The organism is Vibrio sp. 10N.261.51.F12, assembly GCF_041471725.1.
Lineage (GTDB): Bacteria > Pseudomonadota > Gammaproteobacteria > Enterobacterales > Vibrionaceae > Vibrio.
The window spans coordinates 32,900-89,537 of record NZ_JBFROV010000004.1 but is presented as its reverse complement, the minus strand read 5'-3'; the positions used below and the strand labels follow the sequence as shown (position 1 = coordinate 89,537).

At 44.8% G+C, this 56,638-nt stretch carries 60 protein-coding genes; 41 read left to right on the top strand and 19 right to left on the bottom strand.

The window, feature by feature from the left end; translation table 11 throughout:
* Positions 1–184: 184 nt before the first annotated feature.
* From csdA to AB4405_RS02280, 4 genes are all read right to left on the bottom strand, one after another.
* Positions 185–1,384 (bottom strand): cysteine desulfurase CsdA, encoded by a 1,200-nt coding sequence (gene csdA, locus AB4405_RS02295; RefSeq protein ID WP_372059448.1) that lies wholly within the window; start codon positions 1,382–1,384, stop codon positions 185–187.
* Positions 1,381–1,983 (bottom strand): DJ-1 family glyoxalase III, encoded by a 603-nt coding sequence (locus AB4405_RS02290; RefSeq protein ID WP_372059447.1) that lies wholly within the window; start codon positions 1,981–1,983, stop codon positions 1,381–1,383. The genes csdA and AB4405_RS02290 overlap by 4 nt, the downstream gene beginning before the upstream one ends.
* A complete protein-coding gene (locus AB4405_RS02285) occupies positions 1,976–2,869 on the bottom strand; it encodes a 2-dehydropantoate 2-reductase (RefSeq protein ID WP_372059446.1) in 894 nt (297 codons plus the stop codon). Before AB4405_RS02285 ends, AB4405_RS02290 begins: the two co-directional genes overlap by 8 nt.
* Before the next feature lie 124 nt (positions 2,870–2,993).
* Positions 2,994–3,773: an outer membrane protein OmpK gene (locus AB4405_RS02280; RefSeq protein WP_372059445.1), complete on the bottom strand. Its 780-nt coding sequence runs from the start codon at positions 3,771–3,773 to the stop codon at positions 2,994–2,996.
* A 309-nt stretch (positions 3,774–4,082) separates the two neighbouring features.
* On the opposite strand from AB4405_RS02280, the gene AB4405_RS02275 reads away from it, so the two are divergent.
* The 3 genes from AB4405_RS02275 (at position 4,083) to AB4405_RS02265 (ending at position 6,091) form a co-directional block, all read left to right on the top strand.
* A complete protein-coding gene (locus AB4405_RS02275) occupies positions 4,083–4,676 on the top strand; it encodes an LON peptidase substrate-binding domain-containing protein (RefSeq protein WP_372059444.1) in 594 nt (197 codons plus the stop codon).
* Positions 4,677–4,833: 157 nt separating this feature from the next.
* On the top strand, positions 4,834–5,412 hold the full coding sequence (locus AB4405_RS02270) for a sigma-70 family RNA polymerase sigma factor (protein ID WP_372059443.1): 579 nt from the start codon (positions 4,834–4,836) through the stop codon (positions 5,410–5,412).
* Position 5,413: 1 nt separating this feature from the next.
* Positions 5,414–6,091, top strand: coding sequence for a ChrR family anti-sigma-E factor (locus tag AB4405_RS02265; RefSeq protein ID WP_372059442.1), 678 nt, complete (start codon positions 5,414–5,416; stop codon positions 6,089–6,091).
* A 165-nt stretch (positions 6,092–6,256) separates the two neighbouring features.
* Here AB4405_RS02265 and AB4405_RS02260 read toward each other — a convergent pair whose 3' ends face one another.
* The 4 genes from AB4405_RS02260 to AB4405_RS02245 form a co-directional block, all read right to left on the bottom strand.
* Positions 6,257–7,618, bottom strand: coding sequence for an AmpG family muropeptide MFS transporter (locus tag AB4405_RS02260; RefSeq protein ID WP_102468844.1), 1,362 nt, complete (start codon positions 7,616–7,618; stop codon positions 6,257–6,259).
* Positions 7,619–7,689: 71 nt separating this feature from the next.
* Positions 7,690–8,235 (bottom strand): peptidylprolyl isomerase, encoded by a 546-nt coding sequence (locus AB4405_RS02255; RefSeq protein WP_372059441.1) that lies wholly within the window; start codon positions 8,233–8,235, stop codon positions 7,690–7,692.
* Positions 8,235–8,804, bottom strand: a complete 570-nt coding sequence (locus AB4405_RS02250) for a YajG family lipoprotein (protein ID WP_102468749.1) — start codon at positions 8,802–8,804, stop codon at positions 8,235–8,237. Before AB4405_RS02250 ends, AB4405_RS02255 begins: the two co-directional genes overlap by 1 nt.
* A 136-nt stretch (positions 8,805–8,940) precedes the next feature.
* Positions 8,941–10,071 carry a methyltransferase gene (locus AB4405_RS02245; RefSeq protein WP_372059440.1) on the bottom strand — a complete coding sequence of 377 codons (1,131 nt, stop codon included), beginning with the start codon at positions 10,069–10,071 and terminating at the stop codon, positions 8,941–8,943.
* 149 nt (positions 10,072–10,220) lie between these two features.
* On the opposite strand from AB4405_RS02245, the gene bolA reads away from it, so the two are divergent.
* The 13 genes from bolA (at position 10,221) to AB4405_RS02180 (ending at position 22,380) form a co-directional block, all read left to right on the top strand.
* On the top strand, positions 10,221–10,529 hold the full coding sequence (bolA, locus tag AB4405_RS02240; protein WP_102468747.1) for a transcriptional regulator BolA: 309 nt from the start codon (positions 10,221–10,223) through the stop codon (positions 10,527–10,529).
* 498 nt (positions 10,530–11,027) lie between these two features.
* Positions 11,028–12,368: a Na(+)-translocating NADH-quinone reductase subunit A gene (locus AB4405_RS02235; RefSeq protein ID WP_102468746.1), complete on the top strand. Its 1,341-nt coding sequence runs from the start codon at positions 11,028–11,030 to the stop codon at positions 12,366–12,368.
* 3 nt (positions 12,369–12,371) lie between these two features.
* The gene (locus AB4405_RS02230; protein ID WP_102468745.1) at positions 12,372–13,613 is read left to right on the top strand and encodes an NADH:ubiquinone reductase (Na(+)-transporting) subunit B; all 1,242 of its coding nucleotides are present in this window, start codon (positions 12,372–12,374) and stop codon (positions 13,611–13,613) included.
* Positions 13,603–14,370: a Na(+)-translocating NADH-quinone reductase subunit C gene (locus tag AB4405_RS02225; RefSeq protein WP_102468744.1), complete on the top strand. Its 768-nt coding sequence runs from the start codon at positions 13,603–13,605 to the stop codon at positions 14,368–14,370. The genes AB4405_RS02230 and AB4405_RS02225 overlap by 11 nt, the downstream gene beginning before the upstream one ends.
* Complete coding sequence (locus AB4405_RS02220; protein WP_372059439.1) at positions 14,370–15,002, top strand: NADH:ubiquinone reductase (Na(+)-transporting) subunit D; 633 nt, start codon at positions 14,370–14,372, stop codon at positions 15,000–15,002. Before AB4405_RS02225 ends, AB4405_RS02220 begins: the two co-directional genes overlap by 1 nt.
* 7 nt (positions 15,003–15,009) lie before the next feature.
* Complete coding sequence (gene nqrE / locus AB4405_RS02215; RefSeq protein WP_102468742.1) at positions 15,010–15,606, top strand: NADH:ubiquinone reductase (Na(+)-transporting) subunit E; 597 nt, start codon at positions 15,010–15,012, stop codon at positions 15,604–15,606.
* Between the two features lie 29 nt (positions 15,607–15,635).
* Positions 15,636–16,862, top strand: coding sequence for an NADH:ubiquinone reductase (Na(+)-transporting) subunit F (nqrF, locus tag AB4405_RS02210; RefSeq protein ID WP_102468741.1), 1,227 nt, complete (start codon positions 15,636–15,638; stop codon positions 16,860–16,862).
* A 145-nt stretch (positions 16,863–17,007) separates the two neighbouring features.
* Positions 17,008–18,033 carry an FAD:protein FMN transferase gene (locus tag AB4405_RS02205; RefSeq protein WP_372059438.1) on the top strand — a complete coding sequence of 342 codons (1,026 nt, stop codon included), beginning with the start codon at positions 17,008–17,010 and terminating at the stop codon, positions 18,031–18,033.
* A gap of 12 nt (positions 18,034–18,045) precedes the next feature.
* Positions 18,046–18,279, top strand: coding sequence for a (Na+)-NQR maturation NqrM (gene nqrM, locus AB4405_RS02200; RefSeq protein ID WP_102468739.1), 234 nt, complete (start codon positions 18,046–18,048; stop codon positions 18,277–18,279).
* Between the two features lie 114 nt (positions 18,280–18,393).
* The gene (gene dinB, locus AB4405_RS02195; RefSeq protein WP_102468738.1) at positions 18,394–19,464 is read left to right on the top strand and encodes a DNA polymerase IV; all 1,071 of its coding nucleotides are present in this window, start codon (positions 18,394–18,396) and stop codon (positions 19,462–19,464) included.
* Position 19,465: 1 nt separating this feature from the next.
* The gene (locus tag AB4405_RS02190) at positions 19,466–19,942 is read left to right on the top strand and encodes a GreA/GreB family elongation factor (protein WP_102468737.1); all 477 of its coding nucleotides are present in this window, start codon (positions 19,466–19,468) and stop codon (positions 19,940–19,942) included.
* A 19-nt stretch (positions 19,943–19,961) separates the two neighbouring features.
* Complete coding sequence (locus AB4405_RS02185) at positions 19,962–20,717, top strand: DUF2884 family protein (RefSeq protein WP_372059498.1); 756 nt, start codon at positions 19,962–19,964, stop codon at positions 20,715–20,717.
* 295 nt (positions 20,718–21,012) lie between these two features.
* Entirely contained in the window at positions 21,013–22,380 is a 1,368-nt protein-coding gene (locus AB4405_RS02180; RefSeq protein WP_372059437.1) for a sodium-dependent transporter, read from the top strand.
* 106 nt (positions 22,381–22,486) lie between these two features.
* On the opposite strand, the gene AB4405_RS02175 is transcribed toward AB4405_RS02180, so the two are convergent.
* The 3 genes from AB4405_RS02175 to AB4405_RS02165 form a co-directional block, all read right to left on the bottom strand.
* Complete coding sequence (locus tag AB4405_RS02175) at positions 22,487–22,678, bottom strand: DUF4250 domain-containing protein (RefSeq protein ID WP_372059436.1); 192 nt, start codon at positions 22,676–22,678, stop codon at positions 22,487–22,489.
* Between the two features lie 10 nt (positions 22,679–22,688).
* Positions 22,689–22,892, bottom strand: coding sequence for a YaeP family protein (locus AB4405_RS02170; RefSeq protein WP_102468733.1), 204 nt, complete (start codon positions 22,890–22,892; stop codon positions 22,689–22,691).
* 147 nt (positions 22,893–23,039) lie between these two features.
* Positions 23,040–24,509 (bottom strand): aminoacyl-histidine dipeptidase, encoded by a 1,470-nt coding sequence (locus AB4405_RS02165; RefSeq protein ID WP_102468732.1) that lies wholly within the window; start codon positions 24,507–24,509, stop codon positions 23,040–23,042.
* 905 nt (positions 24,510–25,414) lie between these two features.
* Between AB4405_RS02165 and AB4405_RS02160 the strand changes: the two genes are divergently transcribed.
* The 6 genes from AB4405_RS02160 (at position 25,415) to AB4405_RS02135 (ending at position 31,705) form a co-directional block, all read left to right on the top strand.
* Positions 25,415–26,710: an NCS2 family permease gene (locus tag AB4405_RS02160; RefSeq protein WP_372059435.1), complete on the top strand. Its 1,296-nt coding sequence runs from the start codon at positions 25,415–25,417 to the stop codon at positions 26,708–26,710.
* A gap of 37 nt (positions 26,711–26,747) precedes the next feature.
* Complete coding sequence (gene gpt / locus AB4405_RS02155; RefSeq protein ID WP_102468730.1) at positions 26,748–27,212, top strand: xanthine phosphoribosyltransferase; 465 nt, start codon at positions 26,748–26,750, stop codon at positions 27,210–27,212.
* 185 nt (positions 27,213–27,397) lie between these two features.
* Positions 27,398–28,645, top strand: coding sequence for an esterase FrsA (frsA, locus tag AB4405_RS02150; protein WP_102468729.1), 1,248 nt, complete (start codon positions 27,398–27,400; stop codon positions 28,643–28,645).
* A gap of 128 nt (positions 28,646–28,773) precedes the next feature.
* Complete coding sequence (gene crl, locus AB4405_RS02145) at positions 28,774–29,163, top strand: sigma factor-binding protein Crl (protein WP_372059434.1); 390 nt, start codon at positions 28,774–28,776, stop codon at positions 29,161–29,163.
* Positions 29,164–29,298: 135 nt separating this feature from the next.
* Entirely contained in the window at positions 29,299–30,435 is a 1,137-nt protein-coding gene (proB, locus tag AB4405_RS02140) for a glutamate 5-kinase (RefSeq protein ID WP_102468727.1), read from the top strand.
* Between the two features lie 19 nt (positions 30,436–30,454).
* Entirely contained in the window at positions 30,455–31,705 is a 1,251-nt protein-coding gene (locus AB4405_RS02135) for a glutamate-5-semialdehyde dehydrogenase (RefSeq protein WP_372059433.1), read from the top strand.
* Positions 31,706–31,920: 215 nt separating this feature from the next.
* Here AB4405_RS02135 and AB4405_RS02130 read toward each other — a convergent pair whose 3' ends face one another.
* Positions 31,921–32,376 (bottom strand): YaiI/YqxD family protein, encoded by a 456-nt coding sequence (locus AB4405_RS02130; protein ID WP_102468725.1) that lies wholly within the window; start codon positions 32,374–32,376, stop codon positions 31,921–31,923.
* Positions 32,369–32,656 carry a hypothetical protein gene (locus AB4405_RS02125; protein ID WP_372059432.1) on the bottom strand — a complete coding sequence of 96 codons (288 nt, stop codon included), beginning with the start codon at positions 32,654–32,656 and terminating at the stop codon, positions 32,369–32,371. The genes AB4405_RS02130 and AB4405_RS02125 overlap by 8 nt, the downstream gene beginning before the upstream one ends.
* Positions 32,657–33,429: 773 nt before the next feature.
* Here AB4405_RS02125 and AB4405_RS02120 point away from each other — a divergent pair.
* The gene (locus AB4405_RS02120) at positions 33,430–34,005 is read left to right on the top strand and encodes a GNAT family N-acetyltransferase (RefSeq protein ID WP_372059431.1); all 576 of its coding nucleotides are present in this window, start codon (positions 33,430–33,432) and stop codon (positions 34,003–34,005) included.
* Here the strand turns inward: AB4405_RS02120 and AB4405_RS02115 are convergent.
* Complete coding sequence (locus tag AB4405_RS02115; protein WP_102468722.1) at positions 33,896–34,195, bottom strand: DUF3301 domain-containing protein; 300 nt, start codon at positions 34,193–34,195, stop codon at positions 33,896–33,898. The two genes, AB4405_RS02120 and AB4405_RS02115, sit on opposite strands and share 110 nt — an antisense overlap.
* Before the next feature lie 9 nt (positions 34,196–34,204).
* Positions 34,205–35,254: a DUF3549 family protein gene (locus AB4405_RS02110; protein WP_372059430.1), complete on the bottom strand. Its 1,050-nt coding sequence runs from the start codon at positions 35,252–35,254 to the stop codon at positions 34,205–34,207.
* Positions 35,255–35,371: 117 nt separating this feature from the next.
* On the opposite strand from AB4405_RS02110, the gene AB4405_RS02105 reads away from it, so the two are divergent.
* The 11 genes from AB4405_RS02105 to AB4405_RS02055 all read left to right on the top strand — a co-directional run bounded on the left by AB4405_RS02105 (position 35,372) and on the right by AB4405_RS02055 (position 44,132).
* Complete coding sequence (locus AB4405_RS02105; protein WP_372059429.1) at positions 35,372–35,671, top strand: YqcC family protein; 300 nt, start codon at positions 35,372–35,374, stop codon at positions 35,669–35,671.
* Positions 35,672–35,787: 116 nt separating this feature from the next.
* Complete coding sequence (gene truC, locus AB4405_RS02100) at positions 35,788–36,597, top strand: tRNA pseudouridine(65) synthase TruC (RefSeq protein ID WP_372059497.1); 810 nt, start codon at positions 35,788–35,790, stop codon at positions 36,595–36,597.
* Positions 36,598–36,676: 79 nt separating this feature from the next.
* Positions 36,677–37,126 (top strand): transcriptional regulator NrdR, encoded by a 450-nt coding sequence (gene nrdR / locus AB4405_RS02095; protein ID WP_102468719.1) that lies wholly within the window; start codon positions 36,677–36,679, stop codon positions 37,124–37,126.
* A 23-nt stretch (positions 37,127–37,149) separates the two neighbouring features.
* Positions 37,150–38,313 carry a bifunctional diaminohydroxyphosphoribosylaminopyrimidine deaminase/5-amino-6-(5-phosphoribosylamino)uracil reductase RibD gene (gene ribD / locus AB4405_RS02090; protein ID WP_372059428.1) on the top strand — a complete coding sequence of 388 codons (1,164 nt, stop codon included), beginning with the start codon at positions 37,150–37,152 and terminating at the stop codon, positions 38,311–38,313.
* Positions 38,314–38,325: 12 nt separating this feature from the next.
* Positions 38,326–38,979, top strand: coding sequence for a riboflavin synthase (locus tag AB4405_RS02085; RefSeq protein WP_372059427.1), 654 nt, complete (start codon positions 38,326–38,328; stop codon positions 38,977–38,979).
* A gap of 338 nt (positions 38,980–39,317) precedes the next feature.
* On the top strand, positions 39,318–40,427 hold the full coding sequence (ribBA, locus tag AB4405_RS02080; RefSeq protein WP_372059426.1) for a bifunctional 3,4-dihydroxy-2-butanone-4-phosphate synthase/GTP cyclohydrolase II: 1,110 nt from the start codon (positions 39,318–39,320) through the stop codon (positions 40,425–40,427).
* Positions 40,428–40,602: 175 nt separating this feature from the next.
* Positions 40,603–41,073 (top strand): 6,7-dimethyl-8-ribityllumazine synthase, encoded by a 471-nt coding sequence (gene ribE, locus AB4405_RS02075; RefSeq protein ID WP_004741508.1) that lies wholly within the window; start codon positions 40,603–40,605, stop codon positions 41,071–41,073.
* Positions 41,073–41,540, top strand: a complete 468-nt coding sequence (gene nusB / locus AB4405_RS02070; protein ID WP_102468715.1) for a transcription antitermination factor NusB — start codon at positions 41,073–41,075, stop codon at positions 41,538–41,540. The genes ribE and nusB overlap by 1 nt, the downstream gene beginning before the upstream one ends.
* A gap of 91 nt (positions 41,541–41,631) precedes the next feature.
* Positions 41,632–42,603 carry a thiamine-phosphate kinase gene (thiL, locus tag AB4405_RS02065; protein ID WP_372059496.1) on the top strand — a complete coding sequence of 324 codons (972 nt, stop codon included), beginning with the start codon at positions 41,632–41,634 and terminating at the stop codon, positions 42,601–42,603.
* A complete protein-coding gene (pgpA, locus tag AB4405_RS02060; protein WP_372059425.1) occupies positions 42,600–43,106 on the top strand; it encodes a phosphatidylglycerophosphatase A in 507 nt (168 codons plus the stop codon). Before thiL ends, pgpA begins: the two co-directional genes overlap by 4 nt.
* Before the next feature lie 132 nt (positions 43,107–43,238).
* Complete coding sequence (locus AB4405_RS02055) at positions 43,239–44,132, top strand: acyltransferase (protein WP_372059424.1); 894 nt, start codon at positions 43,239–43,241, stop codon at positions 44,130–44,132.
* Between the two features lie 85 nt (positions 44,133–44,217).
* Here the strand turns inward: AB4405_RS02055 and AB4405_RS02050 are convergent, their stop codons facing one another.
* Together AB4405_RS02050 and AB4405_RS02045 are read right to left on the bottom strand one after the other, a co-directional pair.
* Positions 44,218–44,460 (bottom strand): hypothetical protein, encoded by a 243-nt coding sequence (locus AB4405_RS02050; RefSeq protein WP_372059423.1) that lies wholly within the window; start codon positions 44,458–44,460, stop codon positions 44,218–44,220.
* A 205-nt stretch (positions 44,461–44,665) separates the two neighbouring features.
* The gene (locus tag AB4405_RS02045) at positions 44,666–44,911 is read right to left on the bottom strand and encodes a hypothetical protein (RefSeq protein WP_372059422.1); all 246 of its coding nucleotides are present in this window, start codon (positions 44,909–44,911) and stop codon (positions 44,666–44,668) included.
* Positions 44,912–45,357: 446 nt separating this feature from the next.
* Here AB4405_RS02045 and AB4405_RS02040 point away from each other — a divergent pair, with 446 nt between their 5' ends.
* The 4 genes from AB4405_RS02040 to AB4405_RS02025 all read left to right on the top strand — a co-directional run bounded on the left by AB4405_RS02040 (position 45,358) and on the right by AB4405_RS02025 (position 50,071).
* The gene (locus tag AB4405_RS02040; RefSeq protein ID WP_372059421.1) at positions 45,358–46,164 is read left to right on the top strand and encodes a crotonase/enoyl-CoA hydratase family protein; all 807 of its coding nucleotides are present in this window, start codon (positions 45,358–45,360) and stop codon (positions 46,162–46,164) included.
* A gap of 223 nt (positions 46,165–46,387) precedes the next feature.
* Positions 46,388–47,998, top strand: a complete 1,611-nt coding sequence (locus tag AB4405_RS02035; protein WP_372059420.1) for a methyl-accepting chemotaxis protein — start codon at positions 46,388–46,390, stop codon at positions 47,996–47,998.
* A 248-nt stretch (positions 47,999–48,246) separates the two neighbouring features.
* Entirely contained in the window at positions 48,247–48,729 is a 483-nt protein-coding gene (locus AB4405_RS02030; RefSeq protein ID WP_372059419.1) for a DUF1456 family protein, read from the top strand.
* A 121-nt stretch (positions 48,730–48,850) separates the two neighbouring features.
* Positions 48,851–50,071, top strand: a complete 1,221-nt coding sequence (locus AB4405_RS02025) for a DEAD/DEAH box helicase (protein ID WP_372059418.1) — start codon at positions 48,851–48,853, stop codon at positions 50,069–50,071.
* 754 nt (positions 50,072–50,825) lie between these two features.
* Here the strand turns inward: AB4405_RS02025 and AB4405_RS02020 are convergent.
* The gene (locus AB4405_RS02020; RefSeq protein WP_372059417.1) at positions 50,826–52,418 is read right to left on the bottom strand and encodes a BCCT family transporter; all 1,593 of its coding nucleotides are present in this window, start codon (positions 52,416–52,418) and stop codon (positions 50,826–50,828) included.
* 570 nt (positions 52,419–52,988) lie between these two features.
* On the opposite strand from AB4405_RS02020, the gene AB4405_RS02015 reads away from it, so the two are divergent.
* Both AB4405_RS02015 and AB4405_RS02010 read left to right on the top strand, forming a co-directional pair.
* Entirely contained in the window at positions 52,989–53,489 is a 501-nt protein-coding gene (locus AB4405_RS02015; RefSeq protein WP_372059416.1) for a DUF3332 family protein, read from the top strand.
* A gap of 309 nt (positions 53,490–53,798) precedes the next feature.
* Positions 53,799–54,209 (top strand): hypothetical protein, encoded by a 411-nt coding sequence (locus AB4405_RS02010; protein ID WP_372059414.1) that lies wholly within the window; start codon positions 53,799–53,801, stop codon positions 54,207–54,209.
* A gap of 77 nt (positions 54,210–54,286) precedes the next feature.
* On the opposite strand, the gene AB4405_RS02005 is transcribed toward AB4405_RS02010, so the two are convergent.
* Positions 54,287–55,897, bottom strand: a complete 1,611-nt coding sequence (locus AB4405_RS02005; RefSeq protein WP_372059413.1) for an NAD(P)/FAD-dependent oxidoreductase — start codon at positions 55,895–55,897, stop codon at positions 54,287–54,289.
* A 314-nt stretch (positions 55,898–56,211) separates the two neighbouring features.
* Between AB4405_RS02005 and fdxA the strand changes: the two genes are divergently transcribed.
* Positions 56,212–56,535, top strand: coding sequence for a ferredoxin FdxA (gene fdxA / locus AB4405_RS02000; RefSeq protein WP_102468839.1), 324 nt, complete (start codon positions 56,212–56,214; stop codon positions 56,533–56,535).
* The last annotated feature ends 103 nt before the right edge of the window (positions 56,536–56,638 follow it).

Genomic DNA, 56,638 nt, shown 5'->3' with positions numbered 1-56,638 from the left:
TTGGATAGTTGAATAGTTGAATAGTTGAATAGTTGAATAGTTGAATAATTAAATAGTAATAACGACTGAAAAGCGCCATGCAAATACCTGTTTGCATGGCGCTTTTTGTCAAGAGTACACTTTGTTTAATCTAATTTTCAGTTGAACCGTTAAGGCTCAAATCATCACTAGTTATCGTGATGGCTTACAGTATGTCGACACACTTCCTTACGGCTTGAACAAAACGCTCGACCTCTTCCATGGTGTTGTAAATGGCAAATGAAGCCCTCACAGTCCCTTTCACACCAAGGGCGTCCATAAGTGGATGTGCGCAATGATGGCCAGATCGCACTGCAATTTGTTGTTGGTCCAATAACGTGGCGATGTCTTGATGATGCACACCCTGCATGATAAATGTAATCACACTGGAATGGGGTTGGAAGCCAATAATCGTGATGTCATCGATCTTGTTGAGTTCATCATAGGCTTGTTGTTGAAGTGCACAAACATGTTGCTCTAGCTGCTTTAAGTCGTATTGCTGTCGCCAATCAATCGCGGCTGCAAGCGCTAGGGCGCCAGCGACATTGGGAGTGCCGGCCTCAAACTTACCGGGAAGTCCTGAAAATGTGGTGTTAGCAAAACTAACGTGTTCCACCATTTTACCGCCCCCGTGCCAAGGCGGCATCGCTTCCAGTCGTGCTTGTTTCCCGTATAACACACCAATTCCTGCGGGAGCATAGAGTTTATGGCCCGAAAATACATAGAAATCGGCATCTAACGCCTGGACGTCTGTGTGTTCATGCACGATGCCTTGAGCGCCATCGACGACGACAATAGCAGCGCTCTGTTGGCGTGTAACGGCGATGATTTTTTCAATGGGAAGCCGACTGCCTGTCACATTAGTGACCTGCGCAATGGCCACGATTTTTGTGCGCTCATTAATCAAGGTTGCAACGGTTTGTACATCAACCTGGCAATCTGGTGTCATTGGGATTTTTACGATGACAGCGCCTGTTTGCTGGGCGACAATCTGCCACGGTACAATATTGGCGTGGTGCTCCAGCTCGGACACTAGGATCTCATCTCCTGGCTTCAAGGTGCTACGTGCATAGCTTTGCGCAATCAGATTCAGTGCCTCGGTAGCGCCGCGAGTCCAGATAATTTCTTTGCTTGAGTTAGCATTAATAAAGTTTGCGACTGTATCGCGCGCCGCTTCGAACCGGCCAGTGGCCAGTGCCGTGAGTGAGTGGCTACCGCGATGAACATTAGCGTTTTGGTTTCGATAGTAATCACTCAGACAATCAATCACGACTTGTGGTTTTTGGGTGGTGGCTGCGCTGTCTAAGTACACAATATCTTGTGCAAGAGCAGGGAATTGCGCTCGAATCGATAGCATGTCGGTCATGTTCGTTTGCCCATTTCGTGGTAATGCAGAATAGGGTTTGTCACCATAGGTTCGGCGACCTCCCAGGCTTTTTCTTTCCCACAAAGTGCGATAATTATTTCAATGGAAAACTCAAGCGCACTCCCCGGACCTTGACTAGTCATGAGGTTGTGAGTGACGTCCATAGTGACTCGCTTTGGTCGCCAACAGTGGCTAGGGATATGAGACTGAAACGCAGGGTGACAAGTCATCAAAGCATCTGGGTAAAGCTTGTGGTGCATCAACACTAGCGCCGGTGCGGCGCAAATGGCGGCCATTAATTTGCCGTCGTATTTATGTTGGCGCAGCATCTCAATCAAAAGCGTGCTGTCTCTGAAGATCTCAGCTCCGGCTACCCCACCAGGCAGTGCAATGACGTCAAACTCTTCATCAGCGACATCCACTAATTTACAGTCGGCAGTCAGCGTAATGCCTCTCGACCCGAGCATAGTAAGGGCACCGTCAAAGTCGACACTGGCGGTGGTAACCTTGAAGCCTGCTCTTATCATGGTATCGATGATAGTAATGGCTTCCATTTCTTCGGTGCCGGGCGCAATAGGCACCAATACATGTTTAGTCATGTTTACTCCAACTGGCTTCAATCTGCTTTATTTGGTTCAACATCGCTGCGTTGGCAGGGATGTGAAGTTGGTATTGCTTTGCGATACGAACAAGGTAACCGGTGATAAAATCAATCTCAGACGGTCTTTTATTATCGATATCTTGTTGCATCGATGAATAGTTCTCTGCCGTATTGCTGATGACGTTAAAAACGGTGGTGGTCATAACTTGCTCATCAAGGACGACTCCCACGCAAGCCGCACATAATAGCGCCTCTTTGATGATCGCCGTTATTTGATTTGCATAATCTGATCGGGATAGCTGACCGTTCTTACAGTTTTCAATAGCTGTCAATGGATTAATGGCACAATTAATGACCAGTTTAGTCCATAGGGCTTGCTGTATTATATCGTGCCAATGTACGGGTGAGATAGCGTGATTCAGTACATCGGTAACAAACTGACAATGCAATCCTTTCTCGTTCCATGCGCCAATTTTGGTCTCACCGAGCCCAGTGTGCTTCACTTGTGTATCACTTTTTCGTAAAGCGCCATGAGTACTCGTCCCAAGTAGTACGGGAAAGGGTTTGAGCTTAGTGGTCATCTTATCTACGCAACCCATACCATTGTGTAGAAATAAGATAATAGTATCGCAATGAAGGATGTCTAGTAGTGGCGAAAGAGCAGTCTCAACTTGCCATGCTTTGAGGGTCACGATCAACAGGTCACTATGTTTTAGGGCATGAGCGTTTTTATTGGCAAAAGAATGCAGCGGTTCGCTGTCTAGTTGTATCGAGATGGATTCCGCTGATTGACGTCCCCAAAGTGATACGTTATGGCCCGCGAGGGTTAACTTAGAGGCATACAATGAGCCGATGGCACCGGGGCCGAGAATAGTAATGTTCACAACAGGCATTAGGTTATGAGTAATAGGCGCAGAATAGCAAAATTATTGGCAATGTTCGAAAGTAACAAGCATAAAAAATGGCGCTAATGCGCCATTTTTTCGAACTTCTTCTATTGGATAGACATTAGAAGTTGTATTGCATACGGTAGATGATTGCATCACCGTAATGCTGCTCGTCACCTGAAGAACCGTACACGCCAAGCTTGTTGTTGAAGTAACGGTACTGGATAGCAGCAGTGATGTGCTCTGTTGCGTGCCAGTTGAATAGCAATGCGCCGTTCACACCGTTTTTGCCGCCTTGGTTTTCTGCGTATGCATCGTTGCGATCAAATTCGATTTCGTTCCAGTTCACGAACGAGAAGTTTTGGCCGAATGCGCTGAAGCCATAACGCGCTGTCCAACCCGCCATGTAACCGTTGTTGCCATTTACGTTTTTATTCGTACCGTAGTCATCCCAAGACGTGATGTCATGTACACCGACCCATGGTTTGAAGAACCAGTTGTCACCTTGAAGCGCAGTATAACCAACACCTAGTACGCGGTTAGTTTCGCTTTGTGCTGGGTTGTCATGGTGATAAACCTGGCCGTAAAGAGATACGCCAGTGTCGCCAAGGTAAACGTGAGCTGTACCTTTAAAAGAGTTTTTTTGCTCAGAAGCACTTTTCTCAACACTTTCACGGTCGTAGAAGCCGTATAGCTCGCCCCAAGTGAAGCCTGCGCCACCTTCGATACCTAGAACAAATTGATTACGTTGGTCACCAACGTTGTCGCTGATAGGACGAGCACCGTGATCCCAGCTTTGGTGATCAAGATAAACGCCGCCGAAACCGTATAGATATTCTGCTGAAGCTGGAACTGCTGATACTGCTGCAACAACGCCAAGAGCTAAAAGTGATTTACGCATAGTGATAACTACTCTTCTTAAGTTGTACTGAAATTGGTCGCTTTCCATGCGAACTTGTCCGATGACGCGCATAATAGCGATTTATATCTCAAAGTAAATGTGCAACGTCGCAAACGGTTGCTAAATATTGTGACAGCTATCGCATTTATTGGATGTTGAACGGAACTTTTATGAATTGCATACAAAGTGACCAAAAAATACAATCAAAAAACTAACCGTACGGTCAATGTTATTAACAATTTTAAAGCTGAACTGATCGACTTAGTTGTGTGGGCGTAGAAGCAACAGTTGACCAAACAAGGAGTTGGAATGTCTCAAATAATGCTATTTCCTCTGAGCTCTGTGGTGCTGCCAGAAGGAAAAATGAAACTGAGGATCTTTGAGCCTCGTTACAAAAGAATGATCGCAGAATGTCTAAAGGCGGGCACAGGCTTTGGTATGTGTCTGGTGAACAACGATGCAGGGGCATTGCCACATAACACGTCTTCTATCGGTACCTTTGTTAGCATTGTCGATTTTGAGACTCTCGACGATGGACTGCTGGGCATCACTGTGTCTGGCACCAAGCGTTTCAAGATTGAACAGGTATCTACCGAATTTGATGGCCTTCGTCACGCAGACGTGACGTGGTTACCAACGTGGCAGCCAAAGCAACTCAATGAACATCACCTTTTTGTTGGGGAGAGGCTTCAGGCTGTTTACAAAGCATTCCCATTACTTGGCGAGCTGTACACACATTGTTTCTTCGATGATGCAACGTGGGTCAGCCAACGTTGGATTGAAGTGCTTCCGGTAACGTGTTTAGAGTTTGAAAGTCTCGCTTTACAGCAAGATTGCGACGAGATGCTAGATTTTGTAGAGGAAATGATCACGGTAAACGATTCACAAAAAGCTACAATATAAACACAGTGTAGTGGGATTCACGATGACATGTTTCGCTGGACAATGCGTAACAGATAATTTTAACCCACGGTAATTGATCTATTCTAATATCCAAACGTATCAATACCAATGAAGCGGAAACTGCAAGACAGACGCAGTCTATTTTAGGGATTTTTCTATGACGCAAGACGAACAGGAAACCTTGACCAAACAAGAATGGATAGAGTGTATTGAGCGCGTCAAACAACGTGATAAACATGCTTATGCTACCTTGTTTCATTATTACTCGCCGCGCCTGAAGCAGTTTGTTTTTCGTTATATAGGTAATGACCAAGTTGCGATTGAGATTGTTCAAGAGGCGATGGCAGCGGTTTGGCAGAAAGCACATCTTTTCGACGCCTCTAAAAGCGCGTTGTCGACTTGGATTTATACCATCGCACGAAACCTTTGTTTTGACATGTTGAGAAAGCAAAAAGGTAAAGAGCTGCATGTCCGCGCGGACGACATCTGGCCGTCAGATTATTGCCCGCCTGACTTTGTCGAACATTACTCGCCAGAGACTGACCGACTTAAAGAGCAAATCATTCAATTTCTTGATGATCTTCCTCAGGCTCAAAGAGACGTAGTAAGGGCGGTATACTTGCAAGAAATTCCTCATCAGCAGGTTGCGGATATGTACGACATACCGCTCGGAACTGTGAAGTCTCGCTTGAGGCTCGCCGTTGAAAAATTAAGACTATCGTTAGAGGCGCATTAATATGGCTTATCATCCAGATGACACTTTACTCAAATTATACGCCGCTGGAGAGATTGACTCGGCGAGAGGGGTGGCAATTGCTTCTCACGTAGACAGTTGCCACCAATGTCGCGAAGCCGTTGCTCGTTTCGAGGAATGCGCCGCTAGTGCTTTAGAGGAAATGGAAGTAGTGAACACCTCACATCAAGATGAAGAGGCGGTGTTCAGCAATATGCTTGAAGATATTATGACGCTAGAGGCGGATTTTTCGAGCCCGAGGGTACGCTCAGCGGCTACGATCACCGTCAACGATAAAAGTTTTCGGGTACCTGCTTCGTTGCAACCTTTGGTCGATAGAATGGGAGAATGGCGCAGCTACGGTGGCAAGGTCTTTACCTCGACCGTCGATATCGATGAAAACTACCGTGTGAACCTGCTCTATATTACTGAGGGAGTCCAGGTTCCTCAGCACACGCACAAGGGTATTGAATCGACATTGGTATTACATGGCGAGTTCAGTGACGAGATGGGTAGCTATTCCAAGGGTGATTACCTTGAAGAAGATGGCGAAACGAAGCACGCTCCACAGACTGCGATGGGGCAGGATTGTTTATGTTTGTCTATTTTGACGGAACCAATGGTCTTTACTCAAGGGGTCGCTAGAATTTTCAATCGCTTTGGTAAAGGCATGTATCCTTAGGTGCTAGGTGCTAGGTGCTAGGTGCTAGGTGCTAGGTGCTAGGTATATAGTCTGGCGGGCAGGCGCTAAATCGGAACGCGATGCGCAAAATAAAAGCCCATGACTTAGATGTCATGGGCTTTTTCGTAGTGTTGTATCTAGAAGCAACGCTTCTTAGAGAGCAACTTACTGCTGGTCATCTGCTTTAGGCTGTGCATCTCTTGCTCGAGCTTTCTCAAGTAAATCATTGAAGTAATGCCTAAGTGAATACAGCATAATCAAACTCGGAATGACCATGAGCGAGGTAATAATAAAGAACGTGCTCCAGTCATTGAGCATGTCGACTAACTCACCGCTAAACGACGCAAGTGTCGTGCGCCCAAAATTGCCTAATGAAGCGAGTAATGCATATTGAGTGGCTGAAAAGGCCTGCCCAGTCAAAATTGTCAGGAATGACACGAAAGCCACCGTTGAAAATGCGGTGGTGAAGTTATCGACAATGATAGTTGCAAGGAATAAGTGCTCATTCGGTCCGACTTGTGCGATCCAGGCAAACATCAGGTTGCTTGCACTCATGGCGATCCCACCAATCATTAGCCCTTTAACAATACCAAATCGGACATTGAACATGCTGCCCAGCAACGTGAAGGCAATCGTCGCACCCCACCCAATGAGCTTAGAATAGTAGCCAATTTGCTCATTGCTGAAACCAATCTCCTTATAGAATGGAATCGACATTCGTCCTAAAAACGCTTCGCCTATTTTGAACAAAAAAACAAAAAGTAACAGAGTGACAGCGACTTTAACCCCATTGCTTCGAAAGAAATCAAGAAAGGGTTCAACAACAGTGACACTAAGCCAAGCGACGACTTTGTTACCGACCACTTTTTTATGGCGTTGTTCAGCCTGTGCTTGCAATGCATCCCGGTCCGTTTTTGGTTCACCTACCAGTAATGTAAATACCATGAGAATGGCAACAATACCGGCCATGCCGTAATAAACGCCGTTCCAGCCGATAGAGTCAGCATTAACAAAGGCGAGGTAACCGGGTAAAGAATACCCTGTCCACCACCCCATGACGGCCATAGCGGACGCTTGCGGTAATTTGTTTGCTTGAGATTTTGGGAAGGTGTCTATACGAAAAGCATCAACAGCAATATCTTGCGTCGATGAGGCGATGGCGATGCCTAATGCAAGTACCGAGGTTAGCATCAGGTTTGTCGCTGGATTGACACCTGCAATAAGCAGTGTGCAAATGAGCATTAAAGACTGACAAAGAAAAATCCAGCTGCGCCTTTGACCCAGTGAGCTGTATAGGAAAGGCAGTCGAACACGGTCGACAAGCGGTGCCCACAAAAAGTTAACAGCGTAGACGGCAAAAACAGAGCCAAAGTAGCCAATGGCGGTACGGGTGAGACCAGCATCTTTGAGCCAACCCGACATATTGGAGCCAATAAGTACCCATGGGAAGCCGCTAGAACAACCGAGCATAAATACCCAAAGTAGACGTTTGTCCCAATAGCTTTTAACGGTATCTCGCCATGTCATTTCTTGTTCCACAGAGGTGCTCCTCACCTAGCAATAACAAAAGAGAGCGTGAGCTCTCTTTCATGTTTTAGTTATGGTAGACGTTCGATTTTTGTTATGACAATCGGGTCCATCGGTACGTCGCGCATGCCACGGACGGTGCGAGTAGGTTTTTGAGACATCTTTTGCACGACATCAAACCCTTCAGTGACCTTTCCAAATACGGCATAGCCAGGGTTGGAGACACTGTAGTTAAGAAAGTCATTATCTGCATAGTTGATAAAGAACTGGCGGGTAGCTGAGTTTGGATCTTGCGTTCGTGCCATGGCGATAGTAGCGACGTCGTTATCTAATCCGTTAGCGCCTTCATTCTGGATCGGGCTGTTGACAGGAAGACGGTTGAATTGGTCATCAAACCCACCCCCTTGTGCCATAAAACCAGGAATAACACGATGGAATTGGCTATTCACGTAGCTGCCATCGTCTACATAGCTCAAAAAGTTGTTTACGCTGACTGGTGCTTTCTCTTCATTTAACTCAACGGTAAATGAGCCGATATTGGTTTCCACTTGCACTTTAGGTCCAGCGAAAGCGGTGACAGAGACTAAAGCAAGTGTAGCGACTAGAGTTTTCATCATTAGAAACGTTCCTTCATATAATCAACTAATTCAGTGTCGTTGGATATTTCTTTGAGTACAAGATTGACGGTGTGATTAAGCATGTCTTCGATGTCACTATTGGAGGCACTCATTAATCCCGAACGATTAGCCTTGCCTGTGTAGGTTTTGACCAGCTTACCCTGAGCATTTTCTACGGTTAGTTCAACCACAACGTTAGCCGCCATGTCATTTTCCATCACTGTGTGCTTAACGGAAACCAAGGCTTCTTGGACTTCGATTTTCACCGCGTTCGGACTGTTGACGGTAACTTTATAGCCTTGTGATGAAAACTGCTGAGCGATCGCGTTCTCGATACCAATTCGTACATTTTGACGAGTATGAATAGGAGTAATATTTGATCGACCGCTGTCCATCAACGCGACGTACTGGGCGGTGCGAACATCTTGGCTGGATAGAGACATAGTTTTGCCTTCTACGATTTTTGCTGCGCTGGTGGCCGCTTGAGGCGCAAAGTTAATCTGTTCTTGTTTTGGGCTTGCACAACCAGCAAGCAAAACCACGGCGGCTGCTAAAACGAGCTTTTTCATTATTCATTCCTTTTCACTCTCATCGGTTTGATGAGGAAAGCCTTTATCAACGCACCACGGGTAATGAGCGCGCTTGCGAAATCTTATCCGATAACCAAAGAGGGAGATGACTTCTTTGGTAACTATGACGATAACTTTACTTAGTCGCCTGTAAAATAACAAATTTGGCGTTAGAAGCGACAAGTTTAACGTGATGCTTACCAAATAGTTTTTCTAGTTTTTTGTCGTAGCCTAGGTGGCGATTGCCGATCACTAGCAATTCACCTCCGGTACGCAGGGCATGTTTTGCGTCATTAAACATCTGCCAAGCAATATGGTCAGTGACGGCTTGCTGCTGGTGAAATGGCGGATTGCATACGACAAGGTCTTGCGTTTGAGGTGAGAAGCCATCGAGACAGTTATTGGCGACAAATTCAGATTGGTCGTTTGATAAGCCGTTAGCCTCAATGTTGTGTCGAGCTGATTCTACGGCCATGTAGCTTTCATCGACCGAAGTCACGATGGCATTGGGGTTTAACTGACGTAGTTTCACGGATAAGACGCCGTTACCGCACCCAAGGTCCGTCACATGTTGATATTTTTGATCGCTAGGAAGATAAGAAAGGAAGAAACGCGCACCGAGATCAAGAGATTCACCAGAGTACACATTTGGCAGGTTGGAGAGCGTTATGTTTTCTTCATCAACGTGCCATGTGGTCAGTGGAACGACTGGAGTGATGCAAGACTGATCGCCTGAGGAAAACACTAAGCGATGTTTTTTCCAGGCGAGTGAAGTGGTGGTGGTCCCCAAGTTCTTTTCGAATAACTTTAACGTCGAGCTATGGATATCTTTGGCTTTATTGACGCCAATCACGGTGCAGTTATCGCCGTATAGGGCGTGTATTTGACTCAATTGCCACGTCAGGTAACGGTTGTTACGTGGGATTTGCATCAACACGATATCTACTTTATCTGGCCATGAGTCAATAGATGACAATAGCTCGATAGGCGGACACTTGTTCAAGCTTAAATTGCTCACAATACCTTGATGAGAAATGAATGAATCGCTAACGGTAGTAACGCGATGTTGCTTTGAAAACCAACAACTCAATGCGCCAAAATTATCATTTAGTACTAGAATACGTTGTGGCGTTGAGAGGTTAAGTGATTCGATATGGGTGATCAAATATTCATCACCAGCATCCCACGCCTGCAGTTTATCATTAGCAAGTTTTGGATAGCGATAGAGTTCAAGTGTTTGGTCAAGCAAAGAGAGTTCAGTTTTCATAGTGATGAGCTTGTGTGATTATCGCTGTATTTTGGCAAAAACTACGACTAATAGCCAAAGAGAATCTTCTTTTAAAGAAGATTATTGATTAAGTAAAGGATATACTTTACCGACAATATAACGATAAGAAAACCAGCACAGGAAGTCAGATGATTCAACAAACCATCGAACAAAAGCTCCATCTAGCGTTTGAACCCACTTTTCTAGACGTTCTCAATGAAAGTTATATGCACAATGTACCACCTGGCTCAGAAAGCCACTTTAAGGTCGTCGTTGTCAGTAATGCGTTTTCTGGAGATCGTCTTATCGCTCGTCATCGTAAAATAAATACAGTCCTTGCCGATGAGTTGTCTGGTGTGATTCACGCTTTGGCGATTCATACCTACACACCTCAAGAATGGGCTGAGAAAAACCAACAATCCCCGATAAGTCCGGATTGCGCTGGTGGTGGTCATTGACCTCGACGATGTGCGTTAGTGTGATAGCTTAATCATTGGTAACATTTTTGATACGTGACATAGTTTGCGGCAATAAGAGTTAAAAATGACGCTGAAGAAAATAACCCGTAAGAGGTATTTTTTAACAGTGTTTCAACATGTTTTTTTGTGCGATGTAGTTAAGTCGGAATGTTTCATTTTGTGAATGAATTAACTGATTAATTTAAATAGAATAATGATGCTCTGTGCGATGCGTCAAAGATATTAATATTGATTAGCTCAGTAGTAGCAAAACTTTCGAAATAATAAGGTTATTGCAGGGATTCATCATGGCATCCAGTTTACAAAAGATGTTAAACTACCGCACCAGACAAATCTCGCAGTGATTTCACCATGAGATTGTTAATGTGATGTTGCTGTCTTGGTGTTTAAAACGCCGAGGCGAGACACCTCAATGTCGTGTCTAAATGTTACGCAATAAAAAGAATCTTTTTCCCGATAAAAGTAGTGCAAGTGCGTATGATTACAATAAAAAAGGGCTTGGACCTTCCTCTAGCAGGAACTCCATCCCAGGTGATTAATGATGGTAAATCCATCACTAAAGTCGCCTTGCTTGGCGAAGAGTACGTGGGTATGCGCCCAACAATGCATGCCCGTGTAGGCGACGAAGTAAAAAAAGGTCAGGTTGTTTTTGAAGACAAAAAAAATCCTGGCGTTATGTTTACTTCACCAGCAAGCGGTAAAGTTATCGAAGTAAACCGTGGTGAGAAGCGTGTACTTCAATCTGTAGTGATTGAAGTAAGCGGTGATGATCAGGTTACGTTTGATAGTTACACGGCTGACCAATTAGTAGGACTTGATCGCGAGACGATTAAAAACCAACTTATTGCTTCAGGTATGTGGACAGCTTTACGTACTCGACCGTTCAGCAAGGTACCCGCGATTGATTCAACTACTCAGGCGATTTTCGTCACTGCCATGGACACAAATCCATTGGCGGCAGAGCCTGAATTGATCATTAACGAACAGAAAGACGCGTTTGTTGCAGGTCTTGACCTTCTGTCCAAATTGACAGACGGCAAGGTGTATGTCTGTAAGAAAGGCACCAGTCTTCCTCGTTCAACTCAATCTAATGTAGAAGAGCATGTTTTCGACGGTCTGCACCCTGCAGGTTTAGTCGGTACTCATATGCACTTCTTGTACCCAGTTAACGCAGAGACCGTCGCTTGGAGTATTAACTACCAAGACGTTATTGCTTTCGGCAAGCTTTTCACTACCGGTGAGCTATTCACAGATCGTGTTATCTCTCTTGCTGGTCCTGTCGTCAACAAACCTCGTCTAATTCGTACTCAACTAGGTGCTAGTCTAGAAGAAGTGACGGATAGCGAATTGATGCCAGGCGAAGTTCGTGTGGTGTCTGGTTCTGTGCTTTCAGGTACTCACGCTATTGGCGTGCACGCATATCTAGGCCGTTACCATCAACAAGTTTCTGTATTGCGCGAAGGCCGTGATAAAGAGCTGTTTGGTTGGGCGACCCCAGGTAAAAACAAATTCTCGGTGACTCGTTCGTTCCTCGGCCACGTATTTAAAGGTCAGTTGTTTAATATGACAACGACAACGAATGGTAGTGATCGTGCAATGGTTCCAATCGGCAATTACGAAAAAGTATTGCCATTGGATATGGAACCGACGTTACTTCTTCGTGATTTATGTGCTGGCGACATAGACAGTGCACAACGTCTTGGAGCTCTTGAGCTAGATGAAGAAGATTTGGCGTTATGTACCTTTGTTTGTCCTGGTAAGTACGAATATGGTCAACTCCTACGTGAGTGCCTAGACAAGATTGAGAAGGAAGGGTAACCCATGCTTAAGAAATTCCTTGAGGATATCGAGCATCACTTTGAACCAGGCGGCAAACACGAAAAGTGGTTTGCACTGTATGAAGCAGCGGCAACGCTGTTCTACACGCCAGGCTTAGTGACACAACGTAGCTCGCACGTTCGTGATAGTGTTGACTTGAAACGTATCATGATTATGGTTTGGTTTGCCGTGTTCCCAGCAGTATTCTGGGGCATGTATAACTCAGGCAACCAAGCTATCATGGCGCTTAACCATATGTATGCGGGCGCAGAACTTGCGAACATCATCGATGGTAACTGGCACTACTGGCTGACTCAGGCTATCGGCGGAACCTTAGGTGCCGACGCGGGTTGGGGCAGTAAGATGTTGCTAGGCGCAACGTATTTCCTACCAATCTATGCGACGGTGTTTATCGTTGGTGGTTTCTGGGAAGTCCTGTTCTGTATGGTTCGTAAGCATGAAGTCAATGAAGGCTTTTTTGTTACGTCTATATTGTTTGCGCTGATTGTTCCTCCAACATTGCCTCTATGGCAAGCAGCACTAGGTATTACCTTTGGTGTTGTGGTTGCAAAAGAGATCTTTGGTGGTACTGGCCGAAACTTCCTTAACCCAGCACTTGCTGGTCGTGCATTCTTGTTCTTCGCTTACCCTGCGCAAATCTCGGGTGACGTAGTATGGGTTGCAGCTGACGGCTTCTCTGGTGCAACGGCACTAAGTCAATGGGCACAAGGCGGCGAAGGCGCTCTATTAAACAACATCACTGGCCAAACTATCACTTGGATGGATGCTTTCATCGGTAACATTCCAGGTTCGATTGGCGAAGTTTCTACACTTGCGTTAATGATTGGCGCAGCGATGATCGTTTATATGGGTATCGCATCTTGGCGAATCATTGCTGGTGTAATGGTCGGTATGATTGCAATAGCGACGCTGTTTAACGTCGTTGGCTCTGATACCAATGCTATGTTTGCTATGCCTTGGCATTGGCACCTAGTTCTAGGTGGCTTCGCATTTGGTATGTTCTTTATGGCAACCGACCCAGTATCGGCTTCGTTTACTAACAATGGTAAATGGGCATACGGTATTTTGATTGGCGCCATGTGTGTCATGATTCGTGTTGTTAACCCAGCATACCCAGAAGGCATGATGTTAGCGATCCTGTTCGCCAACCTGTTTGCTCCTCTGTTTGACCATGTTGTGATTGAGAAGAACATTAAGCGGAGACTAGCGCGCTATGGCAAATAATAACGATAGCATCAAAAAGACGCTCGGTGTTGTTGTCGGATTGAGCCTAGTGTGTTCAATCATCGTATCAACAGCAGCTGTAGGCTTACGTGATAAACAACAAGCAAACGCAGTTCTAGATAAGCAAAGCAAGATCGTTGAAGTCTCTGGTATTACCGGAGAAGGGACTGTACCTGAGCTTTTTGCCAACAACATTGAACCACGTCTTGTGGATTTTGCAACGGGCGAATTTGTTGAAGGAGACGCTGCAACTTACGACCAACGTAAAGCAGCAAAAGATCCTGCAGAGTCGATTAAACTTACTGCTGAGCAAGATAAAGCCAAGATCATCCGTCGTGCCAACACGGGCGTGGTTTATCTCGTTAAAGACGGCTCAGAAACAACAAAGGTTATCATTCCTGTTCATGGTACTGGTCTATGGTCAATGATGTATGCGTTTGTTGCAGTTGAAACCGACGGCAACACTGTTTCTGGCATCACTTACTATGAGCAAGGTGAGACTCCAGGATTGGGTGGTGAGGTAGAAAACCCTGCTTGGCGTGATCAATTTGTCGGTAAGAAATTATTTGACGAAGACCACAATCCAGCGATTAAAATCGTGAAAGGTGGGGCACCGCAAGGTTCTGAGCATGGCGTTGATGGCCTATCAGGTGCAACTCTGACGGGTAACGGTGTTCAAAATACTTTCGATTTCTGGTTGGGTAAAGATGGCTTCGGTCCTTTCCTAGCTAAGGTTCGTGATGGAGGCTTGAACTAATGTCAAATACAAAAGACATGAAAAAGAATCTTCTTTCTCCAGTACTTGATAACAACCCAATCGCCCTTCAGGTACTTGGTGTTTGTTCTGCGCTTGCGGTAACAACTAAGCTAGAAACAGCTTTTGTTATGACGCTAGCGGTAATCTTTGTAACGGCGCTATCGAACTTCTTTGTATCGGTTATTCGTAACCACATTCCAAACAGTGTGCGTATTATCGTGCAAATGGCGATTATCGCATCATTGGTAATCGTTGTTGACCAAGTGCTTAAAGCGTATCTTTACGATATCTCTAAGCAGCTATCTGTATTTGTAGGCCTAATCATTACTAACTGTATTGTAATGGGTCGTGCAGAAGCTTATGCCATGAAGTCAGCGCCACTTCCTTCGTTAATCGACGGCATTGGTAATGGTTTAGGCTATGGTTTCGTACTGATTACTGTTGCGTTCTTCCGTGAGCTATTGGGTAGCGGTAAGTTGTTTGGCCTAGAAGTTCTTCCTTTAGTGAGCAATGGTGGTTGGTATCAGCCTAACGGCATGATGTTGCTAGCACCTTCTGCTTTCTTCCTAATTGGTTTCATGATTTGGGTTATCCGAATCATTAGACCTGAACAAGTCGAAGCGAAGGAGTAAGGTAGAAATGGAACATTATATTAGTTTGCTTGTTAAATCGATTTTCATCGAAAACTTAGCACTTTCATTTTTCCTAGGTATGTGTACTTTCTTGGCGGTATCTAAGAAAGTTAAGACTTCGTTTGGTCTTGGCGTAGCAGTTATTGTTGTATTGACCATTGCGGTTCCAGTTAACAATCTGCTTTATACTAATATCCTGAAAGAAAATGCATTAGTTTCTGGTGTCGATCTAAGTTTCCTTAACTTCATCACGTTTATCGGTGTTATTGCCGCGTTAGTACAGATCCTCGAGATGGTACTTGACCGCTTTTTCCCACCGCTATATAACGCTCTGGGGATTTTCCTGCCATTGATCACCGTAAACTGTGCGATCTTCGGTGGTGTATCATTCATGGTACAGCGTGATTACAACTTCGCAGAATCAGTCGTTTATGGCTTTGGTTCTGGTGTGGGTTGGATGTTGGCGATTGTTGCGCTAGCAGGTATCCGTGAAAAGATGAAGTACTCTGACGTGCCTCCAGGCTTACGTGGACTTGGTATTACCTTTATCACTGTTGGTTTAATGGCGTTAGGCTTTATGTCTTTCTCTGGTGTTCAACTGTAGGGTAAGCACCCAAAAATAAGGAATAACAAATGCAAAGCATTATTCTTGGTGTAGCGATGTTTACCATTATTTTACTTGTTTTGGTTTTAGTGATTTTATTCGCTAAATCGAAGCTAGTACCTACAGGTGACGTTACTATTTCAGTGAATGGCGATCCAGAGAAGAGCTTCGTGACTTCTCCTGGCGACAAACTACTGAGTGCAATGGCGGGCAAAGGTATCTTTGTATCGTCGGCTTGTGGTGGCGGTGGCTCGTGTGGTCAGTGCCGTGTGAAAGTTAAATCTGGCGGTGGTGATATTCTACCGACTGAACTTGATCACATCACAAAAGGTGAAGCTCGTGAGGGTGAGCGTCTAGCTTGCCAAGTGGCTGTGAAAACAGACATGGATATCGAGCTTCCAGAAGAGATCTTTGGGGTTAAAAAGTGGGAATGTAGCGTTATCTCTAATGATAACGAAGCAACCTTTATCAAAGAATTGGTGCTGGCAATCCCTGAAGGTGAAGAAGTTCCTTTCCGTGCTGGTGGCTATATTCAGATCGAAGCTGACCCTCATCACATTAAATATGCGGATTACGATATTCCTGAAGAGTATCGTGAAGACTGGGATAAGTTTAACCTATTCCGTTATGAGTCTATCGTAAAAGAGCATTCGATTCGTGCTTACTCAATGGCTTCATACCCAGAAGAGAAAGGCATCATCAAGCTTAACGTACGTATCGCGACTCCGCCGCCAAATAACCCAGACGTAGCACCTGGTGTGATGTCGTCTTATATTTGGTCTCTTAAAGCGGGTGATAAATGTACTATTTCAGGTCCGTTTGGTGAGTTCTTCGCTAAAGAAACTGACAATGAAATGGTCTTCATCGGTGGTGGTGCAGGTATGGCGCCAATGCGTTCACATATCTTTGACCAACTTTTACGCCTTCAATCGAAGCGTAAGATGTCTTATTGGTATGGTGCTCGTTCTAAGCGTGAAATGTTCTACGTAGATGATTTTGACGGCCTAGCGGCAGATAATGAAAACTTCGTATGGCACTGTGCTCTGTCTGATCCTATGCCAGAAGATAACTGGGATGGTTACACAGGCTTCATCCATAATGTATTGTATGAAAACTATCTAAAGGACCATGAAGCGCCTGAAGATTGTGAATACTACATGTGTGGTCCACCGATGATGAATGCGGCCGTTATTGGTATGCTGAAAGATCTTGGTGTAGAAGATGAAAACATCTTACTAGATGACTTCGGTGGTTAAATCTCGATAGTGTATTAATCATGGCTGGCTCATGTGTGAGCCAGCCATTTTATTTTTTATTACAGTAAGAATATTCATGGTTATCCGTTCTAATATAGGGTTGATAAGCAGAATGTTTTTGGAAATTCGGTAGGTGAATAAAAGTATGTATCATCTAGCTAAGCGCTTTAGAATGATTATCCTGAGTCTAGCGGCTCTATTGGTCTTGTCGGCTTGTGGCGGAAGTCGTGAACAGATTCATCTCAGTGGGCCTACTATGGGCACACTCTATAATGTAAAATATATCGTTAAAGAGAACACGCCAAAACCAGAAAACATCCAGTCTGGTATTAACGCATTGCTTGCAGAAGTTAACGACCAGATGTCGACGTATAGACAAGATTCAGAATTGAGTCGTTTCAACCGTTATTACGGAACGGAACCTTTTCCTGTCTCGAAACAAACGGCAACGGTTGTAAATGAAGCGATTCGTCTTAATACATTGACACTCGGTGCGTTGGATGTGACGGTTGGCCCTTTAGTGAACTTATGGGGCTTCGGGCCTGAAGCTCGACCGGAAGTAATACCAACCGACAAAGAAATCGCTGAGCGCAAAGCACAGACGGGTATATCGCATTTAACGGCCACAGACGAAACCCTTCGAAAAGACCTAAGAGGCCTATACGTTGATCTCTCCACCATCGCAAAAGGATGGGGGGTGGATGTGGTTGCCGAGTATCTAGAAAGTGTAGGTATCGATGATTATATGGTGGAAGTTGGTGGTGAAATGCGCCTAAAAGGCATTAATCGCGAGAGCGTTAAATGGCGAATTGCGATTGAGAAACCATCAGTAGATGAGCGTAATGTTCAAGAGATTATTGAGCCAGGTGATATGGCGATCGCAACTTCTGGTGACTATAGAAATTATTTTGAGAAAGACGGTGTACGTTATTCTCATATCATCGATCCATCAACAGGGAAGCCGATACATAATAAGGTCGTGTCAGTGACCATTTTAGATAAATCATCGATGACAGCAGATGGTCTAGCAACAGGATTGATGGTGCTGGGTGAAGAGCAGGCACTAAAAATTGCGGATGAAAATCACATCCCAGCCTTGATCATTGTAAAAACAGATGATGGCTTTGAAGAATTTGCGTCAGAGGCGTTTAAGCCTTACCTTAATAAGTAATAGGTGGACAAAATGAATACATTTATAATTACATTCGGTGTTTTTCTAGCGGTTATCGGTGCGATGTCTGTTGGATATATCTTTCAAAAGAAAGTCGTTAAGGGCAGCTGTGGCGGTCTAGGCGCGATGGGGATAGATAAGGTCTGTAACTGCCCAGAGCCTTGTGATGCACGTAAAAAGCGTGAAGCAAAAGCAAAAATTCGTGCAGAAAAACTCGCGGCATGGGAAAAAGATCGCATCGCATAGCGCGTGGCCTTATGCTGATGAAGAGCCAAAGCCTATGCTTTGGCTTTTTTACATGTTAGCTATCGATAAAATGTCGTATACTTTACCTGTATATATAGACAGTTCGGTGCGGTAGTGTCAGATCCTATTCGAAAATTTATCCATGTTGATATGGACTGCTTCTTCGCTGCGGTAGAGATGAGAGATAATCCTCACTACCGAGGAAAACCGTTAGCGGTCGGCGGTAATGAGCGACAAAGGGGCGTAATCAGTACCTGTAACTATGAAGCCAGAAAATTTGGCATCCGTTCGGCTATGCCCTCGGCGCAAGCGGTAAAGCTGTGCCCTCATCTTCTTCTTGTTCCGGGAAGAATGGACGTCTACAAACAAGTTTCCCAGCACATTCGTCAGATTTTTAGCCGTTATACGTCATTGATCGAACCGCTTTCTTTAGATGAGGCTTATTTAGATGTAACGGACTGCCTGATGCACCAGAACTCAGCCACTCTTATTGCTGAAAGTATCCGGCGAGATATCGAGCGTGAACTTTCGCTCACGGCCTCAGCAGGTGTTGCACCACTAAAGTTCTTAGCGAAGATAGCCTCAGATCTGAATAAACCAAATGGTCAGTTTGTGATTCCGCCAGAGAAGGTGCAAGATGCGATTGATGAATTGGACCTGGGAAAAATCCCTGGTGTAGGGAAGGTGAGTCTTGAAAAACTGAACCGAGCAGGCTTATATACGTGTTTGGATGTTAGGAATAGTGATTATAGAGACCTTATTGTTCGTTTTGGACGATTAGGTGCGTCCCTTTGGAAAAAAAGCCACGGTATTGATGAGCGGGAAGTCGTAGTAGAACGAGAGCGCAAGTCTATTGGCGTCGAACGAACATTCACTCAGAATATTTCAAGCTATGAGCAGTGTTGGCAGGTCATTGAAGAGTCCCTGTTTCCCGAACTGGAAGGAAGGTTGAGCAGGGCTCAACCCGCACGAAATGTGTTGAAGCAAGGCATAAAAGTTAAATTTGCTGACTTTAAACAAACCACTATTGAACATGTGCATAATCAATTAGATTTACCGTATTTCAAGGATTTGTTAAGAGAAATATTGGAACGTCAGCAAGGAAGAGAGATTAGGTTACTGGGATTGAATGTGATGTTGGAACCACTTGAAAACGCGCGTCAATTAACCATGTTTGAGGATTGAAATGAATAAAAACGCTGCTATCCAACAAGTGATTACTGTGTTGGAAGAAAAAGTAGTCACGTTGTTATCGGCTATGGAGCAGACCGTGGATGCTGCCACGAACGAAGAAACGATACCTGATAATAAATATGACACCTTAGCACTGGAGGCGGCATATCTTGCCCATGGTCAAGCGATGCGTCTTGAAGAGGTAAAGAAAGACATCAGCACGTTGAGAAATTTGGTGGTTCGTTCTTTTTCTGACGATACCCCCATTGGTTTATCGGCTATGGTAGACCTTGAAGATGATAAAGAATCGGTATGTCGATATATTTTATTACCCTGCGGGGGGGGCGTTTCAATCGGGTCCGATAATCTAAGAGTGGTCACGCCTGAATCACCACTTGGTCGCTCATTAGTGGGCCGTCGCCTAGATGATGAGGTCAGCATACAGGTTGGCGACAACATCAACCATCTTGTGATTGTAAATATTGCTTAGTGAGGAAATGACGATGAAAATGCAATGGAAGCAAAGTGTAATCGGGTTTGGGTTGGTAGTATTATCAACCACTGCATTCGCTTATGAGCAATGCAACCTCGATATAAAAAATGAGGTGCACCTTGACGGGCAGCAAGTCGAAATTGTTAAGCCGGAAGGCGCTAAAGTGCTTATCGATAATAATAATGATCTGTTTATTGATGGCCAAAAGATTGAGCTCGATAAGCTTCAACAAGACGCATTAAAAAGCTATCGAGAAAACATGAATACCTATGTTCCGAAAGCGAAAGAGCTAGCAGAGAATGGCTTGAGCCTGACTAATGATCTTATTGATGATGTATCAAAGAGTTTTGATGATTCGCAAGCTTTCGACAATGTAAAAACGGCGGTACTAGAGTTTTATCAAGATATGGAATCACGCTACGAAGAAGATGGCAGCTTTGTCTTAAAATCTGAGGCGTTCAGTTCATTCATGGACAATTGGCAACAGGATTTGGATAAAGCCAAAGAAGTCTTTAACAAAGAGTTTTTTAGCAGTGCATTTACCGCTCTGCAGGAGAAAATGCAGCAGGATGGCGGGTTGAACTTAACGGAATTATCGACGCAAATGGATGAACTTAAAACTCGCTTGGCGGAGACAATGGCCAACCAGTCTGATGAAATCAAAGAACAAGCCAAAGACTATTGTGATTCGCTAAACGATGTCGCAAGTGAAGAGCAAGAGCTACAGAAAAAAATCCCAGAGCTGAAAGACTACCAGGTGTTTACTATTTAATGGTTAGCATTGAATTAGCCTAACGAGATAAAACAACGATCTATAAAATGGATGAAGGTGGTGATGGTGCCTTCATCTCCTTCATGCATGCCTCGTTCTTATTCTTATCTGATGAGACACGATGTTAGTCCTGTCATCACCAAGCCTTCCTTTATTTCATATTGCCGATCTGGCATGTAATGGTTTATGTACAAATAACAACGAAATTAAAATAGTTCATTAAACTGTCTTTTATTGATTTGGTGGTTTAATTAGATTATCGTACCAGCCAACTAGTACGCAATGATTTTAAACTGTGAATAATACGACTTCAAACGCAACGCCTCGTGAACATTTTGGTTCTAAATTAGGCTTTATTCTAGCAGCTGCAGGTGCAGCAGTAGGGCTAGGTAATATTTGGGGGTTTCCCACTCAAGTAGCCAGCAACGGTGGCGGGGCTTTTCTACTTGTCTATTTAGTGATGATTTTAGTGGTGGCATTCCCAATGCTCGTGGTTGAAATGGCCATCGGCCGACACGGTCAAGCGAATCCCGTCGATAGTATGCGATCTCTTTCATCTAATCCCATCGCTAAAAAATTAGGTGCAGGAGTGGGCTGGATTGGGTTGGCGGTGCCTTGTGCGGTTCTAGCGTTCTACTCGATTGTTGGCGGCTGGCTTATTTGCTTCTTATTCGGGGCATTGTTTGAAATCGCCGGATTGACTGGACCTGCGGATTGGTTCCAAGGCTTTAGCGTTGGCCGTAATGTGTTTGGTACCGTCGCATTCTATCTTCTTACCATCTTGATCGTACAAGGTGGTGTTAAGCAAGGTATCGAGAAATGGTCCACACGCCTTATGCCATCATTGTTCATTTTGTTCGCGCTGCTATTTGTCTATATCATGATGCAGCAAGGAGCAATGGAAGGGCTTAAGCATTATTTGGTCCCAGATTTTGAAAAAATATGGGATAGAAAACTGATTTTGGCGGCAATGGGGCAGGGGTTCTTCTCTTTGACCATTGGTGGCTGTTCAATGCTTATCTATGGCTCATATTTATCGAAGAAAGAAAACCTGCCAAAGATGGCAATGAATGTAACCTTGGTCGATACCGCCGTGGCATTTATCGCAGGCCTCGTCGTCATGCCCGCTATGTATGTTGCCATGCAAAGAGGCGTACAGATCTATGCGCAAGATGGCTCGCTGCTCAGTTCTGACACGCTGGTATTTACCGTATTACCTCTGATGTTCGAATCATTGGGTCTACTCGGCCTTGTCTTTTCTGTCGTGTTTTTCTTGTTGTTAACGATTGCAGCATTAACGTCTTCAATTTCTATGCTTGAGTGCCCAGTCTCGTTGGTGGATGAGCGCTTTAAAACGGGGCGAAAGAAAACAAGTTGGGTATTGGGGGCCGCAATTGCAGCGTTTAGTATCTTTATTGTGTTTAACTTTGCTGATTTATTCGGACTTGTGGCAATGGTGGCGACGCAGTACTTACAACCGATCGCGGCGTTACTTTTCTGTGTCTTTGGTGGCTGGGTATGGAGTCGCGCAAGTAAGGTAAAAGAACTAGAGCAGGGGTGCCCTGACTTGCAGCTTGGTTGGTTTGGTAAGGTGTGGCCTTTCTACGTGAAGTTTGTCTGCCCCGCGCTGGTTGCCATCGTAATCTGGGCGTCGTTTGGTTAGCGTCTTAGTGTGTATATAGTCAGTTAACTTATCTTTGTATGGGTAACGTATCTCTGTCACGTTTACATGCTGAAAAATAAAGCCGACGGTTTGCGTCGGCTTTATTTTATCGAAATTGGCCGGCGTCAGGTAAAAAATCAAATCCCGCACCAGACAGCTTATCGCTTAGCGCCTGTTTATCAATATCGAGCGAAGCACACAGCTCGTCGAGGTCACCATTGAAGTCATCTCGTAACTTCATATTGATGATGCTCAGTAGCATGATGGGATCCATCGCTATAAAATTGTTGAGGTTCATGGTTTCTCTCTTAGTCCTCAAAATCTGAAATAAGCAGGTTTGCTGCTGCAAACGCCGCTTTTTCACGAATCTCTAGTGGCAGTGATTCGTCAGATGCCACGTCATTTAATGCTCTTACTGCACATGACACCGCTTTTGGGATGTAGGCTTGATCGCCACTACCGATTTGAGCATAGAGTTCTCTGATGAGTTCACAGCAGCCATATACTTGCATGTTTAATTCTCTTCTAAATGATAACTTATCTCAATATACACAGTGTCTTGTGAAAAAACAAAATTCCAAGTTGACCTAAAACAAAAAAGCCGACGTTTTAAAAACGTCGGCTTAAATGCTAGTCAGCTTTACTCGTTATCGGAGTCGTTAAGCTTTTGCTGGGATAGCTTCAAGTAGCGCAACCATCTGTTCCCAGAAAAGAGCAACGGTATCAATCTTCACTTTCTCGTCTGGAGAATGTGGGAATTTGATAGTAGGCCCAAAAGAAACCATGTCCATATTAGGATAAGGTTCTTTAAATAAACCGCACTCAAGGCCAGCGTGAATGACCATGATGTTAGGTTTATGGCCGTAAATACCTTCATACATATCACGGAAAATCGCCATGATGTCTGAATCTGGGTCAGGCTTCCAACCCGGGTAAGCACCGGAGAATTCGATGTTTGCACCGGCAAGCTCTGCAACAGAAGTCAGCATACCTTCAACTTGAGAGCGACCAGAATCAATGAGTGAACGAATTAGGCATAATACGGTTACCGTGTTTTGCTCGGTGGTAATGACGCCCACGTTAAGTGAGGTCTCAACCACGCCTTCAATGTCGTCACTCATGCGAATCACGCCGTTTGGACAGGCATTAAGTGCAGCAATAAAGCGAGCTTGTGACTGTGCTTCAAATACCTCGGTCAGCTCGGTGTCTTCATTGAAGGTAACGAGTCCAGTTTCGATGGCACCAAGCTCTTGTTGCAACAACGTCGTGTAGTGCTTGAACAACTCATCGAGTTTAGCCAGATTTTGTTCTGGAACGGCAAGCGATACAAAACCTTCACGAGGAATAGCATTGCGCAAGCTGCCACCACGGAACTCAATCAAGCGAGCGTCTAATTCTTTAGCATGTCCTGCTAGAAAACGAGCAAGAAGTTTGTTCGCATTGCCACGACCAGTGTGAATATCACAACCAGAGTGGCCGCCTTTTAAACCTTTCAAGATAAGTTGACGAGCAACGAATCCGACCGGAGCCGATTCACGAACGATATCAAACTGGATAGCACCATCAATGCCGCCAGCACAACCCATGTAGACTTCGCCTTCTTGCTCTGAGTCGGTGTTAAGGAGGATTTCACCTTCCAACCAGCCAGCCTCAAGACCAAATGCGCCGGTCATGCCAGCTTCTTCATCGATGGTGAGTAGAACCTCGAGAGGGCCGTGCTTGATCTCATTTGACGCCAACACGGCCAAACAAGCGGCCATACCCATGCCATTATCCGCGCCGAGTGTGGTGCCTTTAGCCGTGACCCATTCGCCGTCAATATACGGTTGGATTGGATCTCGAGTGAAGTCATGGTCGGTGTCTTCATTTTTTTGTGGAACCATGTCGATGTGAGCTTGAAGTACGACACCTTTTTTATGTTCCATACCTGGCGTGGCCGGCTTTTTAATGAATACGTTACCGGTTGAGTCTCTTTTTACATCAAGGTTTTGCTCTGTCGCCCATTGAATAATGGTTTGAGCAAGGGCTTCTTCATGCTTTGATGGGTGAGGAATAGAGCAAATTTTATCAAAAAACTGCCAAACAGGGCTTGGTGATAACTTGCTGATCTCAGAGTGGAATTCAGACACAGATCTCTCCTATATACCGACTTTGCTAGATGGTTATTCCTAAAACTACACAAAATGCGTTGTGAACTTCTGGTTTTCTAGCGAATTAAAGATGACACAAAGGATACCATTAGTTGTAAACCGGGTGTAGTCATAGATAGTCGCTTTAATGGAGCCATTAATTGCGTGAGTGTGAATGATAAAACTGGCATGTAATGATAGATTTGATTTTTACAGATCGCTTTTATGTAATTTAATTACATTAAATTGATTGATATGTAGCCCATGCACAAATAATTGTGATTTTAATCACTATATGGTTGTAATTTATAACCATCATGGTATTATTCTTATCAGTTGATTGATTCAACAACCCAGTTCAAGGAATGAACCCGAGTGATCGCCTCCACGGAACCGAGATTCAACATTAATGATCAAGTTGTATGGTTTGAGGAGAAAAATATGAATGGTTTAGCAAGTGCGATGTTTTGGACAAATCAAAATGTATACACCCAAGACTTCGCCTATACCGTCTACTTCGGTAAATAAGTAACAGATTTATACCCCTATATTTAGAAATTACCGTCGGTTACCCCAATTGATAACCAAGAATTTTTCTACCGCCACTCAATGAGTGGCGTTTTTTTTGCCTAAAATTTAGCGATTTGTAACGGTCGTCACTTTTATCTTGTTCCGGGTTGTGCGAATTTTGTGCAACTGGTCAGTGGTTATCCCGTTAAATCTATCGTTGATTTAACGCTAAGTGTTTCAATTCGTTAATAATAGATAAGTGATTAGTTTCACACAAAAGGTTGTTTTTGTGTATTAGAGTCAAAAATCTAGGTGGAATTTGCCTATTGAACCCCTTATAATTCGCGCCAATCGTTTACGCAACCGTTTACTTTTTACTCTTTAGGAATTCGATTATGCTCGAAAAGCTATTTAAACTCAGTGAAAATGGCACGAATGTGCGCACTGAGGTCATTGCTGGAATCACTACCTTCCTGACAATGGCTTATATCATTTTTGTAAACCCAGCAATTTTAGCTGATGCTGGCATGGATCGTGATGCGGTATTTGTTGCAACCTGTCTAGCGGCTGCTATTGGCTGTTTCATTATGGGTTTTGTTGCCAACTACCCTATCGCGCAAGCACCGGGTATGGGTCTGAATGCATTTTTTACTTATGCGGTTGTTCTCGGAATGGGACACACATGGCAGGTTGCTCTAGCAGCAGTATTCTGTTCAGGTGTGTTATTTATCCTGCTGAGCATATTTAAAATACGTGAATGGATCATTAATTCGATTCCAATGTCATTACGTACCGGTATTTCTGCGGGTATTGGCTTGTTCTTAGCGCTTATTGCATTAAAAAATTCCGGCATTGTTGTTGATAACCCTGCGACGCTAGTATCAATGGGTGCCATTACATCGTTACCAGCCGTTCTTGCCGCTATTGGTTTTTTCCTGACGATTGCACTCGTACACCGTGGACTCAAAGGCGCGGTGATGATTGCTATCTTGTCTGTGACTGTACTCGGAATTATTTTCGGGGATGTGCAATGGCACGGCATTATGTCAGCGCCACCAAGTATCGCTCCTACCTTCTTGCAGCTTGATTTTTCTCATATGTTTGAGATCGGTATGATTTCGGTTGTTTTTGCTTTCTTGTTTGTTGATTTGTTTGACACAGCAGGCACGTTAGTCGGTGTTGCTCAAAAAGCAGACCTGATTGACAAAGAAGGTAAGATTCCTCGTTTGAACAAAGCGTTACTAGCAGATTCAACGGCGACGTCTATTGGTGCATTGCTAGGAACATCAAATACAACTTCGTACGTAGAGAGTACGGCGGGCGTTGCAGTCGGTGGTCGTACAGGATTAACTGCCGTTGTCGTTGGCATTTTGTTCGTACTTGCATTATTCTTCTCGCCTTTAGCTGGTATGATCCCTGCTTACGCGACAGCTGGCGCGCTATTTTATGTAGCGATACTGATGATGTCAGGCCTCGTAAGTATTGATTGGCGTGACCTGACGGAAGCTGCACCAGTAGTGGTTACTTGCTTGATGATGCCTTTTACTTTCTCTATCGCAGAAGGTATCTCTCTAGGCTTTATTTCTTATGCAGCAATCAAACTGTTCAGCGGCAAAGGTCGTGACGTTTCAATCAGTGTTTGGGTGATGGCAGGTATCTTCATCTTGAAGTATGTCCTTGAAGCAGCATAATTAGCTTATTCGGTTTTATTTAATTTAGGTTTTTACTATGGCTAACAAATTCGTAATCACATGGGACAATATGCACTCATATTGTCGTCAACTGGCAGAACTTCAAATGCCAGCAGAGCAGTGGAAAGGCATCATTGGCGTGAGCCGTGGCGGTCTAGTTCCTGCAGCAATTCTAGCGCGTGAATTGGGTATTCGTTTTGTTGATACAGTATGTATCTCTAGCTACGATCACGATCATCAGCGTGATATGACGGTTCTTAAAGCACCTGAGCACGACGGTGAAGGTTTCTTGATTGTTGATGACTTAGTCGACAGTGGCGATACGGCCCGCAAGATTCGTGAAATGTACCCAAAAGCTAAACTGATCACGGTTTGTGCAAAACCAGCAGGTGTCGATCTTGTTGATGAATATGTTATCGATATTCCACAAGATACCTGGATTGAACAGCCTTGGGATATGGTGCTTTCTTACGTAGAGCCAGTAAATCGTAAGCAAAAGTAACCGACGTTAGTCAGTATTTTTGAAAGCCCGCATCTTATGTGGGCTTTTTTATTGCTTGCGAACTTAGCGCAAACGATGAAGCGTTGATGTAGCGCATGATTTACTTGCTGCCATACTCAAAAAAACTGAACCAAAAGGCATTTTTGATTACTATAGATCAGGAACGATATAAGTAGGGTCATGGTATGTCAGAAGAAGTCAGCAAAAATATCTCTGAAACCTTGTTTGAAAAAAACAAACAAGCAAAAGAAACCTCCCGTCTAATGAGGTATATGCCAAGCAGCGAGAAAACGTTAGAAGAAAAGCGTGAGGAAATACCGACTTCTTGGTACCGAAACCTACAGCGCCTCCAGTGGATTTGGCAGGGCGTTGATCCCATTGAGCAAGAGCGAGTGTTGGCGCGTATCGCGTCTTCGGATCATTCTCGTACCGTTGACGAATGGCTTGATACCGTAATGGGTTATCACAGTGGTAACTGGAATTATGAATGGACCAAGCTTGGAATGGAACATCAAAAACAAGCTAACGACCTTGAGGGAGACGCGTCGGCTGAACAGTTGTTCACGGCATCTTTGTGCTTCAGTATTGCCGGATACCCACACCTCAAGAATGATAACCTTGCACTACAAGCGCAAGTTCTTGCCAACACGGCTTATAATGAGGCAGCCAAGCGCACAAGCCACATTATCAAGCAGATCGAAATCCCTTATAAGAACAAACGCATCGTAGCGAATCTCCACTTACCGAGCACCGATAAACCGCAACCCGTGGTTATTGTCAGTGCGGGTCTCGATTCATTGCAAACTGACATGTGGCGCTTATATCGAGATTATCTAGCGCCAGCAGGCATTGCGATGTTAACCGTGGATATGCCTTCTATTGGACATAGCTCTCGCTGGCCGTTAAGTGAAGACAGTTCGTGTTTGCACCAAGCCGTATTAGATGAATTACCGAAGATACCTTGGGTTGATCATTTTAAAGTCGGCTTACTCGGTTTTCGATTTGGTGGTAACGCGATGGTACGTTTGTCCTTTCTAGAACCATACAAGATTAAGGGCTGTGTCTCGTTAGGTGCTCCAATACACGACGTACTGACAAAACCAGAAAAAATCAGACAGATGCCTAAGATGTATTTAGATATGTTGGCCTCACGACTTGGTAAAGATGTGGTCGACATTAATAGCTTAGCTGGTCAGTTGATGGCATGGTCGCTGAAAGTACAAGGCTTTTTAACGTCTCGACGGACAAGAGTGCCGATTCTGGCCCTTAGTTTGGAGGGGGACATGATTTCACCCATTTCGGACAACCGATTAGTCGCCATGTTCAGTGATTATGGTAAAGCTAAGGAAATCCCTGCGAAAGGAATTGCAAAGGGTTATGAGCAGTCACTCGAAATGGCGATAAAGTGGTTAGAAGATGAACTTTTCAGGTGACATTTGTTTGGATTTAGTTAAATATGAAATAACCGTGTAATCAAACCTATGATAAAAATATAAATAAATCATGAGTTATGTGGTTATACGGATTATTAAGTATTTTCATATCGAAACGGAGTTTCACAATGTCAGAAGCGGTGAAAAAACCAACACATTATCGTTTGGTTACGGCATTAAAAGCAATTGGACCTTACTTAAGAGAGCCTCTTTGTAAAGAGGGCGCGTACCATTTTGACTGCTTATCAGTCTGTGTAGATGATACTCAGTCACCTGAAGATCGTGAGTTTTGGGGATGGTGGTTAGATCTGTCTGTGGATGATGCAAAATTAGAAGCAACGTATCAAATTGGTCGTTATAACCAAGTGGGCGAATGGGTGCTTGAATCAGCACCGGAAGCATCCATAGCTGAAATCACACGTACACAAGAAGTTTTCCACGAAAAGCTAACAAAAGCTCTGAACGAAAAGTTTGAGCTTTTTGTCGAAATTCATGACGATTCTGTTGAATTTGTGTAGCGAATAAATAGCCTTGGATGACTTCCAAGGCTAATTTTTGTTAGTTTCCCTGCCGGTACAGTTTTTACTTGTGCTATTGATGTTTGATTGCTAAAACATCACTCCTTATTAAATTTTCATATCAAGCTCAAAGAAATGGCAACTGAAATCAATTCTCGAACGACTAATAAACAAACCGTTGTGGTTAAGTTGGGAACAAGTGTTCTTACGGGGGGCTCGCTGGCGCTAAATAAAGCGCACATGGTCGAGCTCGTTAGACAATGTGCAGAGTTGAAGAAACTCGGTCACTCTGTCGTTATGGTCTCTTCTGGCGCGATCGCCGCTGGACGCGAACATCTTGATTACCCCGCACTGCCCAATTCTATGGCGAGTAAGCAACTACTTGCTGCCGTAGGTCAAAGTCAATTGATTCAAGTTTGGGAATCTTTATTTGCGATTTATGGTCTGAAAATTGGTCAGATGCTGCTGACTCGTGCAGATCTTGATGATCGTGAGCGTTTTCTTAACGCGCGCGATACCATTAATGCACTGGTAGACAATGACATTATTCCGATCGTTAATGAGAATGATGCCGTTGCGACGAACGAAATTAAAGTCGGTGATAATGATAACCTATCGGCCTTGGTTGGTATTTTGTGTGGTGCAGATAAACTGTTGCTACTGACTGACCAGAGAGGATTGTTTACCGCTGATCCACGTAAAGACCCGAACGCCGAGTTGATCCGAGAAGTGACGACGATTGATGAAACACTTCGAAAGATTGCCGGAGGTAGTGGTTCGACATTGGGGACTGGCGGAATGGCAACGAAACTGCAAGCGGCCGATATTGCACGCCGAGCTGGCATTGAAGTCATTATTGCCGCGGGCAGTGCAGATAATGTGATCTTTGATGCGTTGTCTGAAGCGCCACAAGGTACTCGCTTTCTACCGTTGGAAGAAGCATTAGAAAACCGTAAACGCTGGATTTTGGCAGGCCCTGCTGCGACGGGTGATATTGTTATCGATAAAGGCGCGGTCAATGCCGTGATTGGCAAAGGCAGCAGCCTATTGGCAAAAGGCGTGTTGAGTGTATCAGGGCGCTTTAAACGTGGTGATGTCGTTCGTGTTACAACCTCAGATGGCGCGTTGGTAGCAAAAGGCATTTGTGGCTATTCAGAGAGTGATCTCGCGAAAATATCCGGCAAACACAGTAAAGAAATATCAGTGATATTGGGCTATGACTATGGTTCAGAAGTTATCCATCGCGACGATATGGTTGTCATTCAAGACTAAAGAATTCAAGGGATAAATTATGGATATGATCCAAATGGGTCGTGATGCAAAGCAAGCAAGTTTTGCTTTGTCTACCGCTTCAACGGCGCAAAAAAATCAAGCATTGCATATTATCGCCGATGAGCTTGAGGCGAACTCGACCGCAATATTGGCTGCCAATGCTATTGATATTGACCAAGGCCGTGCAGCGGGCTTGACGGACGCTTTGCTTGACCGTTTATTGCTCAATGAACAACGATTAAAAGGCATTGCGGATGATGTGCGCAATGTTATTACGTTGAATGACCCGGTGGGCAGCGAAATGGACAGCAAGGTGCTAGAAAATGGCATGAGCTTGTCTCGTCGCCGAGTACCACTTGGTGTCGTCGGGGTTATTTACGAGGCGCGGCCTAATGTCACTATTGATATCGCTGCGCTTTGCCTGAAAACAGGCAACGCCAGTATTCTTCGTGGTGGTAAGGAAACCTTCCATTCCAATATGGAGCTTGTGAAGGTGATTCAATCGGCATTGGCAAAAGCTGGTTTACCTGCCGCGTCCGTGCAATATATTGAAAAGCCAGACCGAGAACTCGTCTCTCAGCTGTTAAAGCTTGATGACTATGTTGATATGATCATCCCTCGTGGCGGCGCTGGTTTACACAAGATGTGTAAAGAAAACAGCAATATACCTGTGATCATTGGCGGCTTTGGGATCAGTCATATTTTTGTTGATGAGTCAGCCGATCTCGCGCGTTCATTGGATGTCGTCGAAAATGCAAAAGTACAACGCCCGTCAGCTTGTAACTCTCTGGATACCTTACTTGTTCATGAAAAGGTGGCAGCAGAGTTTCTCGGCGCTCTATCGCAACGTGTGCAGGGCAAGGTGGCATTGGTCGCTGAACCTAACGCATTCGCAATACTTGAAGGGACGGATGACCTACGGGTAGCGGTACAAGGGGACTTTGACACGGAATGGCTAAGTTACACCTTGGGTGTCAAAGTGGTTGCCGATGTTGACGAAGCGATTGACCATATGCGTGTTCACAACGCCAGTCACTCGGATGCCATCATGACCAACAGTCTGGCAAGCTCTGAAAAGTTTATTAACTCGGTGGGATCAGCGGCTGTTTACGTCAATGCATCCACACGCTTCACTGATGGCGCTCAGTTTGGTTTAGGAGCTGAGGTTGCTGTATCTACTCAAAAACTACACGCTCGCGGCCCAATGGGCTTAGAGGAACTCACCAGTTACAAATGGGTCGGTAAAGCGGACTATCTCGCCAGGCCTTAGCTGAATAGCAATTTATAGCGATATAACCACTGGCGACTGACAGTGGTATCGCATAAAGCGATATAGTAATAAAAGCGATATAGCAATAAAAGCGATATCGAAAATTAAAACGGTATGTACTCAATACAAAAAGCGCAGAATCCTGCGCTTTTTTAATGCCTGAAATAAGCCGTATTAAGCAACGATTTCAGAAGAGTGGGCATGGCTGTTGGATTCTATGAACGTTGTGCTTTTGCCAAGAAGCGATCAAGGTTGTTAGCGAATTCACGTCGCTCAGTTTGACCTAAAGGCGCCGGCCCTCCGGTCTGAATACCACTTGAGCGCATGGTGTCCATAAAGTCACGGATATTAAGGCGTGCCTTGATGGTTTCTTTTGTATACAGCTCCCCGCGAGGACTAAGTGCTAACGCATTCTTGGTGATGACCTCATCCGCTAAAGGGATGTCTGAGGTGATCACTAAATCCCCGGCTTCCACGCGACGAACGATTTCATTATCCGCAATATCAAAGCCAGCTGGCACTGTAATTGAGTGAATGTTGTCTCGCTTTGGTACTGGGACAGTATGATTGGCGACAAACGTGCAGACTAGGCCTGTTCTTTCTGCGGCGCGGCAAAGCGTTTCACGAATGACCTTAGGACACGCATCGGCATCGACCCAAATTTTAACCATGTGTATTTTCCAACTTTTCTAATCTTGTTGTTAATAGTGCGACCTGTGCTTCTAGTGCCTCGATGCGTGCGTGCTGAGTTAATGCGTCAGCATCAGCGGCGATTTCCACTTTAGGCACGTGTTGATTATTTTTCCATGATTTTATGACAGTAATCAACGCAGGCATAGGAACCTTTGTTGTGAGGCGTCCTTTAACTAAAGCGACCGTGGGTTCTTTGCCTTCTTTACTCAAGGTTGCTAACACCGCTTGAATCTCGGCAGAAACATCTTTCGTTAACATGGGTTTTATCCATCAAACAGGGTATCAACCGATATTACATTTGAATGGCTTGAGGGTACAGCTCAAGAAAATGTTAGTTCGCTCACACTGTTCGTTTTCGACAAAAATAAGAGGCAAGGGAAAGTGGAAATCTTGTGTGCGAGATCTCTCACACGAGCTGTGAGAAAAAGAGAAAAATCACAAGGTATTATCTGTTACTTTTGTTCCATATTACTGATTGTTATGGATTTTGTGTTTATTTCAATAGTGCGAAATAAAAATATTTTTTCAGCGTATATTGTCTAAAAGCCCGAATCGCGTAAATTAGAACTTGTCGGAAGGATGCTGACACGGAACAGGAACGACACAGGAAGGTCATCTTCAGGAAGAAGATTTAGTTACTAAAGGAAAAGTAACTAGCAAGGATGTAAGGACAAACGCTGGATGCGTAAAAACTGTCAGGATGATGGTTTAAAAGGAAAAGGACACACTCAGGAGAGTGCAAGGATCAACATCAGGATGATGTACAAGGACACCGCTCAGGGAACAAGTGAAGCGAGCTGACTAGGAAAGTTAGCGTCATTGGATGATATGGACACCGCTAGGACAGCGATGAAAGGATATAGCTGAAGGATTCAGCCACTATTACGGATGATGCATGGAGCACCTATAGTAGCCGGATTGCTGCGAGTAAGACCATAGCCCCAATACGCAAGTATTGGGGCTTTTCTTTTATATTATTTCCCCGCTTCCTTATTTGCTTCTACAACGAGTGAACTCAAAGGAATGTATTTATGACCATCGCGACACTTAGGACACTTCTCGTCCCTTACACAAAGCACTTGGAATCGGATTTCCTGATGCTGAATGTGTGCGCCAAAAACCGCGAACATATGAATGGGCCTCATACACTCAGTTCGGCTCGACAACTCTTTCAGACATTACTTGATGAACCTAAGTTGTTTTCTATGGCTGTTTTAGATATTAGAACGCGTGAATTGCTTGGGCACGTTTTTGTCGATGACATTAACGGGCACGCAGAGTTGGGTTTTTTGTTTGATAAACAGTATTGGAATAAAGGCATTGCGACGGAAGTACTCCAGCGCTTTATTCCGACGGCCTGCAGTGAGCTTGGGGTTCGGTACTTGACAGCCAACGTCGATGTTGGCCATCATTCTTCGATTCATTTGTTGGAGAAGTTTGGTTTTGAGCTGAGCGGCCAATATACCAACGACCACGGCCCCTATTTGGCATTTACAACTACATTCGGTAAGGAGGAATATGAAAATTCAACACATAAAAGCCCTTCATCAGCACCTTTCCTTGATAATAGTCATCACCCAATGCCGAAAACTCAAATTCATAAATAGTATGCCAGCCGAAACGTCCATTCGCATCGCGGAGTCGGTGCGAGCTGAATGAGACACTGAGCATTTGCAAATCTAATTCCTTACAACGACGGCTTACTGCGGCCTTAGCAATCTCAGATTGCCGTCTTTGTTGCCAAAAGAAAAAACAAAATAGGCTCAGCGCCAAAATCATTAATAAGTTGTCGATCACGGCAATTCCTTAGTGTGTTCGGCCTGATGCTGTGGATTGCTGCAAGGCAACCAAAGCTTGAGTCAGTTCTTGAGAAGGCGTTGAATGCAGCAGCGGCAACAATACGAGCCTTAAACTTGGCATCATGACGAGGTCGGCAAATACTTGGCTAAACAATGCTTGATCGCCTGTCTTTGCAAGTCTAACCAGGTATTGGTTAGCCAACGTTGGCGTGGTTAGGGGTAACCAAGCTCGCCCAGCAATGGCGATTAAAATTTCAGTATGACTGAGTACGTCGCTGGCAAGAATACGACCGACTAATGACTCTAACTGCTCAGGCTTTCCGCCGGCTAATGCTCGCACGTAAGCCGATACCAAAAATAGGTCGACATCGGTCGATTCACATTCGTCTTCTGCAAGTTCAAGCAGGGTGCTTGAAAGTTTACCTGGCAAAGCAACATGCTCAAGCGCACCTAGAAGCGCATATTTGGGCTCGCTGGCGAGGTGTTGTAAGCTTGCGCGAACAATACGGCCATTGTCGTCTTCACTTAACCTAGCCGCAAGATCAGTAATGCCTTGTAAGCCGACCGTCTGCCAGTTCTCCCATCCGAGGTTACCCTGGAAATACTCTTGCGCGTGAGCGTAGTACTGGCTGGTGGATAGAGAAAGCTCGGCGCGTAATAGGCTATGGAATATAGCGAGTTTGTCGTCCTTTGGGCGGAACGTGAATGGATTATTAGACAGCTTTTGCTGCTGATCCTCTGTCATCTCTTTGCTCAGACGAGATCCCATGGCTTCAACGACAAATTGAATAAACTGTCCGACATCGCCCTGATTGAGTAAGCCGCGCTCATCGAGGTTAAACGTTAGGAACCAAATCCACGGTTGTTTCTCTTCATTCCAATAAGCGACCGCGAACTGCGCTTTACGCTGAATAGGGAACGGGTAGGGTTGGCGGCCTTGTTCAACATTAGCAAATTGTTGATTATCGATGCGTTGTACCCGACGCGACAGGTCGTAGACGTGATATTGACAGCCACTGTTGTTCAGTAGATCGGTCAAAGTATGAATGGTATCCATGGCGTTGTTCCTAGTACGGTTTGGGTATAGAGCAATAGATGGTATTCTATCGCGAATTTTCAAGGTCATGGTTGCTTTTCATTGCGTTAATTCAACCTAACAACTCAGATATTGAACATGAAGCAACATATTGAAGAATTAAAACAGGTCATGGCTCTCCATGGTCTTTGGCAAGCTGATATGCCAGCAATGGAAAAACTGCAAAGTACGCAACCCTTCGCTATCGATACACTCGCGCCGGAAGAGTGGCTTCAGTGGGTATTTGTTTATCGTATCGAAACCATGCTGTTACGTGGACAGCCGCTACCGAGTAAATTTGAAATCACACCTTATTTCGAACAGGTTTGGCAAAGTATGCCGCAGTATCAAGATGTGATTCATGTGTTAAAAAAAATTGATGGAGCATCTAACGTATGACTACCCCAAAGACGGACTTAAATACAAAGAACGTTAACGATGTGCCTAGCTCTGTCGATCTCATGAACACGAGCGATGTCATGAACACGAGCGATGTAATTAGCACTGCCGATACAATGAACAGCAATAATGTCGACAGTACTGATGACACAAACGCCAAGAATGCGTTAGCTCCAGTGCCTCCTTTGGAAATTATCTTCAGAGATGAGTATCTAATCGCCGTCAATAAGCCTGCGGGTATGCTTGTTCATCGCTCTTGGTTGGATAAAGGGGAAACTCGCTTTGTGATGCAGACCTTGAGGGATCAAATAGGTCAGCATGTTTTTCCGCTTCATCGTTTAGATAGACCGACATCAGGTGTTTTATTGTTTGCCTTATCTAGCGAAGTGGCGTCCAAAGCGATGCCAATGTTTGCGGAACATGAAATGGAAAAAACCTATCATGCGATTGTGCGAGGGTGGATCGAAGAGGGAGATCGACTCGATTATGCGCTCAAACTGGAACTGGACAAGATTGCTGATAAATTCGCCACGCAAGATAAAGAAGCGCAACCCGCGGTCACCGTTTATGAGCCATTAGCGCAAGTGGAAGTGCCCTACTCGACAGGACGATTCCCGACCAGTCGTTACGGCTTAGTGGAAATGAAGCCTGAAACTGGGCGTAAGCACCAATTAAGACGACACATGCATCATTTGAGTCACCCGATAATAGGGGACACGACACATGGTGATGGTAAACATAATCGTTTGTTTCGTGAGCATTTTAATGCTCGCCGATTGATGCTGCATGCTTCGTCTTTGAGGTTTGTTCATCCGATTTTAGAGAAAGAAATTGTCATAAAGGCACGCTTTGATGATGTCTGGCATCATCTAATGGTTGAGTTTGGTTGGCAGGAATGTGACGCGATTCAGGGTTACGTCGTGTAATCCAGTCGAGAAGCTGAAATAGTAGATTTCTTAATGGGTTGAATTTCGATAAACTGACCTTTCACTTTTAGGAGGTGTTATGCATTGTCCCTTTTGCTCAGAAAATGATACAAAAGTTATCGACTCCAGATTGGTTGCTGACGGCCATCAAGTTCGCCGTAGACGACAATGTTTGGCGTGCAGTGAACGGTTTACGACGTTTGAGACTGCAGAGCTGGTCATGCCTAAAGTCATTAAATCAAATGGCAACCGTGAACCATTTAACAAAGATAAAATGGTGGGCGGTATACAGCGTGCATTAGAGAAACGCCCTGTTAGTGCCGATTCCATAGAGCTTGCTATCAGTCATATTGAGTCTCAATTGCGAGCAACGGGCGAGCGTGAAGTACCGAGTGACATGATAGGTAACCTTGTCATGGCCCAGCTTAAGGAACTTGATAAGGTCGCTTATATTCGCTTTGCGTCGGTCTATCGCAGCTTTGAAGATATTCGAGAGTTTGGCGAAGAAATTGCCCGACTAGAAGACTGATTAATAAGTAGAGAATACCTCTAATGACACAATCACATACGGCTTGTCCTCAATTTAGCGCCATTGATTATCAAATGATGAGTCGCGCAATTACCTTAGCCAGTAAGGGGCGTTTTACAACAGCGCCGAACCCAAATGTAGGTTGCGTGTTGACGCGCGACGACCATATCGTTGGCGAAGGTTACCACCAAAAAGCGGGCGAGCCACATGCTGAGGTTCATGCACTTCGAATGGCGGGTATACAATCGCAAGGTGCAACCGCTTATGTCACCCTAGAGCCATGCTCCCATTATGGCCGCACACCACCGTGCGCGGAAGGTCTCATTAAAGCGGGCGTCACTAAGGTTATCTGCGCCATGTCGGATCCTAACCCTCAAGTTGCAGGGCGGGGTTTTACCATGTTGCGTGAGGCAGGTATTGAGGTCCATGTTGGGCTCCTTGAGCAAGACGCGAGAGCACTAAATCGCGGTTTTCTGAAGAAAATGGAAACGGGTAAGCCGTTCGTCCAGCTGAAAATGGCGGCCAGTCTTGACGGCCAAACCGCACTTGCTAATGGCCGTAGCCAATGGATAACGGGAACGGCTGCAAGGCGTGATGTTCAAGCCTATCGAGCGCAAGCCGCGGCGATTCTTTCCACCAGTCAAACCGTTATTGAAGACAACGCTTCCCTCAATGTGCGCTGGAATGAGCTACCGAGTCACGTTACCGATACCATAACACCATCACAGTTACGCCAACCCACTCGAGTTATTCTAGACAAACAAGCCCGTCTTTCTAGCGACCTAGCGCTTTTTCAAAGTGTAGGCAGCATACTTCGTGTTGCTGAGTCAGGCGGAGACATTAATGTACCGTTGACGGAATGTGGCCAATTGAGCTTAACTCACACCTTGTCAGCTATGGCCGATGAACAACAGATAAACCATGTGTGGGTGGAAGCTGGCGCGACATTGGCGGGTGCGTTGATTCAACAGCAGCTCGTTGATGAAATCATTGTTTATCTGGCACCTAAACTGATGGGGTCGGATGGTCGCGGTCTGATTGGCGCTTTAGGTCTACAATCTATGCAAGACACCATTAATTTGGTCATAAAAGATGTTCGCATGGTCGGGCAAGATATTCGCATTGTCGCGATGCCGACTGTTGTGACACCAACGGCGTCAGCGGCGACGTCACCCATTACTAAGTAGAATTTAAGACAGATGTTTACAGGTATTATTGAAGCAATTGGCACGCTTAAGGCCATTACTCCTCGCGGAGAAGATATTAGTATCCATGTTGAGGCAGGTAAGCTGGACATGGGCGACGTAAAGCTAGGAGATAGCATTGCGACAAACGGCGTGTGTCTCACGGTAACGGCGCACACCACCACCACGTATACCGCCGATTTGTCGGTAGAAACGCTAAATAAAACCGGTTTTGCCCATTATCAAGTAGGTGAAAAGGTTAATTTAGAAAAGGCCATGCTCCCAACAACGCGTTTTGGTGGTCATATCGTATCTGGTCACGTTGATGGTGTGGGTGAAATCATAGAACGTCAACACGTGGGTCGTGCCATTGAGTTTTGGATCCAGATGCCAGGCGAACTCAATAAGTATGTGGCTGAAAAAGGCTCGATTACAGTGGATGGTATTAGCCTGACAGTGAATGGTCTGAGAAAAAATGCACTGAAAATCACGATTGTGCCGCATACGACAGAAGAAACCACAATTGATCGTTTTCAGGTTGGCCGTAAAGTCAACCTAGAGGTGGATGTGATGGCTCGCTATATGGAACGATTGCTGCAAAATCATACGCAGAGTGAGCCTGAGTCTCGCCTCTCCATGGAGTTTTTACAACAAAACGGCTTCGCTTGATGTAAAAACCGGAAATTGACAACAACACAAAGTAAACACTAACGTAAGTCATCGATACAAGACGACGTTATGTGCAGCGGATTATCTTGAAACATAGCGCCCTTGATGCATCGTCGGCTATGAAACGTGGTCGGCTTGAAACATGCTCGGCTTGAAACATAGTCGCCTTGAGATCTCGTTACGTTGAGATCTAGTAATCTTGGAATCTCACTAGTACGACAAGTATTGAGTGTGCCGATGAAATAGTTTCGCGTTACGATTCGCTAATTTAGTGATACGGTAATTCGTATAGAGATACGGAAATGCAGTAGCCAACAAATCAATAACAGGAATGTGATATGCCAATTAGTACGCCCCAAGCAATCATTGAAGATATTCGACTAGGAAAAATGGTCATCTTGATGGATGACGAAGATCGTGAGAATGAAGGTGATATTATCATGGCGGCTGAGCATGTGACGCCTGAAGCCATTAACTTCATGGCAACGCATGGCCGTGGTTTGATTTGCCTGACCATGACCAAAGAGCGCTGCGAGCTATTGGGACTGCCACCAATGGTTCAAGATAACAATGCCCAGTATACCACCAATTTTACCGTCTCTATTGAAGCAGCAGAGGGTGTGACAACCGGCATCTCAGCGGCTGATCGCGCGCGCACTGTTCAAGCTGCTGTTGCCAAAGATGCTAAGGCGGCAGATTTAGTGCAACCAGGGCATATTTTTCCGCTTGCCGCGCAAGATGGGGGCGTGCTCACTCGAGCGGGTCACACTGAAGCGGGCTGCGATCTTGCTAAACTCGCAGGGTTTGAAGCGGCATCGGTTATTGTTGAGATTCTTAATGATGATGGAAGCATGGCTCGTCGTCCAGATTTAGAAGTCTTTGCTGAGAAACACGACCTTAAACTCGGGACGATCGCGGACCTCATTGAATATCGTAACAACAACGAAACCACGATAGAACGTGTTGCTGCGTGTCATCTCCCGACCGAATTCGGTGAGTTTGAGCTTGTCACTTACCGTGACACGATTGATAACCAGATTCACTATGCAATGTGTAGTGGGGATCTTACGCAACAAACGCCGCTCGTGCGTGTGCATTTACAAGATACGTTTACTGATATCCTTCGCTCAGATCGTAATTCAGAGCGTAGCTGGACACTTGATAAAGCGATGAAACGTATTGGTAGTGATGGTGGTGTGTTGGTACTTCTTGGTAACGAAGAAACCACCGAATCGATTGTCCATAAGATTAAAGTCTTCGAGCAGCAAGATAGCGGTCAAGCCCCAACTATGGCTAAAAAACAAGGCACATCGCGTCGAGTGGGTGTCGGGTCTCAAATCTTGGCGGACTTGGGTGTACATGAGATGAGATTACTCTCGTCTGTTGATAAGAAGTATCATGCACTGGGTGGCTTCGGTCTGACGGTCACCGAGTATGTAACTGAATAGAAAATCAGCACTTTTATGTTCTACGGATGAAAGTGCCCGTGTTTTATGAGTCGATTCATTTTTCTTTGAGCCTTAAATGATAGGGCTTAAGGAAGTTTGAGCTAGATATTAATAATTGAGTTGTGCTAGAATCCGGCGATTCTCGCGAGATGAACATAGTTTATAAGGAAAGTATATGAAAGTTATCGAGGGTGGCTTCCCTGCACCAAACGCAAAAATTGCGATTGTTATTGCCCGTTTTAATAGCTTTATTAATGAAAGCCTATTGTCTGGTGCGATCGATACTTTGAAACGTCATGGTCAGGTAAGCGAAGACAACATCACTGTTGTTCGTTGTCCTGGTGCTGTTGAACTGCCATTGGTAGCTCAACGCGTTGCTAAAACTGGCAAATTTGACGCTATTGTATCACTAGGTACAGTGATTCGTGGCGGTACGCCACATTTTGACTATGTTTGTAGTGAGTGTAATAAAGGTCTTGCACAAGTGTCTCTGGAGTACAGCCTACCAGTCGCATTCGGTGTTTTGACTGTTGATACTATCGATCAAGCTATTGAGCGCGCCGGAACCAAGGCTGGTAATAAAGGTGCAGAGGCTGCACTAAGCGCACTCGAGATGATCAACGTTCTTTCTGAAATCGATTCCTAATGGGGGCCAGTGTGAAACCAGCCGCACGTCGTAATGCACGTCAATTTGCTCTGCAAGCAATTTATTCTTGGCAAATTACTAAAGAAAATGTTGCCAATGTAGAAGAACAATTCTTGTCAGGTGGTAAGTATGATGAAGAAGAGCATCATGCTGCCGAGCCAGCGTTAAGCGCACCAGAGACTGACGTTGTGTATTTCCGTGATTTGCTCACGGGTGTCGCGTTGAATCACACAGAATTAGACAGCAAACTGCGCCCATTCGTATCTCGCCCAATGCAAGATCTCGATATGATGGAACTGGCGTTGCTTCGTCTAGCTATGTACGAAATGACAAGTCGTGAAGACGTCCCTTACAAAGTTGTTATCAACGAAGCTATTGAACTAGCAAAAGTATTTGCTGCCGAAGATAGCCATAAGTTCGTGAATGGTGTGCTTGATAAAGCCGCGCCAAGCGTACGTAGAAAGTAACAATTAAAGTTCGTCTTATCCTAAAAAGGTCAGCATTATGCTGGCCTTTTTTATATACTTCGGGCATCTAATCGTGGAATCAATAATCACTATGCCCGGTGAATTTAGCTTAATCGACAAATATTTCTCCCATCAGCAACAGCAGCGCAAAGATGTCATCCTTGCCCAAGGTGATGATTGCGCCATTGTCGCGCCTGCACACCATAGTCATCTCGCCATCAGTACCGATATGCTCGTGTCAGGAACGCATTTTCTTGCGGATGCTGATCCTGCTCATATTGCCCATAAAGCGCTTGCATCAAATATTAGTGATTTGGCGGCCATGGGCGCTGCCCCTGCATGGGTGTCTATGGGTATAGCACTGCCTGATGTAGACGAAGCGTGGTTGACTCGCTTTTGTCAGTCTTTCTTTGCGCTTGCCGATTACTATGGCATTCAGCTTATTGGTGGTGATACGACAAAAGGTCCACTTACTATTACACTTACCGTTCAAGGCACACTTCCTGAGGGAAAAGGATTGACTCGCAGTGGTGCTAATGTTGGTGATTGGATTTATGTGACGGGGTCATTAGGCGACGCGAAAGCGGGACTCGACGTAATATTGAACCAGCGCGTTAGTGATGACATAGAATTGAACGAACGACTTATCCAGAGCCACTTTATGGCAACCCCACGGGTGCTAGGAGGGATTGCTCTGCGTGATATTGCGTCTTCTGCAATTGATATTTCCGATGGTCTGGTATCGGATTTAGGGCATATCTTGACTCGTTCTGAGGTTGGAGCGCGCATCGATGTTGCTGCGCTACCCACATCAAAAGATCTACAATTGTTTTTGCACGACGAAGACCTTATTCAACACTATGCATTGACGAGTGGTGAAGAGTACGAATTGTGTTTCACGGTTCCAGAAGCGAACCGTGGCCAACTCGAAGTGGCACTTTCAAATACCCCATTTAGCTGTATTGGTCGAATAACCGGAACTGGCCAGCTTGATCTCCACCGCAATAATATCCCTTTAGATTGGAACGTAAAGGGCTTTGACCATTTCAAGGTGACAACATGACAAACCCATTAAGTCTTATTTCGTTAAAAAACCCATGGCACTTTCTCGCGACGGGGTTTGGTAGCGGGTTATCCCCCATCATTCCAGGCACGATGGGAACATTGGCGTCCGTACCCTTGTTTCTACTGTTGGCTCAGCTTCCTTTGAGCTTGTACATTATTCTTGTCGTACTTTCGTGCATCGTTGGTATTAAGATTTGCCAAGTCACGTCCGATGATATGGGCGTGCACGATCATGGTTCTATTGTTTGGGATGAGTTTTCTGGTTTTTGGATCACGATGTTAATTGTGCCTGCATTGAATATTCCCGTGACAGAATGGCAATGGTTAATAGCAGGTTTCGTATTATTTAGATTTTTCGACATGGTTAAACCTTGGCCTATTGGCTGGCTAGATAAACGTGTTCATGGCGGTCTTGGGATTATGATCGATGATATTGTTGCGGGCGTAATGGCAGGGGTTTGTCTATATCTAGTTGGTCATTATTCTGGGTGGTTAGGTTAAAATTAGAGTTTTTAACCTATCTTAAAATGGTACTAGGATCTTAATAAAATACGCCCATGAGACAAGCTTTGCTTCACTGGGCGGAAAAAATTGGTATCATTAGCCTCCTTTTTTGAAATCGTAACAAAAAGTATGTTTAGTAATCTGCGCTTATTCCTCAATTCTTTTCTGGTGATTCTGAACACGGCGATCACAGCTGTCGTGGTGTCAACGCTTTCCATTATCAAATTGATATTGCCGCTTCACCTCGTGCAAAAAACAATGACGAGTTTAGCGAATAAACAAATGTGGGTCTGGGCGACAGTCAACTTATGGTTGCTGAACCTTAACAACAATATTGATTGGCAGATTGAAGGTGGTGAAGAGTTATCTCAAGAACAGTGGTACATGCTGCTATCTAACCATCTGAGTTGGACGGATATCGTAATTATCAGTTCAGTGATGAAAGACAAAATGCCAATGTGTAAGTTTTTGCTTAAGCAGAGTTTACTCTATGTTCCATTTGTTGGGCTGGCATGTTGGGGACTGGATATGCCATTCATGAAGCGTCACTCTCAATCGTATCTTGTGAAGCACCCAGAGCGCCGTAACGATGATTTTAATGCGATTCAAAAGGCGTGTGAAAAGTTTCAACATGTTCCAACAACCATGATCAGTTTTGTTGAAGGAACGCGTTACAGCGTAGACAAGGTTCAATCAGGCAAGACGCCATATCGTCACTTATTAAAGCCTAAAACAGGCGGGGTGGCATTCACTTTGAATGCGATGAACCAGCTTCTAGATGGCGTGGTTGATATTACCTTAGCGTATCCAGAAAACAGAGAAAACCCGTTCGAAGATTTATTGAAAGGGCGACTCACCAAAGTCGTTGTTAAAATTGAAGTTTATCCGATGGATGAGAATCTAAGTGGTGATTACTTCAAGGACAAAGCCTTCAAACGACGCTTCCACCATTGGTTGAATGCACTGTGGAAGCGAAAAGACGACACACTGGAGTCTATCTACCAAAATAATGGTTTGAAGTGACCATCTCAGTGTTCACAGCGTAGCACTGAATAAAAAATGATAGCAATAAAAAAGGTCTACCTGTTGGTAGACCTTTTTTATTGCGTTAGGCGACGGATAGCCTTGGAGTTACTCGACAGCGCTTTTCGTTTTCATCAACATAAATTGAGACCGCATGCGTGTGATAATTATCACCGCTCTTCCACACAGTTTCTCCAAATATTTGGCATAACTCCATGTCAGAAATCGATCCTTTCATTTCTCGGTAGGCGACAGCTGAGATGATTTTTTGCTCTAAAATTTCAGGGCAAGATTCCACTAGCCAACGACTCACTTGAATACTTGTCAAAGCACACTCCTTGTGGTCATGTTTTCGTCATCGCGGACCACATTAACACTGCTATATTGTAGGATCAAGTTGATCTTGCTCACACTTTTAGTCGTAGTCCGCTGTCTACCTGTAACTTGTTGTTAATTCGTTAATAAACACCAGAAATAAATATCACCACTTAATATTTGTCGAAAAATAACTAGCTAGAAATTCGAACAATGTACTAAGAGAGGTGAGCTTGGCGAGCATTTTTCATTGTGCTCCGTGCGTGAGGAAGAAACCAAAGCAGCGCGATGGGTAGAGATAATTCAGAGGCTAATGCAATCAGTGCCGAACCGACTTCACTTCCGACACCGATATGATTAGGTAATACATAGCGAAGTAGCGCAAAAGTGAACAATCCATATATGACCGATAACCCGAGCGCTGTGACGTCATTTAGGCGTGATGAGTGGCGTTGTTGTTTCATTGGATAGAGATCCTTTTTTATCCAAAATTTACCGCACTATTCAAGCAGGAATACCCCACGGCTCAAAGGCGCATATTTCATTAATTGAAGGCAACGCAAATAATACGTGATCGATCGTCTAAGTACTGAGCAACCTATCCGAAAAATCAGACCAAATGATTCACCATTGGTTAAGTGCTGAATATTGGCCGGCGAGTCGGATGGTTGAGTCGTCGTATGGTTGAGTCGTCGTATGGTTGGCGGTGTATATCCCTTAATGACCAAGCTTCTGTGCCATGTCTCATTATTGAGTAAATACACTAATTATGCCGAGCAGACGTCTACACTTTCCTCATTGAATTTGACCATTAGGTAAATTCGCCGGTCGCATAGAACCTGTTGGAACTCAGATCCGGCGGTGCGCAGATTCAGCGAGTACGATAACGAAGAAAAGTAGAGGTGAGTAAATGGAGTATGGGCATATTGACGTCGCACGAGATAATGATGTCGTTACCATTAGCCTGAATAGGCCCGATAAGCTGAATGGCGTGGATATGCGCATGTTTGATGAGCTTATTGATATCAGTCGCCGTCTTAAGCGTGACCGCACTCTCAGAGCGGTTATCTTGACAGGCAAAGGAGGCAACTTTAGTTCTGGTTTAGACTTTAGTGCGATGATGAAAAATAAACGGTTTGCAGCGCAACTGCTGTTTAAAGTATGGCCCGGGCAAGCCAATCGAGCTCAACAAGTCAGTGCTAACTGGCGCAAACTATCGGTCCCCGTAATTGCCGTTATTGAAGGGTATTGCTGGGGCGCAGGGTTACAGATTGTGTTGGGGGCAGATTTTAGGATATGCGCACCTAATGCGAACCTTTCGATTATGGAATCAAAAATGGGTTTAACCTCTGATATGGCGGGTTCACTCGGGCTCAGAGAGGTTATGACTAAAGATCAAGCCATGCGTATTTCGATCTGTGCGACGCAATTGAATGCACAGCGTGCATTGGAGCTTGGTCTTGTTACTGAAGTGAGTGAGGCGCCAATGGAAGCGGCCATCGAGTTCTGCCAGCAGATACGACAAACCTCACCAGATGTCACTGCAGCCATCAAGCATATTTATACTCGTTATTGGACTGCACCTAGTTGGAAGCTATTGGCCTATGAAACCTATAGCCAAATTCGGATTATGTTAGGCCAAAACTTTAAGCAGGCACAGCGTGGTTTGAAGAAAAAAATACCGGCTGATTTTAAGAAAAGGCAAAATTTTTGGTGATGCCTATTAATATCTACTTAGGAGGAAAATTGATGCTTTAGCATTGTTTTATCAAGGAAATTTATAAATAAATAGATTGCTTTCCTTCCTTATATAAATAAATGAAACGGGCGGAGTGAATATAGTTAAATACTTCCCAAAAGTGATGATTATTTGTAGTGTGAGGTTTGTTTCAGACCTATAATTCGCATCAATAATTAAGTGCGTATTTACGGGTGAACTCTTGACGTTATCGGTTAAAAATAAATTATACGGTGGATTCTTAGCGATATTCATTGTTATCTGCTCTGGGCTAAGTGTGATTTGGTTTGAAGTCTCGACATCGGAACAGGTTGCGATGGAAATAAATCAAGATGATGTCCCTGAATTGGAGCAGTACCTAATTCTGATTGATGAGATTGGTGATGTGTACCGAAGCTCTTTGGAAATCGTATTAGGGGATAATGCGGCCCTGGCATCATATCGCCGTAATATCGACAGTGCTTATTCTGCGATCAATCTACTTAAGAGTTTGGAGTTAGGGAATCAGGCTGACACCCGACGTTTGGAAGAGGTGTCAACCTCCCTAAAGAATTACACCGAAGGCTTTGAGTCTCAAGTCATGATGGCCGCCTCTAATAGCCGTGTTGCGGTAAATTTTGATATCACTAAGCATCTACATGATCAATATTTAGCGCCGATAGAGAAGATACTAGATGAAGCCTCGGTATCAGAAAAGCAAGATACCTATTCGGCATTAAGGGGTCTAATTGATTCCTTTAGCTTGATTTATATGACGATTATTATCTCAGCGATAGCGGTTATTGTTGGCTCATTGCTTGTGTCTTATTTCCTTTCGAATTCCATTGTACGCCGGGTATCAGTCCTTAATAATGTCGCGCAGCGTATCGCAAACGGTGACCTCTCAAGCAACAGTGTGGTGGATAATGCGAGTGATGAGTTGTCGAGCTTAGCGCAGTCTATTAATCAAATGCAGCGCTCGTTAGCTGAACTCATCAGTTCGATACATTCTGTTAGTGTGGATGTGAAAGAGGCGACTTGTGAGCTTGCCGCAGTTGGTGAGAAAATGGTCGTTGGGGCCTCTTCTCAATCAGATAAAGCGACGTTGATAGCAACGGCATCTGAAGAGCTTAGCTTAACGATTTCTGAAGTGGCGACTCAAAGTAATCAAACCTATAGCGAAGCTCAGCGCTCTGAATCGTGCGCAATAGAAGGCCGCAGCGTGATTTCTGACATGGTACAAAGCGTGCAACAAGTGTCTATTCAAATGGAAGAAATGTCAGGCCAGATGAACGACCTAGGTGCACACGGAAAGCAAATCGGCAGTGTGATTAAAGTGATCCAAGACATTGCTGAACAGACGAATTTGTTGGCGTTAAATGCGGCCATTGAAGCGGCTCGAGCGGGCGAGTTTGGGCGTGGGTTTGCGGTGGTTGCCGATGAGGTTCGGGCCCTTGCTGAGCGTACTACTCGTGCGACGCAAGAAGTGTCAGTGATTATTCAGTCGATTCAGTCTGGGACACAGCAAGCGGTATCTTTAACGGAAGATAACCGTCAGTTGGTAGAAAGCGGCGTAAAACAAAGTGAGGGTGCTATTAGCGCATTAGAGCAGATTGTAGAAGGGGCAAGTCATGTCCAAACGATGATCAACTCAATCGCCACGGCCGCAGAAGAGCAAACCGCCGTTACGAAAGAAATCGCCACCGATATCTCATCGATTAGTGATATTTCAGACCACACTTTAGAACAAGCAAGCTTCAGTGCAATGCAAATTGAAGGGCTGAATAGCAAAGTGAATGAGTTAGACCAATTAGTGGCACGATTTAAGTTATAGATAGTGCCACGACTTAAGCTATAAGAGATAGGTATCACGGTGGTGAACGATGCGTGTCGTTGTGGCGGAGAGAAGATGGGGATAAGTGGTGACTATTTCCTTATCCTACATAGCGTCATTGCCCAATCAATGCTTAAATATATAGGTAGTCAAACACGGGTGTGTTAGGCTTCGCGCTCAACTTTCAAGGTCAGTCAACACAGTCTGTGCAACTGACTATGCTGATTACTTTCTTTTTGGAATTTATTTTGACTAATAACGATATTTTACGCCGTATTCGCTATACCTTTGACTTTAAAGACGCAGAAATGATTAACGTGTTTGCAGCGGCAGAGCACAAAGTGACCCGTGAACAGGTGTCTAATTGGTTGAAGAAAGACAGCGATGACGACTATAAATCAGCAAGCGATACTGATTTGGCCATTTTTCTTAATGGTCTGATCAACATTAAGCGCGGTAAACGTGAAGGTGCGCAACCTGAGCCAGAAAAACGTTTGACGAACAACATGGTCTTCATGAAGCTTAGAATCGCACTGAACATGAAAGCAGAAGATATTCTAGATGCGTTACAGTCGGTTGATTTCAATCTAAGTAAGCATGAATTAAGCGCGTTTTTCCGTAAGCCGGATAACAAGCACTACCGTGAGTGTAAAGATCAAATCCTTCGTAACTTCTTGACGGCTATCCAGCGTCAATTGCGCCCGGATGATAAGAGCGAATACCAAGACTAGTCTCTAGTTGAAACAACAAGCGATGCAACGTCGCTTGTTGTCTGCTTTATTTTTCGAGTCTGGACCTTCTCTCGCGATGCCCTTATTATCCACCCACACCTTATCAGCGTGATGCCTAACTATGTCCTTTTCAACGTTTAACCTACGCCCTTCGCTTATTGCTGCGATGACCGAACGATTCGAGTCACCGACTGAGATTCAATCCTTAACACTGCCACATGCGCTGCAGGGAAAGGATGTCCTATCGATTGCTCAGACCGGTAGCGGAAAAACACTCGCCTACGGTCTGCCATTGTTGCAACAAGTTCGCCACGATAAAGCGAGCATACAAGCGGTGGTATTGGTGCCAACGCGTGAACTGGCAACGCAAGTGGATACGGCAATTGCGCCCTTGGCAGAATGTGTTTCACTTTCGTCGATGGCGGTATGTGGTGGGGTTGATATTGAATGGCAAAAGCAACAGCTGGCAAAAAATCCTAGCGTGATTGTTGCAACGCCAGGTCGGCTGCTCGATCTTATTCAACAACAAGCGGTATCGCTGACCGATATCAAACATGTGGTCTTAGATGAGGTTGATCGATTGATGGACATGGGTTTCTGGCCTGATGTTCAAAAAATATTATCAGCGGTACCAGCTAACAGACAAACGTTGATGTTTTCTGCCACATTGTCAGATGTATTGGACAGTAAAGTCGCCGCGTTACTAAATGATCCCATTAGAGTTCAAAGCCACAATGCGAACAGCGTGGTCTCTAAGATTGAAGAGCGTTTGTATTTGGTTAATAAAGGCAACAAAGCCAATGTCTTAATCCATCAAATTAAGCATCACCAATGGTCGCAAGTCTTAGTGTTTATTAGTGCCCGTGATAACGCGGATGCATTGTGTAAGAAGTTGGCTAAAGCGGGCCTAGTGACCGCAGCGTTACACGGAAACAAGGATCAAGTAGAACGAGAGCAGACGCTACAAGCGTTTAAAGCTCAAGAAATCCAAGTGCTTATCGCAACCGATTTACTTGCTCGTGGTATTCATGTCGATCAGCTTCCCGTTGTGATTAACTACGAGTTGCCGGCTGATCCCACGGTTTACGTGCATCGAGTGGGCAGAACGGCGCGTGCAGGAGAGCAGGGGTTAGCAATGTCACTGGTTTGCCATGCCGAAACTGCGTATCTAGAAGCAATAAGAAATTTGACCTCCCGCCCTTTGGCATTGCAACAACTGAGTGAGTTTCCTGTCACTGATCAGCCCGCATCAACCGAGAGCAAACGTCCTCGTCGAGACAAGCAAGCCAACCGACGAACGAACAAAAAAAGTGGCGTCAAGTCGTTTAAAAGTAAGCGATAGGTCAGAGATCAATAACTGAGTTGGGATCTTGATGTTAAGGTTAGCTCTAACAGAAGCCTTGGTTGCAAGGTAAGAGAGTCTAATATCAAGTCAACAAGTTACCTCACGGATGTGACGCAGCTTGTGATTAAAGGTGGCCATTCCCACTTGGCAAAGTTGCAGTGGGTTTTGCTTAAGCAGGAATGGCGCAAGTACGGCCGTTACTTAATTTCCAAATTTACCCCACAAACCCTACAGCGATAGATTTGCTTTATTCGGGCCAGTCGTTGCCATGTCGTTCGACGTACTCTGACTAAATACTCATTGTGTTCACACATTATAATCATCCTGATTTTTTCGAGTTTTTGCCACATTCTTAACCGTTGATATTGAATGGTTAACTGTGATCTTTATTCCATTTATTTGCTCGGTAAAAAGTGTCGCATTTAATCGTAGAAATGTGAATAGTCAATCATATCGTTATAAATCAATAGTTAAGATGAATGCGTCAATCGATTGATCGTGGTTATTTTGGCGCGTCGTGCTATTCAGGTAGCTATGCACCTAAGGGTGGTTGTGGGGAGGTTGTAACGAAGAGGGATGATGTCTTACGGGCGTTCAGTCGTTGAAGCTAGCGGGTCCAGCGACGTTAAAGCGCAGTGGCCTTGGTGGGATATAGGAGGGGATTACGATTGGTGAACAAAGCTTGCTCACCAATCGTATACACGGTTTATCTGCGTTTATATTGGGTCTTTACCAACATGAAGCCGGAGAATTATAAACCTTGCGTTTTGGCCATTTGGTTCGCGATCTTCGGCGCATACCATAGGCTAGGAGCTATAATAAGGGAGGCAGGAACGGCCGTAATCACGATAAATGATTGCAATGCCGAAATACCGCCACTACCCATCGAGATGAGTACAATCGCGACTGCGCCCATGATCACGCCCCAAAAAGCTCTAATCAGGGCATTCGGTTCTTCATCACCACTAATCACCATCGTAATCGTATACGTCATGGAGTCGCCAGTAGTGACGATAAACGTTGTCGTCAGTATCAAGAACAATACCGAGATCAAGGTCGGAAACGGGAGTTGTTGCGTGATCGCAAGCAAAGCACCTGGCATGTTAAAGCCTTCAAACCCAGCCTTAATGATTCCAGGCGTTTCCAGTTCAAATGCTAGCCCAGTACCACCAACAATCGTAAACCAGAAACAAGTGACCAGCGGGGCGGCAATACTAATAGACAGAATCAATTGACGAATAGAGCGTCCACGAGAAATACGAGCAATGAAAATCGCCATCATTGGACTGTAACCAATAAACCAACCCCAAAAGAATACCGTCCACCAACTTAGCCACTCAGTATTCTCTCGATACAGTGCCATTGGGACAAACTGATCAATCATTCGTCCTAGGCCTTGCACATAGCTGTCGACAATAAAGCTGGTTGGCCCAGCAATAAGAATGAAGCCAATAAGGGCTGTTGCTAAGATGATGTTGTAGCGACTGATCAATTGTATACCGCGATTCACGCCACTTAATGCTGATAGCGTGTAGAAAACCATGGCAAAAACGACCACAGTAGCTTGGGTAGCAAATGTATCAGGGATACCAAAGAGTTCTTGCAAGGCATAGCTAATTTGTAAGCCTAAGAAGCCAATCGGTCCGATCGTACCTGCAGCAACAGCAATAATGCTGAGCGCATCAATGGCATTGCCTAACCAACCAGTGATCACGCGTTGGCCGAATAAAGGATACAACAAAGTACGTGGCTTAAGAGGCAGGCCTTTATCGTAGTGCAAGTGCATCAGTACAACAGAAGACAAGCATCCCAACACGGCCCAAGCGAGAAAACCCCAATGAACAAAAGACTGGGATAGCGCGTTAATTGCATTGGTGTACGGATCGGCTGAGCCAAATAATGGCGGCGCTGATACATAGTGTGCGATCGGCTCCGCAGCAGCCCAAAATACACCACCACCCGCAAGCAAGGTACATAGGATGATCGACATCCATTTGAAGTTCTCAACATTAGGTTTCGCTAGTCCACCGAGTCTAACATCTCCAGTTTTACCAAAGCACAGTGCGAGACCGATAATAAAGTTAGCGAGTAGAAGGATTTGCCAGAAAGCACCAAAGTAATGTGTGGCCAGTTGGAAGCCTGAATTGACGACGGACGAGAGAGCGACGGGGTGGGTTAGAGCAAGTAGAACAAAAAGCGTTAGAAAAGAGCCACTGATCCAAAAAACTGGATTATTCATTTCCAGTTTATGGGCCAGCTTTCTCAGTCGTTCGGGCGGATGGATTGCGGCATACGCTGAACTAGAAGCTGTCGAAGATTCCGCGACAGTATTAGAATTAGGCATTAAAAATTCACTATTCATGTGCTGCCATTAAGGCGAGCAATGTGTGTTTTCTCACTATTTTCGACAAAGAAAGTGTGAGCTGCATCATAAAAGCCGCACATCCTAACACATCAAAAGATTGGGGACAGGACTTTTTTGGTGGTTGTCTGGTTTTGTAGATGGTGAAAAACACGCGTTATTCCAAATCATAAGCAAACCACTTCGTATTGTAGGATTTATCCTTATTGAGCCAACATAGCGTTGGATTCTTGGGTGATCGCATACAAAGCTAATGTCATTTTTAATACAACCAGGAAACCCAGAATTGAATCCATATTATTGATTTTAATGCTTTTAATTGCATTTATAAATTTGGTTAGGTGCGGGTGAACTTCTATCATGCAGTGTGAGGTTGTTTAGTCTGTTGATAAGGAACAAATTGGCTTGCTATCTATAAGAGCGAGAATATAATCCCGCGCCGATTGATAGTCGGCAGGAATGGAAATAATAATCGTATTATTTTTAAGTGATGATATTTTGCTCAACTCGCTATCCACTGCTCTTGGGATACGCGAGAAGGAAACAATGAACATGAAACAAATAAAAACCGCTATTGCTACGGTTGTGGTTGCGTCGATGCTATCCGGTTGTATTGGTCAAATGGCGACCACAGGGTTTGTCATGCACGAAGTGAATATTAAAGGCGTCGATAACCGTTATGGCCGTGCTGGACTGTATACATTGATGTCTCCCGTCTACGCGATTACCTCGATGGCTGATTTGTTTGTCGTGAACTCAATAGAATTTTGGACTGGCACTAATCCGTTGAGTAAAAAGAAAGCATTGGCTGATATGCCCGCGAACTCGTATATAAAGGTTAATCATAAGATGAATAAGAACCTGACCAGTGCTCCGGTGAAGATCTCGATGATTGACGGCACAACGACGCAGATGGACTTTACCGATGAAAGTGGCAGTGTTCGCACGTTAATTGGTGTCAGTAGTGACAGTAGCGTCGATTTTTATTTGGATGGCGACTATATCACGACCGCAACGCATGATGAGCTCATCGCCTATTCATCACTATCATAACGATAAACGAAAATCCGCCCAGTAAAATTGGGCGGATTTTCGTTGGTCACACCGATATGTTTCTCTATCGGTATTACGGTTCGTAATATCGTTATCAGCGCCTTAGTGCTCTTAACACTCTAGCACGTCTGTTTTCGTTCAAATGCCTCGGCTACTCACTGACAGCCATCTCGTGATGGGTTGGCACAAAATGGTAAACCTCAGTTTTTTACTCCTTTAGAATTCATTCCATCAACCGCGCACTTGTTAAGTGAGCGAATTTTTCTACTGGATTACATCACACCGGATGTTTTAAATGAGGAAACAACATTGAACAAAACAATCATCAAATCACTTTGTCTTGCTACTACTGGTCTTTTTGCTTTGGCGGCGACGGTTAACGCGAATGCGAGTACGTTTGAACTTGGCGCTGATACAAAGCGTGGCGTAACGTTTCAGTTCGACAATATCATCATTGGTGTAAAAGATAATTATGTAAACGGTGGTATGGCATTCCTACAAAAGCCGATTTCTCAAGAACATAATATCAGTTGGTTTGTTGAAGGTGGTGTGGGTTATAACTGGAACAGTGAGGCGATTGATGTGCATGCACCGGTTGGTCTTCGCTGGGAACCAGTTAAAAACCTTGATGTGGACTTATTTGCGACGCCAGAAGTGAAGTTTAATAATGGTACAGACGTAGGTGTCGGTGTGGATCTCGGTGTGTCGTGGACTTTCTAACTTTAGTCTGATGAATGTAGTGAATGACTCTCATCAAGGTCACGTCAGTGAGCCTTGATGAGAGTGTATTTGAAAAGCTACTCGGCTAGCTCAACCATCGACAGCGCAAGCGCTTCTGCCGCTTTAATACCATCAATGCCCGCAGAAAGAATACCCCCCGCATAACCCGCACCTTCACCCGCAGGGAAGAAGCCTTTCAGGTTAACACTTTGGTAGTCTTTACCGCGTTTGATGCAAATTGGTGAAGACGTGCGTGTTTCTACGCCTGTCAGTAGGCCATCAGCACCCGCAAATCCTTTAATTTTTTTATCAAACGCAGGGATCGCCTCGCGAATCGCTTCGATAGCAAAATCAGGCAGTGCTTTTGAAACATCAGTCAGTTTAATACCTGGCGTAAATGACGGAGCGACATCGCCAATTTCACTGGCATCGCCGCCTTTCAAAAAGTCACCAATTTTTTGTGCCGGTGCATCGTAGTTTTCACCGCCAAGGTGGAACGCGCCAGTTTCTAGCTCACGCTGGAAACGGATGCCCGCGAGTGGGTCGCCTGGGTAATCTTCTTCTGGAGAGATACCAACCACGATGGCACTGTTTGCATTGCGTTCAGCACGTGAATATTGGCTCATGCCGTTGGTCACGACGCGGCCTTCTTCTGACGTAGCCGCTACAACTGTTCCACCCGGGCACATACAGAAGCTATACACCGTACGGCCATTCTTACAATGGTGGACCAGTTTATAGTCTGCTGCGCCTAGGATTGGGTTACCCGCATTTTTACCAAAGCGAGCCTCATCGATGACCGATTGTTTGTGTTCAATACGGAAGCCGACAGAGAAAGGTTTTGCTTCCATGTAGACGCCACGCTCGTGCAGCATCTCAAAGGTATCACGCGCACTGTGGCCCACGGCTAATACCACATGACGAGATTGAATGACCTCACCGTTAGATAGCGTCAACCCCGTGATTTGGCCTTCTTCCATGTGAATGTCATCGACGCGAGTGCTAAAGCGAATCTCACCACCGAGCTCAATGATCTTAGCGCGCATTTTTTCAATCATGGTGACCAGTTTAAAGGTACCGATGTGCGGCTTGCTGACGTAGCGAATCTCTTCAGGCGCGCCAGAAGCTACGAATTCTTCAATGACCTTACGACCATAATGCTTAGGGTCTTTTACTTGGCTATATAGCTTGCCATCTGAGAACGTACCTGCGCCACCTTCACCAAACTGCACATTGGACTCAGGGTTAAGGTTGCGTTTACGCCAAAAACCAAACGTATCCTTGGTACGTTCACGCACTTCTTTGCCACGCTCGACAATGATTGGGTTGAAGCCCATTTGTGCGAGTACTAAACCTGCGAATAAACCACAAGGACCAAAGCCGATGACGACAGGACGTTCCGTTAGGTTTTTTGGTGCTTGAGTAACGAACTTATATGCCATATCTGGCGTGACTTTAACGTGTGGGTCGTTAGCGAACTGTTCAAGCAGTTCCGCCTCATTGTCGACGACAATATCCAGCGTGTAGATCAGTAGGATTTTGTTCTTTTTACGAGCATCATAGCCACGCTTAAACATATTAAATGACAGCACTTGCTTTGCAGTTACATTGAGCTTTTTAGTGATGGCGGTAAGGATAGCGCCTTCCTCATGGTCAAGAGGAAGCTTAATCTCGGTTAAACGTATCATGATGATGTCTCGTGTTGGTAGGTGTCTTAGCGTGTCAATCCAAGGAGTTAAGCATAACCTCGAGGAATGATCGCTCACAATGGCGCGCATTTTACGTTAAGTTGTTTTGTCTGTCATACTTAATTCGAAGCGGGGCTGTATGGCTTGATACGCAAAGCGTGATGAAAATATGGGTAAAACGCGATAAATATATACATCGTGTGATATTGAATTTTACTCATGAATCCGTATCATCGCCCCTCCATAATAGAGGCTAGTGGTGTTTATTCGCTCACTGGCCTATTGAATTCATGACTAACCAAGAGCTGAGAACCATGGCATTTGTCGTAACGGATAACTGTATACAATGTAAATTTACGGACTGTGTGGCTGTGTGCCCGGCCGATGCATTTTATGAAGGCCCGAATTTTATGGTAATCAGCCCAATTGATTGTATCGACTGTGGGCTTTGTGTTCCGGAATGTGATGCTCAAGCGATTTTCCAAGAAGACGAATTGTCCGAAGACCAACACGTGTTTATTGCCTTGAACGAAGAACTGGCGGAAGTGTGGCCGAATATTACTGAGGTGAAACCCGCTATGGATGATGCTGACAAGTGGAATGGCGTCCCTAATAAGCTTGGAATGCTAGAAAAGTAACACAACGAAGCCGTGTAAATATGCGCCATCATCAAACAATAAAAAACGCCATCGCTTTTAAAACGATGGCGTTTTTTATTGTTCAAAGCCCAAAGCCCAAAGC

What these genes read in the sequence shown, in the direction of transcription:
- csdA (WP_372059448.1), bottom strand. Translation starts at nt 1,384, where the DNA reads ATGACCGACATGCTATCGATTCGAGCGCAATTCCCTGCTCTTGCACAA.
- AB4405_RS02290 (WP_372059447.1), bottom strand. Translation starts at nt 1,983, where the DNA reads ATGACTAAACATGTATTGGTGCCTATTGCGCCCGGCACCGAAGAAATG.
- AB4405_RS02280 (WP_372059445.1), bottom strand. Translation starts at nt 3,773, where the DNA reads ATGCGTAAATCACTTTTAGCTCTTGGCGTTGTTGCAGCAGTATCAGCA.
- AB4405_RS02275 (WP_372059444.1), top strand. Translation starts at nt 4,083, where the DNA reads ATGTCTCAAATAATGCTATTTCCTCTGAGCTCTGTGGTGCTGCCAGAA.
- AB4405_RS02270 (WP_372059443.1), top strand. Translation starts at nt 4,834, where the DNA reads ATGACGCAAGACGAACAGGAAACCTTGACCAAACAAGAATGGATAGAG.
- AB4405_RS02265 (WP_372059442.1), top strand. Translation starts at nt 5,414, where the DNA reads ATGGCTTATCATCCAGATGACACTTTACTCAAATTATACGCCGCTGGA.
- AB4405_RS02260 (WP_102468844.1), bottom strand. Translation starts at nt 7,618, where the DNA reads ATGACATGGCGAGATACCGTTAAAAGCTATTGGGACAAACGTCTACTT.
- AB4405_RS02255 (WP_372059441.1), bottom strand. Translation starts at nt 8,235, where the DNA reads ATGATGAAAACTCTAGTCGCTACACTTGCTTTAGTCTCTGTCACCGCT.
- AB4405_RS02250 (WP_102468749.1), bottom strand. Translation starts at nt 8,804, where the DNA reads ATGAAAAAGCTCGTTTTAGCAGCCGCCGTGGTTTTGCTTGCTGGTTGT.
- AB4405_RS02245 (WP_372059440.1), bottom strand. Translation starts at nt 10,071, where the DNA reads ATGAAAACTGAACTCTCTTTGCTTGACCAAACACTTGAACTCTATCGC.
- bolA (WP_102468747.1), top strand. Translation starts at nt 10,221, where the DNA reads ATGATTCAACAAACCATCGAACAAAAGCTCCATCTAGCGTTTGAACCC.
- AB4405_RS02235 (WP_102468746.1), top strand. Translation starts at nt 11,028, where the DNA reads ATGATTACAATAAAAAAGGGCTTGGACCTTCCTCTAGCAGGAACTCCA.
- AB4405_RS02230 (WP_102468745.1), top strand. Translation starts at nt 12,372, where the DNA reads ATGCTTAAGAAATTCCTTGAGGATATCGAGCATCACTTTGAACCAGGC.
- AB4405_RS02225 (WP_102468744.1), top strand. Translation starts at nt 13,603, where the DNA reads ATGGCAAATAATAACGATAGCATCAAAAAGACGCTCGGTGTTGTTGTC.
- AB4405_RS02220 (WP_372059439.1), top strand. Translation starts at nt 14,370, where the DNA reads ATGTCAAATACAAAAGACATGAAAAAGAATCTTCTTTCTCCAGTACTT.
- nqrE (WP_102468742.1), top strand. Translation starts at nt 15,010, where the DNA reads ATGGAACATTATATTAGTTTGCTTGTTAAATCGATTTTCATCGAAAAC.
- nqrF (WP_102468741.1), top strand. Translation starts at nt 15,636, where the DNA reads ATGCAAAGCATTATTCTTGGTGTAGCGATGTTTACCATTATTTTACTT.
- AB4405_RS02205 (WP_372059438.1), top strand. Translation starts at nt 17,008, where the DNA reads ATGTATCATCTAGCTAAGCGCTTTAGAATGATTATCCTGAGTCTAGCG.
- nqrM (WP_102468739.1), top strand. Translation starts at nt 18,046, where the DNA reads ATGAATACATTTATAATTACATTCGGTGTTTTTCTAGCGGTTATCGGT.
- AB4405_RS02190 (WP_102468737.1), top strand. Translation starts at nt 19,466, where the DNA reads ATGAATAAAAACGCTGCTATCCAACAAGTGATTACTGTGTTGGAAGAA.
- AB4405_RS02185 (WP_372059498.1), top strand. Translation starts at nt 19,962, where the DNA reads ATGCAATGGAAGCAAAGTGTAATCGGGTTTGGGTTGGTAGTATTATCA.
- AB4405_RS02175 (WP_372059436.1), bottom strand. Translation starts at nt 22,678, where the DNA reads ATGAACCTCAACAATTTTATAGCGATGGATCCCATCATGCTACTGAGC.
- AB4405_RS02170 (WP_102468733.1), bottom strand. Translation starts at nt 22,892, where the DNA reads ATGCAAGTATATGGCTGCTGTGAACTCATCAGAGAACTCTATGCTCAA.
- AB4405_RS02160 (WP_372059435.1), top strand. Translation starts at nt 25,415, where the DNA reads ATGCTCGAAAAGCTATTTAAACTCAGTGAAAATGGCACGAATGTGCGC.
- gpt (WP_102468730.1), top strand. Translation starts at nt 26,748, where the DNA reads ATGGCTAACAAATTCGTAATCACATGGGACAATATGCACTCATATTGT.
- frsA (WP_102468729.1), top strand. Translation starts at nt 27,398, where the DNA reads ATGTCAGAAGAAGTCAGCAAAAATATCTCTGAAACCTTGTTTGAAAAA.
- crl (WP_372059434.1), top strand. Translation starts at nt 28,774, where the DNA reads ATGTCAGAAGCGGTGAAAAAACCAACACATTATCGTTTGGTTACGGCA.
- proB (WP_102468727.1), top strand. Translation starts at nt 29,299, where the DNA reads ATGGCAACTGAAATCAATTCTCGAACGACTAATAAACAAACCGTTGTG.
- AB4405_RS02135 (WP_372059433.1), top strand. Translation starts at nt 30,455, where the DNA reads ATGGATATGATCCAAATGGGTCGTGATGCAAAGCAAGCAAGTTTTGCT.
- AB4405_RS02130 (WP_102468725.1), bottom strand. Translation starts at nt 32,376, where the DNA reads ATGGTTAAAATTTGGGTCGATGCCGATGCGTGTCCTAAGGTCATTCGT.
- AB4405_RS02125 (WP_372059432.1), bottom strand. Translation starts at nt 32,656, where the DNA reads ATGTTAACGAAAGATGTTTCTGCCGAGATTCAAGCGGTGTTAGCAACC.
- AB4405_RS02120 (WP_372059431.1), top strand. Translation starts at nt 33,430, where the DNA reads ATGACCATCGCGACACTTAGGACACTTCTCGTCCCTTACACAAAGCAC.
- AB4405_RS02110 (WP_372059430.1), bottom strand. Translation starts at nt 35,254, where the DNA reads ATGGATACCATTCATACTTTGACCGATCTACTGAACAACAGTGGCTGT.
- AB4405_RS02105 (WP_372059429.1), top strand. Translation starts at nt 35,372, where the DNA reads ATGAAGCAACATATTGAAGAATTAAAACAGGTCATGGCTCTCCATGGT.
- truC (WP_372059497.1), top strand. Translation starts at nt 35,788, where the DNA reads ATGAACAGCAATAATGTCGACAGTACTGATGACACAAACGCCAAGAAT.
- nrdR (WP_102468719.1), top strand. Translation starts at nt 36,677, where the DNA reads ATGCATTGTCCCTTTTGCTCAGAAAATGATACAAAAGTTATCGACTCC.
- ribD (WP_372059428.1), top strand. Translation starts at nt 37,150, where the DNA reads ATGACACAATCACATACGGCTTGTCCTCAATTTAGCGCCATTGATTAT.
- AB4405_RS02085 (WP_372059427.1), top strand. Translation starts at nt 38,326, where the DNA reads ATGTTTACAGGTATTATTGAAGCAATTGGCACGCTTAAGGCCATTACT.
- ribBA (WP_372059426.1), top strand. Translation starts at nt 39,318, where the DNA reads ATGCCAATTAGTACGCCCCAAGCAATCATTGAAGATATTCGACTAGGA.
- ribE (WP_004741508.1), top strand. Translation starts at nt 40,603, where the DNA reads ATGAAAGTTATCGAGGGTGGCTTCCCTGCACCAAACGCAAAAATTGCG.
- nusB (WP_102468715.1), top strand. Translation starts at nt 41,073, where the DNA reads ATGGGGGCCAGTGTGAAACCAGCCGCACGTCGTAATGCACGTCAATTT.
- thiL (WP_372059496.1), top strand. Translation starts at nt 41,632, where the DNA reads ATGCCCGGTGAATTTAGCTTAATCGACAAATATTTCTCCCATCAGCAA.
- pgpA (WP_372059425.1), top strand. Translation starts at nt 42,600, where the DNA reads ATGACAAACCCATTAAGTCTTATTTCGTTAAAAAACCCATGGCACTTT.
- AB4405_RS02055 (WP_372059424.1), top strand. Translation starts at nt 43,239, where the DNA reads ATGTTTAGTAATCTGCGCTTATTCCTCAATTCTTTTCTGGTGATTCTG.
- AB4405_RS02045 (WP_372059422.1), bottom strand. Translation starts at nt 44,911, where the DNA reads ATGAAACAACAACGCCACTCATCACGCCTAAATGACGTCACAGCGCTC.
- AB4405_RS02040 (WP_372059421.1), top strand. Translation starts at nt 45,358, where the DNA reads ATGGAGTATGGGCATATTGACGTCGCACGAGATAATGATGTCGTTACC.
- AB4405_RS02025 (WP_372059418.1), top strand. Translation starts at nt 48,851, where the DNA reads ATGTCCTTTTCAACGTTTAACCTACGCCCTTCGCTTATTGCTGCGATG.
- AB4405_RS02020 (WP_372059417.1), bottom strand. Translation starts at nt 52,418, where the DNA reads ATGCCTAATTCTAATACTGTCGCGGAATCTTCGACAGCTTCTAGTTCA.
- AB4405_RS02015 (WP_372059416.1), top strand. Translation starts at nt 52,989, where the DNA reads ATGAAACAAATAAAAACCGCTATTGCTACGGTTGTGGTTGCGTCGATG.
- AB4405_RS02005 (WP_372059413.1), bottom strand. Translation starts at nt 55,897, where the DNA reads ATGATACGTTTAACCGAGATTAAGCTTCCTCTTGACCATGAGGAAGGC.
- fdxA (WP_102468839.1), top strand. Translation starts at nt 56,212, where the DNA reads ATGGCATTTGTCGTAACGGATAACTGTATACAATGTAAATTTACGGAC.